Source organism: Aureimonas psammosilenae (assembly GCF_009176975.1).
Lineage (GTDB): Bacteria > Pseudomonadota > Alphaproteobacteria > Rhizobiales > Rhizobiaceae > Plantimonas > Plantimonas psammosilenae.
Map to the genome: position 1 here is coordinate 1 of NZ_WEZG01000016.1, position 57,671 is coordinate 57,671.

At 60.4% G+C, this 57,671-nt stretch carries 48 protein-coding genes and 5 pseudogenes; 25 read left to right on the plus strand and 28 right to left on the minus strand.

The annotated features are described in order from the left end of the window. Nucleotides 1-501, plus strand: a 501-nt coding sequence (locus F9929_RS21145; RefSeq protein WP_152048543.1) for a recombinase family protein, incomplete at its 5' end; no start/stop codon positions are given. Between the two features lie 28 nt (nt 502-529). On the opposite strand, the gene F9929_RS21150 is transcribed toward F9929_RS21145, so the two are convergent. After that, on the minus strand, nt 530-802 hold the full coding sequence (locus F9929_RS21150; RefSeq protein ID WP_152048544.1) for a hypothetical protein: 273 nt from the start codon (nt 800-802) through the stop codon (nt 530-532). Between the two features lie 73 nt (nt 803-875). Here F9929_RS21150 and F9929_RS24575 point away from each other — a divergent pair. Together F9929_RS24575 and F9929_RS21155 are read left to right on the plus strand one after the other, a co-directional pair. Next, nucleotides 876-1,055 (plus strand): annotated as a pseudogene (locus F9929_RS24575) (IS630 family transposase); the annotation flags it as partial. A gap of 109 nt (nt 1,056-1,164) precedes the next feature. Then, nucleotides 1,165-1,542, plus strand: coding sequence for a response regulator (locus F9929_RS21155; RefSeq protein WP_152048545.1), 378 nt, complete (start codon nt 1,165-1,167; stop codon nt 1,540-1,542). A gap of 86 nt (nt 1,543-1,628) precedes the next feature. On the opposite strand, the gene F9929_RS21160 is transcribed toward F9929_RS21155, so the two are convergent. The 6 genes and pseudogenes from F9929_RS21160 to F9929_RS21185 all read right to left on the minus strand — a co-directional run bounded on the left by F9929_RS21160 (nt 1,629) and on the right by F9929_RS21185 (nt 4,389). Continuing rightward, a complete protein-coding gene (locus F9929_RS21160; protein WP_152048546.1) occupies nt 1,629-2,330 on the minus strand; it encodes a response regulator transcription factor in 702 nt (233 codons plus the stop codon). Between the two features lie 101 nt (nt 2,331-2,431). Next, the gene (locus F9929_RS24920) at nt 2,432-2,671 is read right to left on the minus strand and encodes a helix-turn-helix transcriptional regulator (protein ID WP_152048547.1); all 240 of its coding nucleotides are present in this window, start codon (nt 2,669-2,671) and stop codon (nt 2,432-2,434) included. Next, nucleotides 2,635-2,880, minus strand: a complete 246-nt coding sequence (locus F9929_RS21170; protein WP_193227861.1) for a hypothetical protein — start codon at nt 2,878-2,880, stop codon at nt 2,635-2,637. Before F9929_RS21170 ends, F9929_RS24920 begins: the two co-directional genes overlap by 37 nt. A gap of 161 nt (nt 2,881-3,041) precedes the next feature. Beyond that, nucleotides 3,042-3,529 (minus strand): annotated as a pseudogene (locus tag F9929_RS21175) (DDE-type integrase/transposase/recombinase); the annotation flags it as partial. A gap of 192 nt (nt 3,530-3,721) precedes the next feature. After that, nucleotides 3,722-3,991 (minus strand): hypothetical protein, encoded by a 270-nt coding sequence (locus F9929_RS21180; RefSeq protein WP_210251368.1) that lies wholly within the window; start codon nt 3,989-3,991, stop codon nt 3,722-3,724. Next, nucleotides 3,991-4,389: a hypothetical protein gene (locus F9929_RS21185; protein ID WP_152048550.1), complete on the minus strand. Its 399-nt coding sequence runs from the start codon at nt 4,387-4,389 to the stop codon at nt 3,991-3,993. The genes F9929_RS21180 and F9929_RS21185 overlap by 1 nt, the downstream gene beginning before the upstream one ends. Nucleotides 4,390-4,462: 73 nt before the next feature. Here F9929_RS21185 and F9929_RS21190 point away from each other — a divergent pair, with 73 nt between their 5' ends. The 3 genes from F9929_RS21190 (at nt 4,463) to F9929_RS24925 (ending at nt 6,503) form a co-directional block, all read left to right on the plus strand. Then, nucleotides 4,463-5,176, plus strand: a complete 714-nt coding sequence (locus F9929_RS21190) for a hypothetical protein (protein ID WP_152048551.1) — start codon at nt 4,463-4,465, stop codon at nt 5,174-5,176. A gap of 595 nt (nt 5,177-5,771) precedes the next feature. Then, nucleotides 5,772-6,164 (plus strand): response regulator transcription factor, encoded by a 393-nt coding sequence (locus F9929_RS21195; protein WP_152048552.1) that lies wholly within the window; start codon nt 5,772-5,774, stop codon nt 6,162-6,164. Between the two features lie 174 nt (nt 6,165-6,338). Further along, on the plus strand, nt 6,339-6,503 hold the full coding sequence (locus tag F9929_RS24925; RefSeq protein WP_407922266.1) for a winged helix-turn-helix domain-containing protein: 165 nt from the start codon (nt 6,339-6,341) through the stop codon (nt 6,501-6,503). On the opposite strand, the gene F9929_RS21205 is transcribed toward F9929_RS24925, so the two are convergent. Further along, nucleotides 6,436-9,114 (minus strand): ATP-binding protein, encoded by a 2,679-nt coding sequence (locus tag F9929_RS21205; RefSeq protein WP_152048554.1) that lies wholly within the window; start codon nt 9,112-9,114, stop codon nt 6,436-6,438. The genes F9929_RS24925 and F9929_RS21205 overlap by 68 nt on opposite strands. 435 nt (nt 9,115-9,549) lie before the next feature. On the opposite strand from F9929_RS21205, the pseudogene F9929_RS21210 reads away from it, so the two are divergent. Further along, a pseudogene (locus F9929_RS21210) lies at nt 9,550-10,005 on the plus strand (integrase core domain-containing protein); the annotation flags it as partial. 682 nt (nt 10,006-10,687) lie between these two features. On the opposite strand, the gene F9929_RS24180 reads toward F9929_RS21210, so the two are convergent. Then, complete coding sequence (locus F9929_RS24180; RefSeq protein WP_193227862.1) at nt 10,688-10,858, minus strand: hypothetical protein; 171 nt, start codon at nt 10,856-10,858, stop codon at nt 10,688-10,690. A gap of 388 nt (nt 10,859-11,246) precedes the next feature. On the opposite strand from F9929_RS24180, the gene F9929_RS21215 reads away from it, so the two are divergent. Then, nucleotides 11,247-13,448: a TonB-dependent siderophore receptor gene (locus tag F9929_RS21215; RefSeq protein WP_152048555.1), complete on the plus strand. Its 2,202-nt coding sequence runs from the start codon at nt 11,247-11,249 to the stop codon at nt 13,446-13,448. Between the two features lie 528 nt (nt 13,449-13,976). Here the strand turns inward: F9929_RS21215 and F9929_RS21220 are convergent. Both F9929_RS21220 and F9929_RS21225 read right to left on the minus strand, forming a co-directional pair. After that, nucleotides 13,977-14,744: an SDR family oxidoreductase gene (locus F9929_RS21220; protein ID WP_152048556.1), complete on the minus strand. Its 768-nt coding sequence runs from the start codon at nt 14,742-14,744 to the stop codon at nt 13,977-13,979. A 104-nt stretch (nt 14,745-14,848) separates the two neighbouring features. Next, nucleotides 14,849-15,189, minus strand: a pseudogene (locus tag F9929_RS21225) (aminotransferase class I/II-fold pyridoxal phosphate-dependent enzyme); the annotation flags it as partial. A 300-nt stretch (nt 15,190-15,489) separates the two neighbouring features. Here F9929_RS21225 and F9929_RS21230 point away from each other — a divergent pair. The 10 genes from F9929_RS21230 (at nt 15,490) to F9929_RS21270 (ending at nt 28,133) form a co-directional block, all read left to right on the plus strand. After that, nucleotides 15,490-16,434 (plus strand): helix-turn-helix transcriptional regulator, encoded by a 945-nt coding sequence (locus tag F9929_RS21230; RefSeq protein ID WP_152048557.1) that lies wholly within the window; start codon nt 15,490-15,492, stop codon nt 16,432-16,434. Nucleotides 16,435-16,797: 363 nt separating this feature from the next. Then, nucleotides 16,798-19,020 carry a UDP-forming cellulose synthase catalytic subunit gene (gene bcsA, locus F9929_RS21235; RefSeq protein ID WP_152048558.1) on the plus strand — a complete coding sequence of 741 codons (2,223 nt, stop codon included), beginning with the start codon at nt 16,798-16,800 and terminating at the stop codon, nt 19,018-19,020. Between the two features lie 22 nt (nt 19,021-19,042). Further along, a complete protein-coding gene (locus F9929_RS21240; RefSeq protein WP_152048559.1) occupies nt 19,043-21,409 on the plus strand; it encodes a cellulose biosynthesis cyclic di-GMP-binding regulatory protein BcsB in 2,367 nt (788 codons plus the stop codon). After that, nucleotides 21,406-22,500: a glycosyl hydrolase family 8 gene (locus F9929_RS21245; RefSeq protein WP_235919495.1), complete on the plus strand. Its 1,095-nt coding sequence runs from the start codon at nt 21,406-21,408 to the stop codon at nt 22,498-22,500. Before F9929_RS21240 ends, F9929_RS21245 begins: the two co-directional genes overlap by 4 nt. Continuing rightward, a complete protein-coding gene (locus tag F9929_RS21250; protein ID WP_152048560.1) occupies nt 22,488-24,431 on the plus strand; it encodes a tetratricopeptide repeat protein in 1,944 nt (647 codons plus the stop codon). The genes F9929_RS21245 and F9929_RS21250 overlap by 13 nt, the downstream gene beginning before the upstream one ends. Nucleotides 24,432-24,478: 47 nt before the next feature. Then, on the plus strand, nt 24,479-24,646 hold the full coding sequence (locus tag F9929_RS24185; RefSeq protein ID WP_193227863.1) for a hypothetical protein: 168 nt from the start codon (nt 24,479-24,481) through the stop codon (nt 24,644-24,646). Between the two features lie 393 nt (nt 24,647-25,039). Continuing rightward, complete coding sequence (gene rfbC, locus F9929_RS21255; RefSeq protein WP_152048561.1) at nt 25,040-25,609, plus strand: dTDP-4-dehydrorhamnose 3,5-epimerase; 570 nt, start codon at nt 25,040-25,042, stop codon at nt 25,607-25,609. 3 nt (nt 25,610-25,612) lie between these two features. Further along, on the plus strand, nt 25,613-26,677 hold the full coding sequence (gene rfbB, locus F9929_RS21260; protein ID WP_152048562.1) for a dTDP-glucose 4,6-dehydratase: 1,065 nt from the start codon (nt 25,613-25,615) through the stop codon (nt 26,675-26,677). Between the two features lie 80 nt (nt 26,678-26,757). Then, nucleotides 26,758-27,126, plus strand: coding sequence for a hypothetical protein (locus F9929_RS21265; RefSeq protein WP_152048563.1), 369 nt, complete (start codon nt 26,758-26,760; stop codon nt 27,124-27,126). A 152-nt stretch (nt 27,127-27,278) separates the two neighbouring features. Continuing rightward, the gene (locus F9929_RS21270) at nt 27,279-28,133 is read left to right on the plus strand and encodes a M23 family metallopeptidase (RefSeq protein ID WP_152048564.1); all 855 of its coding nucleotides are present in this window, start codon (nt 27,279-27,281) and stop codon (nt 28,131-28,133) included. A 25-nt stretch (nt 28,134-28,158) separates the two neighbouring features. On the opposite strand, the pseudogene cysC reads toward F9929_RS21270, so the two are convergent. The 9 genes and pseudogenes from cysC to F9929_RS21315 all read right to left on the minus strand — a co-directional run. Next, a pseudogene (cysC, locus tag F9929_RS21275) lies at nt 28,159-28,800 on the minus strand (adenylyl-sulfate kinase); the annotation flags it as partial. 54 nt (nt 28,801-28,854) lie between these two features. Then, nucleotides 28,855-30,267, minus strand: coding sequence for a hypothetical protein (locus F9929_RS21280; protein ID WP_152048566.1), 1,413 nt, complete (start codon nt 30,265-30,267; stop codon nt 28,855-28,857). Then, nucleotides 30,267-31,025 (minus strand): glycosyltransferase family 2 protein, encoded by a 759-nt coding sequence (locus tag F9929_RS21285; RefSeq protein ID WP_210251369.1) that lies wholly within the window; start codon nt 31,023-31,025, stop codon nt 30,267-30,269. Before F9929_RS21285 ends, F9929_RS21280 begins: the two co-directional genes overlap by 1 nt. Beyond that, on the minus strand, nt 31,022-31,438 hold the full coding sequence (locus tag F9929_RS21290; RefSeq protein WP_152048567.1) for an HAD family hydrolase: 417 nt from the start codon (nt 31,436-31,438) through the stop codon (nt 31,022-31,024). The genes F9929_RS21285 and F9929_RS21290 overlap by 4 nt, the downstream gene beginning before the upstream one ends. Continuing rightward, nucleotides 31,435-32,898 (minus strand): hypothetical protein, encoded by a 1,464-nt coding sequence (locus F9929_RS21295; protein WP_152048568.1) that lies wholly within the window; start codon nt 32,896-32,898, stop codon nt 31,435-31,437. The genes F9929_RS21290 and F9929_RS21295 overlap by 4 nt, the downstream gene beginning before the upstream one ends. Then, complete coding sequence (locus F9929_RS21300; protein WP_152048569.1) at nt 32,895-33,884, minus strand: lysylphosphatidylglycerol synthase domain-containing protein; 990 nt, start codon at nt 33,882-33,884, stop codon at nt 32,895-32,897. Before F9929_RS21300 ends, F9929_RS21295 begins: the two co-directional genes overlap by 4 nt. After that, entirely contained in the window at nt 33,872-34,702 is an 831-nt protein-coding gene (locus F9929_RS21305) for a glycosyltransferase family 2 protein (protein WP_152048570.1), read from the minus strand. Before F9929_RS21305 ends, F9929_RS21300 begins: the two co-directional genes overlap by 13 nt. Nucleotides 34,703-34,745: 43 nt before the next feature. Continuing rightward, complete coding sequence (locus tag F9929_RS21310; protein WP_152048571.1) at nt 34,746-35,231, minus strand: GtrA family protein; 486 nt, start codon at nt 35,229-35,231, stop codon at nt 34,746-34,748. 328 nt (nt 35,232-35,559) lie between these two features. Further along, nucleotides 35,560-36,678, minus strand: coding sequence for a calcium-binding protein (locus tag F9929_RS21315; RefSeq protein WP_193227864.1), 1,119 nt, complete (start codon nt 36,676-36,678; stop codon nt 35,560-35,562). 294 nt (nt 36,679-36,972) lie between these two features. Between F9929_RS21315 and rfbA the strand changes: the two genes are divergently transcribed. Both rfbA and F9929_RS21325 read left to right on the plus strand, forming a co-directional pair. After that, a complete protein-coding gene (gene rfbA, locus F9929_RS21320; RefSeq protein ID WP_268915687.1) occupies nt 36,973-37,848 on the plus strand; it encodes a glucose-1-phosphate thymidylyltransferase RfbA in 876 nt (291 codons plus the stop codon). Nucleotides 37,849-37,904: 56 nt separating this feature from the next. After that, complete coding sequence (locus tag F9929_RS21325; protein ID WP_152048574.1) at nt 37,905-38,849, plus strand: rhamnan synthesis F family protein; 945 nt, start codon at nt 37,905-37,907, stop codon at nt 38,847-38,849. A gap of 29 nt (nt 38,850-38,878) precedes the next feature. Here the strand turns inward: F9929_RS21325 and F9929_RS21330 are convergent, their stop codons facing one another. From F9929_RS21330 to F9929_RS21345, 4 genes are all read right to left on the minus strand, one after another. Then, nucleotides 38,879-39,943, minus strand: a complete 1,065-nt coding sequence (locus F9929_RS21330; RefSeq protein ID WP_152048618.1) for a glycosyltransferase family 2 protein — start codon at nt 39,941-39,943, stop codon at nt 38,879-38,881. Between the two features lie 50 nt (nt 39,944-39,993). Beyond that, on the minus strand, nt 39,994-40,929 hold the full coding sequence (locus F9929_RS21335; protein ID WP_152048575.1) for a glycosyltransferase: 936 nt from the start codon (nt 40,927-40,929) through the stop codon (nt 39,994-39,996). A gap of 232 nt (nt 40,930-41,161) precedes the next feature. After that, on the minus strand, nt 41,162-43,747 hold the full coding sequence (locus tag F9929_RS21340; RefSeq protein WP_152048576.1) for a sulfotransferase family protein: 2,586 nt from the start codon (nt 43,745-43,747) through the stop codon (nt 41,162-41,164). A gap of 51 nt (nt 43,748-43,798) precedes the next feature. Beyond that, on the minus strand, nt 43,799-44,575 hold the full coding sequence (locus F9929_RS21345; RefSeq protein WP_152048577.1) for a class I SAM-dependent methyltransferase: 777 nt from the start codon (nt 44,573-44,575) through the stop codon (nt 43,799-43,801). Between the two features lie 152 nt (nt 44,576-44,727). On the opposite strand from F9929_RS21345, the gene F9929_RS21350 reads away from it, so the two are divergent. Together F9929_RS21350 and F9929_RS21355 are read left to right on the plus strand one after the other, a co-directional pair. Next, entirely contained in the window at nt 44,728-47,922 is a 3,195-nt protein-coding gene (locus F9929_RS21350) for a beta strand repeat-containing protein (protein WP_152048578.1), read from the plus strand. 199 nt (nt 47,923-48,121) lie between these two features. Next, nucleotides 48,122-48,661, plus strand: a complete 540-nt coding sequence (locus tag F9929_RS21355; RefSeq protein ID WP_210251372.1) for a class I SAM-dependent methyltransferase — start codon at nt 48,122-48,124, stop codon at nt 48,659-48,661. Here the strand turns inward: F9929_RS21355 and F9929_RS21360 are convergent. Continuing rightward, on the minus strand, nt 48,609-50,600 hold the full coding sequence (locus F9929_RS21360) for a M10 family metallopeptidase (RefSeq protein WP_152048580.1): 1,992 nt from the start codon (nt 50,598-50,600) through the stop codon (nt 48,609-48,611). The genes F9929_RS21355 and F9929_RS21360 overlap by 53 nt on opposite strands. 196 nt (nt 50,601-50,796) lie before the next feature. On the opposite strand from F9929_RS21360, the gene F9929_RS21365 reads away from it, so the two are divergent. The 3 genes from F9929_RS21365 (at nt 50,797) to F9929_RS21375 (ending at nt 55,386) form a co-directional block, all read left to right on the plus strand. Continuing rightward, nucleotides 50,797-52,593, plus strand: a complete 1,797-nt coding sequence (locus F9929_RS21365; RefSeq protein WP_235919497.1) for a type I secretion system permease/ATPase — start codon at nt 50,797-50,799, stop codon at nt 52,591-52,593. A gap of 78 nt (nt 52,594-52,671) precedes the next feature. Next, the gene (locus F9929_RS21370) at nt 52,672-54,069 is read left to right on the plus strand and encodes an HlyD family type I secretion periplasmic adaptor subunit (protein WP_152048581.1); all 1,398 of its coding nucleotides are present in this window, start codon (nt 52,672-52,674) and stop codon (nt 54,067-54,069) included. A gap of 99 nt (nt 54,070-54,168) precedes the next feature. Then, complete coding sequence (locus tag F9929_RS21375) at nt 54,169-55,386, plus strand: glycosyltransferase family 4 protein (protein ID WP_152048582.1); 1,218 nt, start codon at nt 54,169-54,171, stop codon at nt 55,384-55,386. A 21-nt stretch (nt 55,387-55,407) separates the two neighbouring features. Here the strand turns inward: F9929_RS21375 and F9929_RS21380 are convergent, their stop codons facing one another. The 3 genes from F9929_RS21380 to F9929_RS21390 all read right to left on the minus strand — a co-directional run bounded on the left by F9929_RS21380 (nt 55,408) and on the right by F9929_RS21390 (nt 57,619). Continuing rightward, nucleotides 55,408-56,163, minus strand: a complete 756-nt coding sequence (locus F9929_RS21380; RefSeq protein WP_152048583.1) for an ABC transporter ATP-binding protein — start codon at nt 56,161-56,163, stop codon at nt 55,408-55,410. Nucleotides 56,164-56,169: 6 nt separating this feature from the next. Next, nucleotides 56,170-56,988 carry an ABC transporter permease gene (locus F9929_RS21385; protein ID WP_328596014.1) on the minus strand — a complete coding sequence of 273 codons (819 nt, stop codon included), beginning with the start codon at nt 56,986-56,988 and terminating at the stop codon, nt 56,170-56,172. A 271-nt stretch (nt 56,989-57,259) separates the two neighbouring features. Continuing rightward, on the minus strand, nt 57,260-57,619 hold the full coding sequence (locus tag F9929_RS21390) for a hypothetical protein (protein WP_152048585.1): 360 nt from the start codon (nt 57,617-57,619) through the stop codon (nt 57,260-57,262). Between the last annotated feature and the right edge of the window lie 52 nt (nt 57,620-57,671).

Genomic DNA, 57,671 nt, shown 5'->3' on the forward strand with positions numbered 1-57,671 from the left:
GTGATCCGGTCGGAGAAACTGTCGGGCAAGTCGGTGGAGGACCGGCCCGAGCTTGCCACCCTCATGCAGTTCATGCGCGACGGCGACGAACTCGTGGTGGTGCGGCTCGACCGTCTCGGCCGCTCGACGCGCGATGTTCTGAACCTCGTCCACGAACTCGATCAGAAGGGCGCGAGTTTGCGCGTTCTCGATCCCGAACTCACCACTGGCGGCGATGTCGGGCGGATCGTGGTGACGGTGCTCGGCATGGTGGCCGAGATGGAGCGCAAGTTCATTCTGGAGCGTCAGCGCGCCGGCATCGAGGCGGCCAAGGCGCGGGGCATCTATGCCGGCGTCGGGCGTCTGAAGAGCGTGCCGGACGAGGAGATCCGCCGCCGTCACGCGGCGGGGGAGGGTCCCACCGCCATCGCCAAGGCTCTCGGCATCGGGCGCACCAGCGTTTACCGGGCGCTCGGCGCAACGAAGAATGCTAACGGGGGCAACGAAACCGGCGACCCGTGATCGCCACTCATGTGACTATCGGAATGCATCACGCCCGATTGGGAGTTCTGACCCTTCTGCGTCGTTCGACACTACCGGTGCGATGCCCGAGAACAGGCATCTGAACAGGAATGGAAGCGCGCTGGAAGGGCTGACAGGCGCGTAACGAACGATGCGACTTCCACCCTATGGGGCCGGCGCCAGCACGGGTTTCACGCAAAGCAAAATTCTCGCCTTCAGGCCAGATGTTACAACAAAGCCCTTCTGGAGCGTCAGCGTGCTTCGCGACGATCTCTTCAGGCTTGTGCTTCTTCTGCGGCATTCCTGGCATCCTCCAAAGGCTCAAAAGCCTACTTCAGGGAGGACCACCTTTCAGGGGGCAGACCAGTTTCCGAACTCTGACGCTGCTGCTGCCCCGGTCACCCGAACTCAACCCGGCCGAAAATATCTGGCAGTTCATGCGCGACAACTGGCTGTCGAACCGCGTCTTCCGATCCTACGACGACATCCTCGATCACGCCTGTCACGCATGGCGGAAGATCGAAGCCCAGCCCTGGGGCATCATGTGCATCTGACTACGCCAATGAGCTCATCGGTTCTGATCACCGAGAGTTGGTATTAATTGGATCGTAAACAGGGAGACTTATACCGCTCATTGCCTCAGTTTGTTTGTAAGTAACTTAGATGAGTTCCCAAGTTCGTTCGTTTGGCGTTCTCGTAGTTGAGGACGAAGACCTGATCCGGTTGGTCACGATCGAAGCCGTCGAGGACGCAGGCCTACAAGCTTACGACGCAGCGGACGCCAGCGAAGCCATCGCTCATCTCGAACGTGTTTCTGACATTAAGGTCGCTCTTATCGATGTCGATCTCATCGGTCAGATGAACGGCGTCGAACTCGCCCATCTCATTCGCGATCGGTGGCCCGATATTGGCATCATCATTTGCTCGGGCCTTGTTCGGATTGGGGAGAAGGATCTTCCGACCGGAACGTCCTTCCTGGCAAAACCCTACAAGCTCTCAGATGCAATCCAACTCATTCAGGCATCCAACGGCACCGCATAACGCGTAAAGCCTTTGTTGGCAGCAGGCCACCCTACCGAGTTTCTTGCTGCCGAGCGTGGGCGTTTACAAGCGTCTCGAAACACACACTACTGACGCAGCATATACCCTAAGCCCCGAACTGACTTGATGCGATCGTTCTCGCCAGTCGGCTCCAGCTTCTTTCTCAACCGTGTGATGAGCACATCGAGGCTGCGATCCTCATACTGCCAAGCACGATGGAAGACAGCTTGCATCAGGTAGTCCCGATCAAGTACGACGCCCGCCTTTTGCGCCAGCTCTTTCAGAAGTAGGTATTCTGCGCTGGTCAGGTGCAGGAGATGCCCAGCCTCATCGCGAAGGGCACGATGCGTTTCATCCAAGACCCAACGTCCCAACTGGATCATGACTGCTTGTGGTGAAGCTTGTTCAGAAGCGGAAGCGCCGTTCATACGCCGCAACAGGGAGCGGGCTCTTGCCAGCAATTCACGCAACGGATGCGGCTTCGTTAAGAAATCGTCCGCACCGAGTTCCAGTCCCACGATGCGATCTGTTGGATCGTCGTTGGCTGACAGGATAATAATGCCGCATTGAGAGAAAGAGCGGAGAAACCGCACGAGGTTGAGACCGTCTTCGTCGGGCAGGCTGAGGTCGACGATCGCGAGATCGAATGCCTTCTCCGAACAAACCCGTCGGAACTCGGCCCCCGTTGCTGCTTGAGATACGTCGAACCCATTCCGGGTAAGATATTCAGCGACGGCTTCCCGCTGAACGTCGACGTCCTCAACAACGATGATATGAGCTCGCTTCATGAGTTCCGTGCCGTCAGTCTCTTAGTTCCTCAACTGATAGTGCTGTTTCCCTAACCCGAGGTTGTCCAGCGAGAAACGATAGGCATCGGTTACAGTGACGGCTATTGATCGCTTTCGTCAGGCTCTATGAGACCGAAATTCAAGGCGAGCGCCACCGCATGATGAGGGTTCTGAGTGCCAAGCTTATTGAAAGCCGCTTGCATATGCTTTGCCGCAGCTTCCCAATCTAACCCAAGCGATTGGGCAACCTCGGACTTGGTACGGCCTTCGCCAAGAAGACGCAGGCAATGACGTTCGAGCGTCGTCAGCTTCGGCGTTGTGCTTCCCCCATCGAGCCGCATGCATCACCTGTTTCTGCCTGCTCATCTCTCCCCGGACGAGCTTCCAGGTAATCTAGAATGGCTTGAAAGGCTTCAACGGCAGCGCGGTCCCCGATTACTTCCGCATGTCGCCTGCCAATCTTGGCTTCCAGAATTGCATCTTCGCCGAACTGCTGCTTCATGTAGTCCGCTGCAGCCTTTGTAAGGCGAACCTGTTCTTTGTCGGTCATAACGTCCGGCAGCCCGTGATCGTAGAAGGCGGTCGCGTCGTTATGGCCGCACATGATGGCCTCAATGTAGGACAGTCGGTCCTAGCTGCCATTAAATGTTCAGTCGCTACGGATGGCCTTAGCCACTCGCGGCGAGACCTGTTCGCAAATGAAGAAACGCGGACATAGTCGCGCTTGATCGTGCGGACGAAAGCCTCGGCCATGCCCTTGGACTGCGGGCTTTGCACGGGCGTGGTCCTCGGCTCCAGCCCGATGTCGCGTGCCAAGCGTTCTGTTTCTCCGGCGATATAGGCCGAGTTGTTGTCGGTGAGCCATTCGATCGTCTGGGGCAAGCGGTTCACGAGACCAAAGCGGGCCTCGACGGCCAGCAGCATGAGATCCTGGACATCTTCCCCTTTGATGCCCTCGGTAGTGGCGACAAAGCCGATCTGCTCGCGGTCGCAGCAGTCGAGTGTAAAGGCGACGCGCACCTTCTCGCCGTTGTCGCAGCCATCCGAGCAGTGAACCAGCGAAGGCGCCATCGGTTCGAGCCCGCTGATGAACGCAGGTTCGAGTGATCAACGGCGATGCGTCCGTCGTGGCGCCTTATGTCGGGATCACCAGCAAGACGCTGAAGAAGCAAGCCGTGCGCCTTCATCACGCGGTAGACGCTTGTGGTTGGGCAGCGGCGTACCGGCGGCCTGAGCTCTGTCGATGCCGGGAATGTTGGACATGGGTTCCTCCGAGGATTTGCACCCGATACGGTCGTGCGGGAGGAATGTTACGCCGGCGGTATCGATGCGCGCTGGGCCTTTTCGATTGGGTCCAGCCATAGCGGACGGGGACATCCTTCTCGTCGGTATTAATGCCGGTTTTGCTGGAGTTCTTCTCTCTCGAGGCAGGTCACGATAATCTCGAAGGCATCTATGGCTTCCGCATCTTTCGTCGCCTGCGCATAACGCAAGGCGATGGCGACCTCCTGCTTTGCATCCTCGCCATGGATCTTCTCCAGATACCGCATGGCTGCGAGCGCGGCGGAGCATTTGTCGAGCCAGATCTCCAGGTTCGAACGGTAGACCCGAACTACCTCGCCAAGGGTGTCGCGCGGCAGAGCCTCGTATTTTGAGCTCATCATGCGGCGTTCTGAAGATAGGCCCCGGTGACGAAGGCACGCTCGTTGTCGTTGGCGCGGCCGACGAGATCGTTGGACACCGACGCTTTGTCGGAAGCGGACGTTTCTTCGGAAACCGCCGACTTGTCCTCGTTCACGCCTTCCGGATCGGCATAGATATCGACGGCGACCTTCTGGCCGACCTTAGCGAACATCATCTGGTTCCCGATGTCCTTCTGGACGGCCCGGGCCATGCGGCGCAACTCGTCCTCGACCGGAGCGGTCTCTACCGGCTTGGCGAAGGTCACCTTGCTGGACCGGTTGCCGAGCGCATCCAGGATGGCCTGCTTGGTGGCCTCCGCCTGATTTTGAGACGCCTGATCGACGGCTTTTTCTGCCGCGGCGACCGCAGTCTTCACCTCAGCGATGACCGCCTTCACCGGTTCGGGCAAAGGAGCGACGACCGGTGCTGTGGCTTGCTCGGCAGCCTGGGTGGCAGCGGCGACGGGGGCCACAACGGGTGCGGAAGGCGCCGGCGCCGCTGAGGAAGGCGCGGGGACGGGCGCGGGGACGGGAGTTGGTGCAGATGCCGGCGTCGGCGCCGTGGCGGAAGGTGCAGGCGGCGCAGCGGACGCGGTTGGGGTGGTCGTGGGAGCGGGAGCCGCCGCAGCCGGCGCGCTCTGCGAAGGTGCGGGCGCAGGGGAAGCTTCCGGCGTTGCGGCAGGACTGGAAGCAGGAGCGGGCGCTGCCGGAGCCGAAGGGCTTGGCGTCTCGGCGGCGGGAGCCGGAGCAGCGGAGGGTGTCGCCGGAGCCGTTTGTTGTGCTGGGCTCGGGGCGGGCGCCGTGGTGGACGGCGCCGGAGCGGGGGCCGAAGGGGCCGGGGTCGTCGCGGCTGGCGTCGGGGCTGCGGGAGTTGCGGTCGAGGAAGGGGTCGGCGTCGAAGAAGGCGCTGGGGTAGCGGGCGACGGCGTCGACGAAGCGGCGGGCGTCGAAGGAGCCGTCGGGGTCGAGCTGGTCGCCGGAGTTGTCGGAGAAGAAGGCGAAGTAGAAGGGCTGGAAGAACTGGCTGGGGTTGAAGAAGAGCTCGGCGTCGTGGAGGAGGACCCCGACAAGGAAGAGCCAAGTGCCGTTATAGCTGCTTGGGTAGAAGCGCCAACATTTCCGGTGTTGGAATACGTCGAAGAGAAAGCAGTGGTGGTCGACTGAACTGTATTCGTGAGGCCTTGTAACGGGCTTGTGGAAGAAGGAGTGGTCGTTCGCGAAGGAGAAGCCGGTGAAGTGGGGGCGGCGGAGAGAGAAGAAAGGGAAAAGGCCATGATGACTTGCTTTCTTTCGGGTCTTTGCTGTGGACTATTGTGCAAAACCCGTTTGAACGTCGCCTCACCAATAAAATTAAAGGTTTATTGATTTGGCAGTAGAATAGTATGTAATTGTTATGCAGGAGCTTTGTTCCATTGAGAGTAGGCGTAATATTGATACATAAAGACAGTAATGTTGCATGATGCAACAAAACTGATCGAGAAGTTGCATTGGAGGCAGCTTCGTATCAAAGCCGAAGGGTAGGTCACGACAACGATCATTCGCCTATACGGCAAAGCTTGAATTCGTCGGGATTCCCTTCGTGTTCTTACTCGGTACCGGCAACGTCATGAAGAAATGACGTTTTGGCTGTTTCCAAAGCCTCACCGCGCAATATGAATTAGTAGATTAACGTCATTCTTTATCGCAGGAAAGCTCTAATATTTTAAGATTTTTGATATATTCTAGCTTGAACCAAAAAAGAAGCCTTGCGATAGCGACCATGGACAAGAAGCACATCGTCATTGTTGAATATGTCGATGTTCAACGTGAAGTCCTTGCGGAATATCTTGCACGCGCTGGTTTCCAGGTGTCACAGGCCGCCAACGGCGCAGCGCTCAGAACTCTCTGTCTGGACCGGCGGATAGACTTCGCCGTCGTCGATCTCCATCTTCCCGACGAGGATGGCTTCAGCTTGATCAAGTTCCTGCACGAAACGCAGAAATGCGGGATCATCATGCTCACGGCGAACGACGATCCAACGGATCGGATCGTCGGCTTGGAAGTTGGCTTTAGCGATTATCTAATCAAGCCACCTCCTTCCCGCGACCTTCTGGCGCGCATCCGCAGCCTGCTGCGGCGGCTTTCCAAAAACAACGGTGGTCGCGGAGCCTAAGGTAGCCAGGAAGGCGGCGGATCAGCTCGGACACTGGCGCCTGGACGAACAGAACCGCGCGCTGCGGGGCCCCTCGAACGAGATGCTAAGCCTGACCGCCGCCGAGTACCTGCTTCTCAGGGAATTAGCGCAGAAGGCAGGGGTGATCCTGGATAGGGAGCGCTCGTGCAGGCGGTGTTTCATCGCGCTTGGCAATACGAGGACAGAAGTCTGGATGTCCTGGTCACCAGCCTGCGGCGCAAGCTTGAGCCGACAGGCGAAAGCAACCGCATCAAATCCGTGCGCGGGACGGGATATGTCCTGAACGCGACGGATGATCCTCACGCAAGATGGACGTGAGGCGAGCCTCGCCCGTCGACTGCTCTAGCATGCGAATGCGAAGATCGCCCATCTCCACGAGAGAGCGTGAGATGGCGACGGACACGTCCTGCATTTCCCGACCGATGTCGCTCGTCCCCGCCTTCACCTGCCTTTCGAGCCGGGCGCAGGATCTGGCGAGTTCGTCGAAGCCGAGCGTTCCGGCCATGGAGATGATCTTGTGGGCGGCCTGCCCGAGGGCCTCGATGGGTTCGGGCACTCTTTGCAGAACCCGCAAGGCTTCCATCAGCTCACCGATCGAAACGGCAACGCGATCCGGGCCCAGGAGATCAACGATCTCGTCGAACGTTTCCCGATCCATCGAAGCCGCGCGATCGACCGAAACGATGGGCGGTCTCCGGCTCAGCCAGTGATCGACCTTGGAATGCAGAAGAGCCTTATCGATTGGCTTGGCGAGGAAGTCGGACATGCCGGCTTCCTCGAAGCTGGCGATCTCTTCCGGCAGGACGTTGGCCGTCAAAGCCACGATCGGCAGATCTTTCGGTGTGGTCGGGTCCTGACGGATCAGGGACGTGGTCTGGCGTCCGTCGAGACCGGGCATCTGGATATCCATGAGCACGAGATCGAAGGCCCCGTTCTTCAACGCGTCCAGGGCGGCATAGCCGTCCTCGACGCATGACACGCGATGCCCGGCCCGCTCCAGCATGACCGATGCGACCTCGCGATTGATCGCCAGATCCTCGACAAGGAGGATATGCCCGGTTCTGCGATCCCCATCCTTGATGCAGGCCGCGTCCTCTAGGTTGATATCCACCTCGGGCAGATCGATCGTGAAGCGGAAGACGGACCCCTTCCCTTCGGCGCTTTCGACCGAAACGACGCCGCCCATCAACCCCACGAGCTCCTGCGAGATCGATAGGCCGAGGCCGGTTCCCCCGTAGCGGGTGCTGATGCTGCTGTCGGCTTGGGCGAACCGACCGAACAGCCTTTGAAGCTGCTCCTGCGTCATGCCGATCCCCGTATCCCTCACTTCCAGCGTCACCCGCGAGGGCTCGCCGGGGTGCGCCAAGGCGACAAGAGAAACGCATCCGCTGCGGGAGAACTTGATGGCATTGCCAAGGAGGTTGATGAGCACCTGACGAAGCCGCGCCTCGTCGCCCGAAACCGTCTGCCCGATGGCGGGGTCCATGCGAGTGGAAACATCGACATCGGCTTCGGCCGCCTGGCTTTCCAGAAGCCCGACGCAGCCTTCCAGAAGGAGATCGAGACGGAAAGGGCGCAGAACCAGCTCGATCTTCCCGGCCTCGATCTTCGAGACATCAAGAACGTCGTCGATCACAGTCTTCAGCCCGAGCCCGGCGGACTTGATCAGAAGGAGGCGACGCTCAGAGGCCGGGGTCAGTTGCCCCTCATCCAGAATGATATCGGCGAAGCCCAGAATACCGTTCAGGGGGCTGCGGATCTCGTGGCTCATCGTGGCCAGAAACTCTCCCTTCGCCCGCGCGGCGGCTTCCGCTTTGGCTTTGGCCTGTTCGGCCTGTTCGGTGCGCTGGACGATGCGCTCCTCCAGGCTGGAATTGGTGGCGCGCAACTCGTCGGCTGTTTGGCGCTGACGCTGGAACGCCGCGAAAAGTGCTTCCGATAGCGTTTCGACTTCCGGATAGCCCTTCGATCTCGGCAGCGCGCTGATGTCCTGGTTGTTCTGAACCTGGATCGCCTTCTGCACCACCTCACGAAGGGGCGTGGTGATCCGGATCGCGATCATCCATCCGGCCATTGCTGAAGCGACTAGAAGAAGAATGCCCGTCAGGGCAATTGCCATGTTCAAGCGAGCAATGGGGGCGAAAGCATCCTCGATGGGCTGGCGAGCGACGACAGACCAGCCCAACCCCTGAAACGCCCGATAGCCCTTTGTATGGGAGATCACCTGGACGAAATCGGACGATAAGTCATCGAAGTGTTGGCCGATCATGTTGGGAGGGCCAAGAAGCACGTCTCCGCTCGTCGACAGAACAAGGAGTTCAGAATTCTTTAGATCGGATATAGTGGTCAGGATATCGCGCCGAACCTCGTCGGTCCAACTCCAGCTCAGATGACCGCCGATCACGCCGCGAAGGCTTCCCTCCGCATTCCGAACGGGCGCTACCACGTCAACGAAGCGTAACGGAGCACTGCCGGGCGGAGCGAGATACTTCTGAAGAAGTTTGGCTTCGTGGACGTCGAGACCGGAAGGCGTCGTCAGACCGACCTTGAACCAGGGACGCGCCGAAACGTCCTCATCCTCCAGAAGCCGACCCGTCGCAGCAATCACCTTCCCATCGGTTCCGGCAAAGCCGATCCAGGCATAGGACGGATTGGCAGATTGAAGGGCTTCAAGATATTCTCGCTGCGTGTTCTTGCGGTCGTTTACGAACAGATCTGGCAAGGCCGCCGCGCGCGTCACCTCGTTCTGGCGCTCGAACATGTGGGTGTCGAGCCGACCGCTCATCTGTTGAGCGGCCTGGGAGAGCTGGCTCATCACGGCCGATCGCAGTGCGTCGGAAGCCAAGTCTTGGACGAACAAGCCGAGAGCCACCACCAGAACCGTGGCGAAGCCAGCGAAGATTAAGGACAGCCTGTAATGAAGCGGCATGGACGAAGCTCCCTTCCGGAAGCTTGGCTTAACCCTTCCGCATTGCGCCTAGCTTTTGCGTTTCTTTCGAGAAAACAATAGTATAGCTGCCAAAGCATCTCACTTCACGGCTTTGAAGTCCTGTTCCTCGACCGCGAATATCAGTTTCGGGCGGAGGCCGAAGACACCCGGCGAAGAACGGACCGGGGATGTCTGGTCTGCTTCCTGCAACAGTGCCGTCCTCCAGGAAGTAGGCTTTTGAGCCTTTGGAGGATGTCAGGAATGCCAAGGAAGAAGTACCAGCCTGAATAGATTGTCGCCAAGCTGAGGCAGGTGGACGTTCTGCTGTCGCAGCGTCGTCCGGTGGAGGAAGCGATCCGGACGATCAGCGTGACGCCGTTCACATGACTCCGATGGCGCAAGGAGTATGGCGGGCTGAAGCCCGACCAGGTGAAGCGACTGTTCGACGATCGGCCGTTCCGCATTCTGACGGTTCTGGATTGCCATACGAGAGAAGTTCTTGCGACCTGTGCGAGGACGAACTTCCGGGCGTATCAGGTCACCGAGGAACTCGACCGACTGGTTGCCCTTCGCGGCAAACCGGCGAGCATTCGGGTGGACAACGGTCCGCAGTTTGCCGGTCGGATGCTCGATCAATGGGCCTATGTGAACAAGGTCGAGCTGGACTTCTCAAGGCCGGGAAAGCCTACGGATTATGCCTTCATCGAAGCCTTCAACACGCGCCTGCGAAGCGAATGCCTGAACGCCTCCTGGTTCCTATCCATGGCCGATGCTAGGGTCCGCATCGAAGCCTGGCGGGAGGATTACAACCACCACCGTCCGCATACGAGCTTAGAAAACTTGACCCTGGCAGAGTTCGCGGATCAACTCAGGAACGCCCGGAAACTCTCATCAACCCTGGGCCAAAGTCCGGGTCAGGACCAAAGCCCACCATGCATTAGATTTGATCCGGGCCATCTAATGGGGCAGGTCAAAAGGTAGGTTTCGTTCGCCCATCACCTTGAAGGTAGTGCTTGGCGACGAGGACCGATCCAGCGAAAACTCTAGGGCCCTTACGTCGCCAGAGCGATCCCCGTTCACCGGTTTCCGTACGGAAAACGCACGGCGTGCGTTCACGACCCCCCGAACACCCCTGTTACTTGGACACACGGCGTGCGCTCCCAAACGCGTTCTCCAAACGGCGAAGATCCGTTACCTGTCTTCGTGATGGGATCGCTCGGATGAGGCGGCCACGTGTGCCGAACTCAACTCGCTGACGAGTTTTTGGCGAGCCGTTTCAAACTCGTTCGAGGGTTGCCGACAACTCGTGAGCAACTCACTACGAAAACCGCAAGTCGCTGAATGGACTTGTTTCAAGAAAATGGAGAGCGGCTTCGCTGTTATGCGGCCAGCCTGTGGAATTGAAACGGGGTGAGGAAGTGCGGCACTGAATGTCACCGGATGGTCGCAGCCATCATTTTCTGAAACAGGTCTTCACGAACCGCGTCATTGGCCATCTGCACAGCCAAGGAGAAAAGGTTCTTCTGAGCGAATGGCTGCCGCACCTAGCGCTCCTCGGGCTTTCGGTCTGCTTCTAGACGGCTTGCCGGAAGCGCAGAATGGTTTCGTCGAGCCAAGGTGCTTGCGTAACATTCACGGCATGCACGCTGTGATCCGCGAGGGCGAGTTTGGCTTCCCTCAAGCGCTCGGTTAAGGCGAGCGAGCGCGTATTGGGGACGAGAAGATCGTCCTTGGCTGCCACCACCAGCGCAGGCACCTCGAGCCCGCAGGCGGAAGGAAACCGTCAGCGCGCAAGTTCAGCCGCAAGATACGTGCTACGGAGGAAAGAGTCGTACCCCGTTCGTGCGATGCCGAGCGGAGCGGAATGAAGCTTATCGAACCGGTCGGTAAAAGCGCCTGGATGTGGAAGGAGATGCTGCTTTCCTGAAGGCGGATGTCCAGATCGGCGTCAGCCTCTTCCGTAAGAAGGATGGTCTCCTACGAACCGTCCAAAAATTGTTGCGCTTTTGCCGCAATTCTACCTCGTTCCAATCGAGCGGTCGCCTTTTTATTTATTGACTCATGAACTCATGTTTTTCAAAGCTTCGGCATGGCTCCCCTTTGCGAGCCGCAACCGCCAAGAAGCCTGTCCGATGTCTCCTTCTTCCACCATTCTTGCCCTGTTCCATCTCGGTCTCGTCGGTGTGTCGTGTTTTTCCTTCGTTACGGTTGTGCGCGCTCAGCAGGTGATCGAACTCGACACGGTGACGATCGACGCCGAAAGCGGTGCGACTGACGAGACGAATGCCGGTGGGGATACCGGAGCCGGCGCGCCGAACGAGCAGAAGGGCTTCGTCGCCAAGCGCTCAGCGGGGGCCACCAAGACCAACACGCCGCTGATCGAAACGCCGCAATCGATCACCGTGGTGACGCAGGACCAGATCGAACGCCAAGAAGTGCGCTCCATCCGCGCGGCGGCCCGCTATACTGCCGGCGTCACGCCAGAAATCACCGGCGGCTCCGACACGCGCTTCGGCGGCTTCAACATCCGCGGCTTCGACGCCACCGCCAATTCCGCCTTCCTGGACGGGCTGCGCCTGCCCTCTTCCTCCGTCATCAACTTCCTCGGCCTCGATCCCTATGGCGCGAGCCGCATCGAGATCCTCAAGGGCCCCTCCTCGGTTCTCTACGGCCAGAACGGCCCCGGCGGTCTCGTCAACTACGTCTCGAAGAAACCGACAGACGCGCCGCTGCGCGAGTTGGAATTCGTCACCAACAATTTCGGGCAGGCGGAAGCGCGCTTCGACGTTTCGGGGCCGTTCAAGGAAAACAGCCCCTTCGCCTTCCGCGTGGTGGGCGTCGGGCGCTCGTCCGAGAACCAGGTCGATTTCGTCAAGGACGACCGCGTTTTCATCGCCCCCTCGCTGAAGTGGGAGCCCGATGCCGATACGTCGCTGACGATCCTCGCCAACTACCAGCAGGACTGGGCCGGCTGGGGCCTGCAGTTCTATCCCCGGTCCGGCACCGTCACGCGCAACGACGGACGCCGCATTCCCAAGAGCCGCTTCCTCGGCGAGCCGGATTTCGACCATTACGACACCGAACTCGGCTCGATCGGCTACCAGTTCGAGCATCGCTTCGACAAGACTTGGGTCGTGCGCCAAAACGCGCGCTATTCCTTCCTCAACCACGACGAAGCCTCGATCTATGGCGGCGGCTATCTCGACGAGGACGCCGGCATCCTGAACCGGAATGGCGGCCGGGGTAAGGTCGATCTCGACACCTTCTCGATCGACAACCAGGCCCAGGCGGAATTTGCGACCGGCATTCTCGGGCACACGGTTCTCGGCGGTCTCGATTACCGCACGACGGGTATTTCCGATTTCGTGGGGCTCAACGGCGCCAACCCGATCAACGTCTTCGATCCGGTCTATGGCAGTCCGATCTTCGATTTCGGCACCTATTACGACAACGACGTCAATCAGGATCAGATCGGCCTTTATCTCCAGGACCAGATCAAGATCGACCGGTTGTCCGTGGTTCTCAGCGGTCGCTACGACTGGGCCAAGACCGAGCTGGACCGCCCGGCGAGCGCTTACCTGACCGCCGTCGATGCCGAGAAGAACGACGGCGCCTTCACGGGCCGCGTCGGCGTCATCTACAATTTCGACAACGGCATCGCGCCCTATGTCACCTATTCGGAAAGCTTCCTGCCGCCGCTCGACGTCAGCGCCACCGGAGGCCTGTTCGAGCCCGAGGAAGGCCGGCAATGGGAAGGCGGCGTGAAGTACCAGCCGCCGGGCTGGGACGCGACGCTGACCGCCTCGGTCTTCGACATCGTGCGCGACAATGCCATCCGCTTCGACAATGTCGGCGCGACCTTCGCGGCCCGCCAGACCGGGCAGATCACCTCGCGCGGCTTCGAGCTGGAAGGCATCGCGAGCGTCACCGACAGCTTGGACCTGCGCCTCGCCTACACCTATCTCGACGTCGAGATCACCGAGGACCCGGATGGCGGCTTCGAGGGCACGAGGCCGTCCACGATCCCGCAGAACACGGTTTCGGCCTGGGCGGACTACACGATCCGCAACGGCTCGGCCTTCGACGGTCTCGGGGCGGGCTTGGGCGTGCGCTATGTCGGCTCGACCTTCGGCGACGACGCCAATTCCTTCAAGGTGCCGGACGCGACCGTCTTCGACGCCTCGCTTAGTTACAAGAAGGACAAGTACGAGTTGGCGGTGAACGCCTCGAACCTCTTCGATAAGGACTATGTCGCTTCCTGCGGCAACGAGACCTTCCTGTGCTTCCGCGGCGAAGGCCGCCGCGTCACCGGTAAGGCTTCTATTCGCTGGTAGCTTTGAGGTTTCCTCGATCCTGATAGCATTCAAGGCGAAGCCGGCGCGTTCCTGACAGGGTCCGCCGGCTTCGTGCCGTTTAGGAGCCTGGAAACCCGAAATCCGCAGCTCGTTCCCAGTTCTGAACCCCTGCTCCTATGCATATTTCTTATAGACATAAAGGTCACTTGTTTAGGCGTCGCCGTTCGCTGCCCACTTGCAAAACTCCTACCTAAAACGTGTTCATTACGCCGCACTGCACAACAAGAGGACATGCGACAGGAAGGGGTATGTGTTGCGGCTGCGCGAGCGGTCGTCCGTCAGTGAGAAAACAGGGCATGACGCGTTCTGGACGGATTGATCCCCATCGCTGGCGACCGCAGCGTCGCGATGAAGGTGCAACTCGAAATTGCATGACACCATCCCTCACCCTGAGCTTGTCGAAGGGGGATGGCTCGGCACGACGGTTCGTGCCGTCCTCTCGTCCTTCGACAGGCTTAGGATGAGGGGATTTAGACCGGAGTAAGGGCTTCCACGCTTTCGAACGGATCAGATCGAAGCAGTGATGCCGCCATCGACGTAGAGAGTGTGGCCGTTCACGAAGGAGGAGGCGTCGGAGCACAGGAAGATCGCCGCGCCGACGAGTTCTTCAACCTCGCCCCAGCGACCGGAAGGCGTCCTTTTGGCGAGCCAAGCGGAAAACTCCGCATTGTCCACCAGCGCCTGGTTCAGCTCGGTGCGAAAATAGCCGGGCGCGATGGCGTTGACCTGGATTCCGTGCTTGGCCCAGTCGGTCGCCATGCCGCGCGTCAGGTTGCGGATTGCGCCCTTCGTGGCAGTGTAGGGCGCAATTCCGGGGCGGGCGAGTTCGCTCTGTACGGAGCCGATATTGACAATCTTGCCGCGCCCGCGCGCGATCATGCCCCGCGCAGCGGCTTGCCCCGCGAGAAAGGCCGAGTCGACGTTGACGCGGAAGAGCTCGCACCAGCGCTCATAGGGGAAGTCCTCCAAAGGCGTGCGGTGCTGCATGCCGGCATTGTTGACGAGAATGTCCAGCGCGCCGTGCTCGGCCTCCAAGGTTTCGAACGCCACCGCCACGCTCGCCGGGTCGGCGGCGTCGAAGGCGAGCGCGGACGCGTCCGCGCCTTCCTCGCGCAGAGCAGAAACTGCCTCGGCAAGCCGCGCCTCGTTGCGTCCGTTGAGGATGATGCGCGCCCCATTTCCCGCCAACCCCTTCGCGATCGCGAAGCCGATGCCCTTGCTGGAACCGGTGACGAGGGCGAGCCGACCGGAAAGGTCGAAGAGGTTCTTCATCATGCTTTCGCGTCCGCTGGCTGGACCAATCCCTTGATGGCCTTCATGCCGGTCCGAGGGAAGAGATCGGAATGAACATAGAGATACTGCCCGCCCTTGGCGGTCCAGTCGACATTGGCCATGAGCGCGAGAAACAGGATCTGCTTGGCCCGCCGCCGACGCAGATTTCGTCAGAGGCGTAGTCGAGCCCGAGCCGCCGCTTGAAGTCGTCACGGATCGCTTCACGCAGGCGCGGCGTGCCGTTGACGGGGGTGTAGTGCGCTTCGTTCCGGTCGATCGCCGCCTTTCCATCAGCCCGCACGTTTTCCGGCGTGTCGAAATCCGGCTCACCCGCCGTCATATCGACGATGTCGCGACCGGCGGCCTTCAGGTCGCGGGCGCGCTGCGTGGCGGCGGTACTCGGCGAAACGCAGATATTGCTGACGCAGGCGGGAATGAAGCGGTTCATAAAAGATTCGCTGTTCGTGGGAATCCCGTTCAACCCGACGGGAACCGCCCAAAACACTATCAAGCCGGAAGGCGAGCGAACCAACAGCACTTCGTTCTACCGCGATAAGGTTTGGCGATAGGTCGGATTTTTGCCTTCTCGCCTCCCTTCACGGCCGCCCGTATCACGAGTGAAAACAGCCAGCTACGAAGAGCAAGGATGAAGGCAGAGGGAATTAAGTATTATTTTATACTGAATAGGCAGTTCGCCTGAAGGAACTAACCCCGGGTTATCTGGGGATACATTGAACCGAGCAGTGCCATGTCAGGTGTTTCCTTCTCGCAAAACGTGATTGGACGCCACCATATCGAGGCGCTGAACGCCGTCGATTTCATGCCGATCCGGTTTCTTCCCGTTAATCCGCGCCAGTTCGATGTGGGCTTGAAGGGACATCTCGGCGCCTCGTTTCATGTCTGGTCGACCCGCTCGCAAAGCGGCTTCAAGACCTTGCCCGTGAAGCCGCGCGAGGTACTGACCCTTCGCCTGCCCTTACAAGGCAGAATGCGCTGGAAGGACAACCAGCGCGACTACGCCGTGGGCTTCGGCCAAGGCTTTCTTCTGCCCTTCGAGAGCTTTGCCGAATTCGAGGCCGGATCGGACTTCGAGGTCCTGTCCTGCACGGTGGAATACGAGCGAATGGCAGGCTGCTATCGGTCGCTTGGCTTCGAAGAGGACTTCGACATTTATCAGTTCGAGCCGGTGGTGAACTTCGACACCGCTCCACTCCGCGCGCTTCTGGCCTCCCTGCAGCGGCTGTTCTCGATGATCCAGCCGGGTTCGGGGCACAGCGATCTCACGTCCCCCCTTATGGAGGAGGTCTTCCTCTACCAACTCATCTCGGCCTGGCCGCGGGTGAGCTTTTCCGACAAGCGCCCGAAGGAAACGTCGTCGACGCGAACAGCGCGAACGGCGCGCGATTATATCAAGGCCCATCTCGGGCGCCGTCTCATGCTGGACGATATCGCGCTGGCGTCGCGCGTTTCGGTTCGCACCCTGCAGGACAACTTTCGGCAGGAATTCGGCCAAACGCCCACCGACTACATCCTGAACACGCGGCTCGACCGGGTGAAGGCGGATCTTCTCACGGAGCCCCACCTGTCGATCACCGCGATCGCGCAGCGCTGGGGCTTCACCCATCTCAGCGACTTCTCCCGCCGCTACCGCCACCGCTTCGGTTGTTCCCCGCGCCAGAGCCGATCGGGCTGAGACGTTTCCTTCCGTTTCTGCCGGAAAGGAATCGAAACCTTTCGTAGAGGATTGACCGGCGACGCCCTTATTCTACTCAGACGTGCTCTTCGATCATACGGCTTCTTGGATGTCATGATTGCAGGAACTTGCTTGGAACGAGGAAAGGCTTGAGTTCCCTGACGCTCGTTTCTCGTTCTATCGCGGTGATTTACACGAAATTTTCTGATGTTTTCAGTCCGCGATCAATAATCCTGTAACCATTTAACTATTCTACAACAATATCTTTGCTTAACCGTGCTCCAAGCCTTGAATTGCTTTGCAGGAGCAAGATGGCTTATTGCTCCGCTATAAATTTCCCGAAGATAATACGCGGAGACCCTTATGCGCGTTTCAGCAAGGGCGTTGTTCTGGCTGCTGTCGGCTGTTCTGACCCTTTTTCTTATCGTTCAACCGATCAGCGTTGAAGCGCAACTCGCCATCGCGCTTGCCGCGATCGGCCTAGTCTCCGCGATCTATCTTCTGAAGCTCGACGGCGTTTGGCGGCACGTGTTCCTGGCGCTCGCGACGGCCGTGGTGCTTCGCTACGCTTACTGGCGCACCACCGCCACGCTCCCCTCCTCCGACGATCTCGTGAGCTTCATTCCCGCGATGATCCTCTACGCGGCGGAGATGTACTGCATTCTCTTCCTGTTCATGAGCGTCTTCGTCGCCATCGACCCCTTGCAGCGCAACCGCGCCAGGGCCCTGGAAGACGCCGAACTTCCCCATGTCGACGTCTTCGTACCGTCCTACAACGAAAGCGCCGACATCCTGTCGCTGACGCTGTCGGCCGCCAAGGCCATGGACTATCCCGCTGACCGCCTGCGGGTGTTCCTGCTCGACGACGGCGGCACCGACCAGAAACGCAACGGGCGCGACCCCCGCTCCGCGGCCGAAGCCCAGCGCCGTCACGTCGATCTGCAGGCTTTGTGCGGCACGCTCGGCGTCACCTACCTGACCCGTGCCCGCAACGAGCATGCCAAGGCCGGCAACCTCAACAACGGCTTGGCCAATTCCAACGGCGAGCTCGTCGTAGTGTTCGACGCCGACCACGCCCCGGCCAAGGAATTCCTGCGCGAAACGGTCGGTCACTTCCGCGACGACGACAAGCTCTTCCTCGTCCAGACCCCGCACTTCTTTGCCAACCCCGATCCCCTGGAGCGCAACCTCTCGACCTTCGACAAGATGCCGTCGGAAAACGAGATGTTCTACAGCTCCATCCAGAAGGGTCTCGACAAGTGGAACGCGACCTTCTTCTGCGGCTCGGCGGCGGTTCTGCGCCGCAGAGCCCTGGAACAGGTCGGCGGCTTTGCTGGCGTCACCATCACTGAGGACTGCGAAACCGCGCTAGAACTCCATTCGCGTGGCTGGACCAGCCGCTATGTGGACCGCCCGATGGTGACGGGCCTTCAGCCCGAGACCCTGTCTAGCTTCATCGGCCAGCGCTCACGCTGGTGCCAGGGAATGATCCAGATCTTCCTTCTGAAGAACCCGCTGTTCCGCAAGAACCTCGGGATGGCTCAGAAGATCTGCTACCTGTCCAGCTCGATGTGCTGGTTCTTCCCCGTGCCACGCATGATCTTCTTGCTCTCGCCGCTGCTTTTCATATTCTTCGATCTGAAGATTTTCGACGTCTCGACGCAGGAATTCGTCGCCTACACGATCACCTATCTCGCCATCAACACGCTGATCCGTAACTACCTATACGGAGAGGTACGCTGGCCCTTTGTGTCTGAACTCTATGAATACGTGCAGTCGGTCTATCTGCTGCGCGCCGTCTTCTCCGTGATCCTTAACCCGCGCCGCCCGACCTTCAACGTCACGGCCAAGGGCGAGACCATGAAGGAAGACCGGTTGTCGCCGCTCGCCGTGCCCTACTTCGTCATCTTCTCGGTTCTCGTCGGCGCCACCGTCTACTCCGTTTATCGCTACGAGACCGAGCCCCAGGTCGGCGGCATCCTTCTGGTGGTCGCGGCCTGGAACTTCCTCAACGTCTTGATCGCCGGCGCGGCGCTCGGCGTCGTCACCGAGCGGCGCGAGCGTCGCCAGGCGCCCCGCACCGTGTCCGACCGCACCGCCATGCTGGCGGTGGGCGATGCGATCGTGCCGATCGAGGTCAACGACACCTCGCTCAGCGGCGCCAAGGTGTCCCCGCTCGGGCTCCTGCCCGACTTCGGGGGCGCGCGTCTCGGCCAGATCGTCCTCACTCGGGGACAGGGCGAGGAGATTGGCCGCATCCCGGTATCCATCCGCTCAGTGTCCGAATGGAACGGCACGGTGTCGATCGGCCTGCGCTACGAGGCGGATGCCAGCGACTATCCGATGATCGCCGAATTGACGATGGGTGACATGGGTGCCGTGCGCACCCAACGCGAAGCCCGCCGCCGTCCGCGCGGCATGCTCCGGGGCGGCCTCACCATCCTCGCGTGGGGTCTCGGCTATCCCTTCCGCGCTTTCCGCCACCTCGTCTTCGACCGGGCAAGCCCCAAGGTCGAGGAAGCTCCCGCCAGCGCCCCGGTGCTTTCCCCCGCCATCGCTCCGGCCTCCGTCGCCGACGCCCGCTGATCCCGTGAAAGGCACGACCGACATGAGCTTCAGTCTGCGCCATGCCCTTGCCGGGGCGACGATCCTCGGCACCACGTTCGCCGCGAGCGCTGTTCTTGCAGCGAACGCTCCCGCCGCCTTCGATCCGAGCGCCGGACAGCCGAGCGCCGCTCTCGCTTCGGCGACGAATGCCCCTTCCCCCGGCCTTCGCCGCTTTGCCTTGGAAAACGACCAGCTTTCCTTTTCCGGTGAGAACCGGCGGCTCGACTTCCCGGTTTTCGTGACGGCCAGGGAGTCGGCCGCCCCGGCGCGCGTCGTTCTCAACATCGACAGCGCCATCTCGGTGATGCCCGAGAATTCCCGCATGAAGGTGCTCGTCAACGACCTTCAGGTGAGCGACGTCACGCTCGGACGGTCGGGACGCCAAGCGATCACGGCCGAGCTTCCGGCGGGGCTTCTTCAGCCGGGCCTCAACGCCGTGCGCATCCTCGTGGAACAGCATCACCGCGTCGATTGCTCGCTTCCCGGTACCTATGAATTGTGGACCCATATCGATCCCGCCACGAGTGGCATCGTCTACGAGGGCGTGTCTCCGGCACCCGGTGGATTGGCCGAGCTCGGCGCCGTCAGGCCGGGCGCCGACGGGCGCGTGGCCGTGCGCGGCATCCTGGCGAAATCCGCGATGGCCCCGGCCATCGACGGCACGATGAACGCCATCCAGTCCGCGACGCTGATGGGATATTTCGACGCGCCGGTGGTGGAGTTCGCCAACACGCAAGGGCAAGGGCCGGGCCTCGACGTCGTGGTCGGCACGGTGGCCGAAGTGGCGTCCCTTGTCGGCGAAGCCAAGGGCAATACCGACATTCCCTTCGTGTCGCTCCTGTCCTCGGAAGGCGGCGAGCGCCAGACCCTCGTCGTGTCCGGCGTTTCGACGGACGACGTTCGCCGCAACCTCGCCGATCTTGCGACCTACGCCCGCCTTTCTAAGCCAGCGGGCCCGTTGGCGGGCCAGGAAAGCTTGGTCATGTATCGCGGCCGCGCGATCGGCAGCGGCGAAACGGTGCGGCTCGGTGAACTCGGCGTCGATACGCGTCCTTTCGCCGGACGCTCCTACAAGAACGAGTTCCGCGTCGTCCTGCCCGCCGACTTCTATGCGGCGGACTACGATTACGCGTCCATCGCGCTCGACGCCTCCTTCTCGGCGGGTTTGAAGGAAGACGCCCAGCTCGTCATCCGCGCCAACGACAAGGTCGTGACGACCCTTCAACTGTCGTCCTCCAAATCCGGCCAGTTGCGCCAGCAGAAGATGCGCGTGCCGCTGAACGCCCTGAAGCCGGGCATCAACGTCTTCCGCATGGAGGCGATGGTGCCGAACGCGTCCGACGCCCTGTGCGAGGTGGCGGCGCAGGCCAGCCCGCCGGTGCGCTTCACCCTGTCCGACAGTTCCTCCTTCACCATGCCGCGCTTCGCCCAGGTCGGGCACGCGCCGGACATCTCCTCCATGACGGCTGGCATCGCGGAAGCCAACCGCGCGATGGAAAAGGGCGTCACCGTCTTCGTGCCGAACTACGACCGCCAGCTTCTGGGCGCGGCGGCGACCTTCGTGGCCAAGATCGCCAGTTCCACGCGGCGGCTCCAGCCGGTGACGACGACATCCGTCATGCCGACGGATCTCGACGACGACCTGATCGCCTTCGGGGGCCAGAGCGGTCTGCCGCCCGAGCTCTTCGACACGATCCGCATCGCCAGAGCCGGCGATGCGGCCAACGAGGTCGCTTCCTCGGCGAGCCTCATCTCGGCGGCCAATGCCGGGCCCGTTACCTCCATCGGCGCCGCCCTTTCGGAAGCCGACACCATGAAGGCGGCCATGCAGGCTGCCGAGGACCCCTCCGCAGCCGTGAATGCCGGCGGCGCCGCGATCTCCAACAGCGCCCACCGCGCCCTGGACGACCTTTCGATCTCCTTCGGCTGGGCGGCGAGCCAGATCACGAACTTCGCGTCCGCGCAGACCAGCCCGAAGCTCTTCACGCCCTCTCCCGACGCCGCGCTGACGGTGGCGCAGATGCCTTCGCCGACCCATGCCTCCTCGTCCTGGACCATGGTGACGGCGCCCGGCACCGATCGGGTCGTGTCGGGTGTCCTCAAGGCCACCACCCGCGATCGCTGGGCCTCGCTCGGCGGCGCGGTGACCGAGATCTCGGCCGACAAGGGCTTGGTATCGAGCCACGAGGCGACGAGCGAGCGGCTCTACGAGACGCAGCCGCGCTCCCTCGGCAATGCCCGTCTGGTGCTCGCCGGCTGGTTCTCGCGCCATACGGAACAGTATCTCGTGGCGATCATCGGCACGCTCCTGCTTCTCGGCTTCTCGACGGCCTTGTTCCTGCGCACGGTAGGCGAGCGCAATTCATGATCCGCATGGGAATGCTTCTGGCCGGTGCCATGACGATCCTGGGGCCCTTGGCGGCGACGCCGCCCGCAAAGGCCGTCACGGCCGTGGCCGCGTCCATCGCCGCCCCAAGCGGGCAGGATCTTATCCTCGGGACATGGGCGCTTTATGCGAGCCGCTTCGTGTCGCCCGAGGGCCGGGTGATCGACGACGTCAACGGCGGCATCAGCCATAGCGAGGGCCAAGGCTACGGCCTGCTGATCGCGGTGGCGGCGGACGACCGCGCCGGCTTCGAGCGGATGCTGGGCTGGACAAGGGCCGAACTCTTCGTGCGCGGCGACGATCTGGCGGCGTGGCGCTGGGACCCGAACGCCACGCCCCACATCACCGACCGCAACAATGCCACCGACGGCGACATCCTGATCGCCTGGGCGCTTTATCGCGCCGCCAAGCGCTGGGACCGCCCGAAATGGCGAAACGAGGCGAGGGCGATCGTCGAGGCGGTGATGGCCAAGACCACGGCCCCGAGCGCCTTCGGCACGGTGATGCTGCCGGGCGCTCAGGGCTTCAAAGCCGAGGATCAGCCCGACGGGCCGGTGGTGAACCTGTCCTATTGGGTATTTCCGGCGCTGGAGGAACTGGGCGAGATTTCGCCGAAGCTGAAGCGCTCCGGGATTGCCGAGAACGGGCTGCGTTTGGCGAAGGTCGCGCGCTTCGGCCAAGCCGGGCTCCCGGCGGACTGGACGTCGCTGAAAGGCGAGCAGCCCGCCCCGGCGAAGGGCTTTCCCGCCGAGTTCGGCTATAACGCCCTGCGCATTCCCTTGTATCTCGCCTGGTCGACGCATGCCGACGAACCGCTTCTCGCCGGGTTCACCGACGCCTTGTCGGCGCAAGCCGGCGGCTTCCGGACGGTGGATCTCGCCACCGGCGTTACCAAGGATGTTCTGACCGATCCCGGTTACCGGGCGGTGGCGGATGTCGCGCAATGCGCGCTCGGACGCGCGGCAAAGGCCGCAAGCGCCGAGAATTTCGAGCCCACCAGCTATTACCCAAGCACTCTTCACATTCTCGCCTTGATGGCGCTCGCGGAAAGGTATCCTCAATGCCTGCGATAAAGAGCCTGACGCTTTCGGCTTCTCTTCTGGTTCTAGCCTTTGCCGGCACGGCCCTGGCTTCGAGCCCGGCGGCCCCGGATTTCGGCGGCGCGAGCGTTTCCGCGCCTTCCGCGTCGCCCGCGGCTCCGGTCTTCGCTGCCCCAGCCCCGGTACCCGCTTCCGCGCCTTCCGTGACCCGCGTGCCGGCGGCCCTTGCGATCGCCCCGCCTCCGGTTTCCGTTGCTCCCGTGACGCCGGGCGTCAATCCGTTCTCGGCGCCCGTCGCTGCGGCTCCCGCTCCCACCGCCGCCAGCCCCGCGCCGGGCAATTTCCAGCCGGTGGTCGATCCCGCAAGCGCCACCGACGAGAAGGCCGCTGAGGGCGCGGTGGATGAAGCGGCCCTTCGTTATTACGCCTCGACCCGCGATCTCGTGCGCGTCGGCGCCGAGATCCGCCGGTTGAAGACGCTGCATCCCGAATGGCAGCCCCCGGCCGATCTGTTCGCCAAGAACGAGAAGGCCGACGAGAGCGACCTTTGGGCCTTGTTCTCGCGCAAGGACTTCGCCGGGCTCGACGCGGCCATCGCGGCCAAGGCGAAGGCGATGCCGGGCTGGCAGCCTTCCGCCGATCTCAAATCCAAGATGGAAGTGGAGCGCGCGCGCTTCGAGATGGGCGGCGCTACGGCACGCGGCGACTGGGCCTCCGTGGTCGCGGCGGCCGAGCGCTCTCCGGGCGCTCTGACCTGTCCCAATATCGATCTTCTCTGGTCGCTCGGCGAGGCCTACGCGCGGCTCGGCAATAATGCCCGCGCCTTCGACGCCTACGCCTATCTCCTGAAATCCTGCGAGGACCCAGGCCAGCGTCTGGCCACCTATCAGAAGGCCGCCCAGCTTCTGCCGAAGGAAGGCGCGGAAGCGCTGGCGGGCTTCGGCCGCCCACTCCCGAACGGCTCCACCGAGTTCGCCTCCTTGCGCTTCGACGAGCTTCGCGGGCAGATCGGCAAGGTCGCCGCAGGCGAGTCCCTCGTAGCGCCCGACCTGGCGCGCCTTCAGGCCTTCGCTGCCGATATCGCGCAAAGCCGCAGCCAGGGCGACGCCCTTCTCATGGGCTGGTATCTCTACGCCCAGAACGACTATGCGGGCGCCGCCGACTGGTTCAGGGCGGCGAGCCGCCTCGGTGACGACCCGAAAGCCACCGAAGGCACCATCCTGGCCCTGCGCGGCGACGGCAAGACGCCCGAAGCCGAAACGCTCGCCCGCGAGAACCGGACGCGCTCGCCCGAATTCGCCAAGATCTATGTCGAGCTTCTGTCGAGCCGTTTGACGGAAAACGACGCCTCAGCGACGCTCGGTGAGAACGAGATGCGCGACTTTTCCGAAGCCGTGGAGCGCTCGAAGTCGGCGCTCGGCGCGCAGTCGCTCGGCTGGAACTATCTCGCCAAAGACAAGCTCGAGGACGCCCGCGCCTGGTTCGCCAAATCGGTGGGCTGGCAGGCGACGAAGGAAGGCGTGACGGGTCTCGCGGTGATCGCCGCGCGCTCCAAGAACAAGGGCGAGCTGAAGGAGATCACCGATCGCTTCGGCGACAGCTTCCCGGAACTCGCCAGCCTCCAGGTCGCCGAGCCCCGCAAGGTGGCGGCGAAGGCGCAGGTGCAGGCGCCCCACAAGGGCAAGTCCGGCGGCGGAAGCGCCGACGCCAGCCTGATGACCCAGGCCAACGCCGCCTTCAAGGAGCGTCGCTATGCCGAGGCAATCTCGCTTCTCGACAAGCGCCAAAACCTCTACGGCCGCAACGGCGGCGCCGAAGTCCTGCGCGGCTGGGCCAACCTGAAGCTCGGCCGCTACGAGGAAGCCCGCCGCGTCTTCAAGGCGGAAAACAGCCGCCGCTCCACCAAGGACACCCGCTTCGGCATCGGTGCCGTGTCGAACGAGCAGTACGATATGTGGAACTGAGCCATCGCGCATGGAGGTGGGTATGGTGATCGCCAAAGCTTCTTGTCATGAAGCATCTTCCCGCTGGCATCGGTGAACAGCTGCACGGTCACGCTAAGCGCCTAGCCGAACTGTTCGACGCCTTCGTCATGGCCATCGCGACCGGCATACTCCTGATGTTCGCAACGCTGGGACTCGCCGACGGTTCTGAGCCTCGTCTACGCACCGGTAATTAACACGCTGTTGGACGACGGGGAGCGTTGGCTAGAACAGATACTGGGACGTCTTTTGCCGAAGCGGAAGGCCATACCTTTTGACGGGCTCGGCAAGAGCGTCAGGAACTGACATACCTTGGCGACGGCGCGTCGAGACGTGTTATGGAATACGTCCTCGTTGCCCGTAATTGTTCTGAATCGTCCCCTAGAGGGTGGGTTTGCCAAGGACGGAATTGGGGAACACGCGATCGCGAGCAATAGGGTGATCGAGATGTTCTCACAGCCGGAACTTGAAGAGGTAAAATCCCCAACTCTACGCTATTCCTATCCTCGAACGGATAGCGCTCTCCTCTTGTTCATCTAATCAAGATCGCGCAGAAGACCCAACTACGATATGATGTGGTAGGAACTTCGATGCTTGAGATCCGCTCCCTGGAGATCCCCGAGATCCGGGAACTGAAGCCTCGCAAGTTCGGGGACGGGCGTGGGTTCTTTGCTGAAACGTTCAACCGTTCGCGCCTTGGCGAGGTCGGCATCGACATCGACTGGATGCAGGACAACCAGTCCTATTCGGCCGAACCCTTCACGCTGCGCGGCCTTCATTACCAAGAGCCGCCCTTCGCGCAGGATAAGCTCGTGCGTGTTCTTCGGGGCCGCATCCTCGACGTGGTCGTCGATATCCGCCGAGGCTCGCCGACCTACAAGCGCTGGGTAGCGCTCGAACTCTCGGCCGATGCATTCAACCAGCTTCTCGTGCCCGTCGGCTTCGCCCACGGCTTCCTGACGCTCGAGCCGGACACGGAGGTCTTCTACAAGGTTTCCGCCCCTTATTCGGGCGCGCATGACCGCTCCATCCGCTTCGACGACCCGGCGATCGGCGTCCAGTGGCCGCTCGAAGGGCACGCGCCCGTTCTATCGGACAAGGACGCGAAGGCCCCGACGCTCGCTGAAGCCAATCCCCACTTCGATTATACCGGGAGCTGATCCATGAAGATCCTTGTCACCGGCGGCGCCGGCTTCATCGGCTCGGCCGTTTGCCGTCATCTGATCGGCGAAACGGATCATTCGGTGGTCAATCTCGATAAGCTGACCTATGCGGCGAGCCTGACCTCGCTCGCCTCCATCGAGAACGATCCGCGCTATCGCTTCGCCGAGGGTGATATCTGCGATCGCGCCTTCGTGGCCGGTCTCCTTCGCGCGGAGCAGCCCGACGCGATCATGCATCTGGCGGCCGAAAGCCATGTCGACCGCTCCATCGATGGTCCGGGCGATTTCATCCGCACCAACATCGTCGGCACCTACGAGCTCCTGGAAGCGGCGCGCGCCTACTGGTCCGCACTGCCGGCGGAGAAACGCGAGACCTTCCGCTTCCATCACATCTCGACGGACGAAGTCTATGGCGACTTGCCTCTGGAGGGGGGCCTCTTCACCGAGGACACGCCCTATGCGCCCTCCTCGCCTTACTCGGCGTCGAAGGCAAGTTCCGACCATCTCGCCATGGCGTGGTACCACACCTACCACATGCCGGTGGTGCTCTCGAACTGCTCCAACAATTACGGGCCGTTCCATTTTCCCGAAAAGCTCATCCCGCTGATGATCCTGAACGGGCTGGAAGGGCAGAAGCTTCCGGTCTACGGCCACGGCGAGAACGTGCGCGACTGGCTTTACGTCGACGATCACGCGAAAGCCTTGGCGCTCGTCGCCACGAAGGGCGAGCCCGGCCGCTCCTACAATATTGGCGGGCGCAACGAGCGCTCGAACCTTGGCGTAGTGAAAACGATCTGCGACACGCTGGACCGCCTGTCGCCGCTCGCCGACGGCACGTCGCGGCGCGAGCTGATCTCCTTCGTCACCGACCGTCCCGGCCACGACCTGCGCTACGCGATCGACGCCACGCGCATCGAGACTGAGCTTGGCTGGCGCGCCGAGGAGACCTTTGAAACAGGCTTGGAAAAGACCATCCGCTGGTTCCTCGACAACGAAGCCTGGTGGCGCCCGATCCGCGACAAGCGCTATGGCGGTGGGAGGCTGGGCGTTTCGGCGGTTGGTTAAGCGCTGGAAGATGCAAACTCGTTCCTGCGACATTGCAATGCCGCAGGTCTCCGCTTCCGCCCAGAACCAAGGATCAGTTCATGAGCGGGCGGCAATTTCTACTCAGCGAAGAGCAGTCTTTCTTCCTCGATATATCGAAGCGGGCCTATGCGGATGCTCCGCCAGAGGCCGCCGGACCAACGGTTCTCGTTTGTCCGCATTGCGGTCACGACGAGCGGGGCGGAAATGGTCCTCATGAGATATTCGATCTCGTTCAGGACAACCGATCCCGCATTTCCGTTCTTGTATCCGATCGACATTTTCGTTGTCGCGAATGCGGTGAGGGTTCTCCTGTTTGGAGCTTGCGCCGCGACGGTGTCGCGATCAGCCATCTCCGCGCGGTAGAAAGCGGGGAATCCTGCATGCCTGCCGGCTTTCATACCTTCATGCAGCGTTGGTATCCGAAGTGAGGACTCTTGCTCGAATAGCGCTTGCGATACTCGCCTTCTCGGCCTCAGCCTTCCTGCTGCCCGAAGCTCTAGCGCAGGATGCCCGGCCGCGTTTCTCGGTTCCAGCGATCTGCGATCCTTCGACCCAATGCCTAGTCCAACAATATCCGGACATGGCGAGCGGCCCGGACGCTCTCGATCCCTTTTGCGGGCATGCCACATACGACACGCATGACGGCGTCGACATCCGGGTTCCGTCGATGAATGACGCCGAAAAGGGGGTGGCTGTCGTCGCGATGGCCGATGGGCGTGTCCTGCGACTTCGAGACGGCGAACCCGAGCGTCTTCTAAAAAGCGACGAGCGCAAGCTCGTCGCCGGCAAGGAATGCGGCAACGGACTTGTCATTGATCACGGCGCGGGATGGAGCGTTCAATATTGCCATCTCAAGCAAGGCTCCGTTGCGGTCCAACCCGGGCAAAGCGTTCGACGCGGCGACAAGATCGGTCTTATCGGCGCTTCCGGACTCGTTCAGTTTCCCCATGTGCATGTGACCGTTCGTCAGAATGAAGTCGCGGTCGATCCCATGTCCGGTCGCAAGGTCGGATCAGGCTGTTCGCCCCAAATGACCGATCGTGACGGACTCTGGTCCGACGACGCCCTTGTCTGGCTTTCGAAGGCGCGGCGACACATCATTGATGCAGGTTTGACGGGAGCCGGCTTCGATTATGACGGTCTGGTGCAGAACGGCGCGCCGGAAGGGCTGAATGCCGGGCAAGGACAGATTCTGAGTTGGGGCTGGTTTGCCGATCTAGAAGCTGGAGACCAGATCCGCATTCGGCTGGAAGCGCCCGATGGGCAGACGTTGATCGATCATACGAGCGATGGCCTTATCGCCCCGCGAGCCGTCCACTCACAGATAGCGGGACGTCATCGAACGGTCGAACCCGGCACCTACCGCTGGCAGGTGAGTCTCCTTCGAAAGGGAGCGGTCATCGAGTCCCGTTCGCAATCTCAAGTGGTCGAGTAGCCGGCCTTTCGGAAGGAAACGGCTTTTATCCGAGACGGCCGTGATGTCGTAGATGTTCCACCACGGCATCCGCCAGCTCTTCGGGCGGCAAGAGCTCGGTGCGCAGGTGGAGTTCGGGATTTGATGGAATTTCATAGGGGCTATCGATCCCTGTGAAATCCTTGAGCAATCCGGCACGGGCCTTCTTGTAGAGGCCTTTCGGATCGCGAGCTTCCGCTACTGCCAAGGGGGCGTCCACGAAGATCTCGACAAACTCGCCTTCTTCCAGAAGGTCTCGCGCCAACTCTCGTTCGGATCGAAAGGGCGCGATGAAAGCGCAAAGGACGATGAGACCCGCATCCGCGAAGAGCTTGGCCACTTCGGCGATCCGGCGGATATTTTCGGTACGATCCTCGGACGTGAAGCCGAGGTCGCGGTTCAATCCGTGCCGGACATTGTCCCCATCCAGGAGATAGGTGTGCTTTCCGAGCGCGAAGAGCTTCTTTTCCACCAGATTGGCGATGGTGGACTTGCCGGCGCCGGAGAGGCCCGTGAACCAGAGAACGCCAGGGCGCTGGCCAAGGGTTTCCGCCCGCACGGCCTTGGTCAGGTCGTGCGCCTGCCAGCGCACCTCGGATGCACGGCGATAGGAAAGGTCGAAACCACCCGATGTCGTTTTATCCATAAGACGATGGTCCGGATGGTGGATGGTTCGGCGAGGGACGATCTCGGGGAACCGGCATCAACGGCATTGTGCCTTAACGGTTTGATCGAAGATCGGACGAGGAACGGATATGCGCCACGGGTTATCCGGAGCGTTTGGATAAATCGGCAATGCGACCATGCGTGGTGCGGGAGCCGGCAGGAGCGTGCCGCGTCCGGCCGCCGTGTCGCAGATCGTATCACGGAAAGTCCCAAAGTCGCGCTGCTCCATATCGGTTATGCTACGCTGGAACACGGGAACGGTGCCAAGCCAGCACAGGATCAATGCTCCAAATCCGATTGCTGCAAAACGGCGATAAAGCATGGAGGGATTGCTGAGTCCGAACACCATCCATGCCGTAAGGAACATGATGTTGACTCCCGTGAAGTAGCGATCGGGGAACGACGTGACGTAGTTGTCAAGGATGCTTGTCAGGCCCTTTCGCATTACAAGAGTTGCTGCCCACATCACTCCAAAGTTCAGAAACAAAAAAATCCTGTAATCGAGTAATTTGATCGTGCCGGGACCGAAGCGGCGCGAATAGATACCGACGCTTACCAAGAGCGCGGCGAAGACGGCGAGCGTCGTGGCGTCCGTAAGATGATGATAGACTGGCGCGAGGAGGGGGAAGATCGTGCTGCGCGCAACCGCGAACTCCAGGAAGCTTGCCGGCTTGAAGGGTAGCGGAATCCCCCCCGATGCGGTGAGCGCAATCGGATCAAGACTCAATATGCCAAGAGCCAGCATCGCGAGATGAGCAAGGACGGGTAGCACAAAAGGCTCGCCGTTTCTTCGGCGCGACAACGAGTCGAAAATGATGAAGACCACATATTGTCCGATGACGACCGGAAAGCTCCACATCAAAGCCAAAACGGCGATATGAAGCAACAGCATGGCCCATCGTGATGGCTGGCGGTAGAGCAGAGCAAAAAGCGCGAACTGTGCGATCACCGGCATGTAGAAGCCGAGATTGAGGATACGTCCGAAGATTTCATAGCCATCACGCCCGACCGGCAAAAGCACGATCGCCAGCCCGATCAGCCAGCAGAACCCCGAATGCAGTCGGTCCCTCAGGGTAAGAAGCGGCAGCGTCGCAACGAATCCGAAAATAAGCGAAGCAATAACTGCGATCATCTGCGGCAAAGCGGAGATGTCCGACAGGAACAAAGCTCGTGTTGCGAAAAGTGCTAGCCCTTCCAATCCGATGAGACCTGCAACCATGTAGTCCGATCGGGCATGGACGAGGATATGCCAAAAACCTTCGACCATGATCCGGCCTATCCAATAGCCATCCTCGCCATAAAGGATGGGATAGGAAAAGGCGTAGGCGTTGCGCAGGAACGACAGGCTCGTAAAAACGAGAAGCGCGAGAAGAACCTGCCACGCTCCTGAGGGAGGCAAGGTTTCCAGAGCTGCTTGGCGTCGCCGGATAGGAAGGGTCGGAAGGATCATCAAACGGCCAGATCGCGTGCGGCGGCGGGGGGATGGGAAATGAAGTCGCGAACTTGTGCAGGCGTGCCCAGCATGCCGACGTCGGCAAGGACGACCTCGGCGATGCGCACCTTCAAATCGCCTGCGATGAGATCGTTGTACATGGGAGCGACGTAGCGCTCGCCTTTTTCCTCGTTGCCGTTCGCGAAATACCGGTCGTAGGTTTCCAGAAACAGGCGGGCGCTCGCGAACCCGTAGAGCCCCAGCGTCGCATGGGACGAAATTCGCGACTTCTCACGCAACTCGACGACGCGGCCTTCGTCATCCAGGCGGGCGAACGACCACCCTTCCCCCGGCCCCGGAAAACAGGGAATCCAGCCTGCGACATCCGCTTCGTCAGGCGTTGGCCGCATGGCGCCGGGGCGCACGAATGTATCGATGTTGTAGATCGCGAAAGGCTCGTCAGGCGGCGATACGGCGGCGAGAAGCCGGGCGGTGGTCGCCTGACCGTTGGTCGGGGCGTCGAGGGCGAGAAGTTCGCCGACGGACAGGCCAAGCGCGGCGCAGCGGGCGCGGATGAAGTCTTCCTGCCCGTCGTCCCGGCGAACAGCGAACGAAAAGCGCCAGTTCGCCTCGCGAAAGGCATCGAGCGACAGCATCGACCAGTCGAAGAGAGGTCGCCCCAGCGCTTCGATCCGATATTTCGGCAAGTCGTAGCCTGCGTCCCGGAAGCGATTTCCGAAACCGGCCATGGTGATGGCGACCGTGCCCGCGCTCATCGGGAGGAAGCCACCTGCTTGGCGACGCGGTCGCGCTCGCAAAGAGCGAGGAGCTCCTCCTGGGTGTGTTCCAGGAACTCGCGCGGGCGCACTGCGCGGTCATCGATATAGAAGCCGTTATGACCCGGCCATGGCTTTCCCATGTAGATCTCGTGATAAGGCACCTCATGGCGCCCCAGCCATTCGAGGAGAACCGGAAGGGTCTTGGCGTTGATCACGCCCGTATTGCCGTTGTAGCTGCGCATGTTGCGCGAGGAATGAAGGATGATGTGCCATCCGGCGGATGCAAGTTCCTGCAAGCGCTTCACCAGCAAGGGCTCGGGAGCCAGATCGGCATAGCTCGTATCGCCCCGCTCGGCTGGACAGAGCGTACCGTCGATATCCACCACAAGGACGTTGTCGTTCTTGATCATGCTTCGAGTTCCCGAATGATGCGCGCTGCCAGCATCGCGAAACCAGCGAGCTTGCGGGGGTGGTCGATGTGGAGGGGCATCATCGACATGAAGAGCGAGAGTTCGTAGGCGCGCACGATCCCGAGATCGAGGCCGGTCTCGGCGAGGTGACGCTCCAGAATGGCACGGAAGGAGGCCGGTGGTCCGTCGTCGTGCAGGCGAAGAACGAACTTCAATTCGGCATCCAGCGAACATTCGAAGAGATCATTGTTGACGAAGTCGTAGCCGCCCAGCACCGAATGGCTGAATTTGGCGAGGTCATAAAGGGGATGCATCCATGCTTCCGCATCGTTACGCGCGCCCCGCGGATCGATCAACCGGAACAGCCGGGTGCGCCGGTCGAAGAGGATGTTGGACAAGCAGGGATCGCCGTGGCCGAAAGCGAGAGCGTCGGACGGATCGCGGGCGATAGCGGCTTCGATCAACGCTGCGGCCCTCTCACGCATGGAAGCGATGCCTCCGTAAGGTCCAGCCTCGACCAGAAGAGCATCCAGCCGTCGGCCGGGAGCCGTCGTGAGGAGAAGATCGAGCCGTTGGTGCATCTTGCCGAGGATCGCGTCGCGCGCCACGGCCCGAACTCCCTCGCGCTCCATCGGTTTGACGGGACGCGCGGCAAGAAAAGCGAAGAAGGTCTCCACCAGCGCCCCGAAGGAACCCTCGTCGAAAGCACGATGGATGAGTTGCAGCGCCGCGTCCGGAACGGCAAGGCGTTCGGTGGAATAGCCGGCGCGTGCGCCGTCGTCGAAGAAGTCGAAGCTCGTGATCAGGAACGGCTTCATCCTTTCCGGTGCCAAACCAAAGAAGGCATATTCGCGGGCCATCTTGTCGCGATCCGTCGAGGTCTTGCTGAAGACGTGCCTGTCGATCCGGATGGCGTTAAAATGGCGGCTTTCGGTGGCGCCGTTGATGAAATCGATAAAGGCGTCCGGTTGCCGCAGATCAACGAAGCCGCAATGGTCGAGCATGGCGGGAGCTTGCTGGGATAGGTGAAGGAGGATTTCGCGCGCGGTCGCCGGGTTCGGTGCCCGAAGCAAGGCGACGAGATCGTTGCGCAGGAGAAGGACCGGACCTTCACCGTTGGTTGTCTTCATCGCGAAGGTGCTGCGCAGGGCGAATGCCGCCTTGGCGACCAGGTTGGCGAGGCCTTCGGGATTCGTCGGCATGAAGGAGGAGGGCAGAAGCAGGAAGATGTGCGTGTCGCTGCCACTCTCGGCGAGCTCAGCCAGATGTTTAGCGTCGCGCGGATCAAGAAGGTGGAAGAAGTCGCTGGCTCCGCCGCGTCGCACCTCTCGCCGGATCGTCTCCCCAAGCGATATGCGGCGATGTAGGATCTCGGAGAAGCGCGCGGATCCGATGATGCTCTCGATCTCGACCGGCGGCGCCTCGCGATCGTCGTAGACGATGGTCAGGCTACGGCTCAAAGGGATTTCCTCGCGACGTGGAGCCGAAGGCTGCGGGGTTCTGCGAATGCGGCGAGACGTACCGGCGGGGTGTCGAGCACGACTGGGCGCAAGGGGCGCCAGTCGGGCTGCGTCACCTGCTGCAGATAGGCCAGCGTTGCGAAGGGCCAGACGAAGAGCAGGCTTGCCGTGGCGATGACGCCGTATGTCAGCACCAGATCAGACGAAGCACCGGGCAACCCACTCCCAGGCGTCAGGGAAAGCGACAAGGAAGAAACCGCAAGAAGCGTGGTTCCTCCCGTCATCGCCGGCACGATCAGCGACAGCGTCAAGGCTTCCAGCATCCAGATCATCACCGAAAGACACAGGACCGATCCCAGATTGCCTTTGATGCAGGCTTTGGCGATCTCCGTGGAATGGCGCATGAAATCGAGGAAGCGAAGCACCTTCAGCGATCGCGAAGAGAAATGCACTTCCACGATATATTGCTGGATCGAACCAAGCGCCGGACGCAGAACCGTCAACGTGGCAACGCCGGCAGCCAGAAGCAGAAGCAGCATGAAGCTCAACGGATAAAGCGCCGAAGGCAGTGTCCCGGTGCCCACGAGAATGGCAAGCGCCACAAGGAGCACGAAGGCATCGAAGGCCTTTTCCAGAAGCAGGATCAACAGCGGACGCACGATATTGCCCGCCAGCATCACCAGTTGCTGCAGGCGGTAGAGTTCGCCGAGCTTGAAGGGAACCAGCAGCGAAACGGGCGCGGCGTTGAAGTAGAGCATCCCCATCGTGCGCATGCGCAAGGGTACGATACGCGCCGCGATCAGAGAAAAGCGTGCGGCCCGTAGGACATGCGCGAAAAGATAAACGAGCGCGGCCGCAGCGAGATAGGGTGGTCCTGCCGTTCTTTCCACGCCTTCCGGCACCATGTCGAGGCGCGTCGGCAGCACCAGCGCGATCAGGAGAAGAGGAATGGCGATAGCCGTCCAATAGCGGCCTAGCCTAGCCATGGACGTTTCCCCGCTTCTTCGGCATCCTTCGACGCCACGATCCGGAAATCATAGGCTTCGCGTGGCTTGGCGCGGTGCTCGTCGGCCAGGAACGCCTCTGGAGCCGTGAACATGCGTCGCAGCATGACGAGCATGCGACGGCCCTGGCGGAACAGCTTGGCGTTCGACACCTGATCTTCTTCCCGCCATGTCAGCGGAAAGAAACGATGCGACAGACCACGCCGAGCGGTGGCCAGGATCATATAATAGTTGAACGTCAGATCGTCGGCGAAACGATGATGGAAACCGTCTTGGAAAATCGAAAGCCGGTACATGTTCAAGCCGGAGCCAAGATCGAAGAGGCGCTGCTTGGCCGCAAGCGAGAAGATGCGATTGAAGACCTCGTTGGCTGCGGTGCGAAGCCACGAGTAGCCGACGAGGCGTGATCCCTTCATAAAGCGCGCGCCAAGAAGGCAATCGACTTGGCGATGGACGCCTTGCGCGATCAACGGCAGGATGTCGGTCACGGACCCCTGGTCGTCGCCATGGAGAACCACGAGATGGCTGTAGCCGTTCTCCAGGCCGTAGCGGATCGCAACCTTGTGGGAGCCGCCAAGCCCGTAATTCTCGACATTCTCCAGAAGTGCCCAGTTCGGAACCGCAATCTTCGGCAGAGCTGTCCGGGCCGCGTGCTGCGTGTCGTCGGTGGAGCGGTTGTCGACGCAGATCAGTCCTGCGAACGGCGTGGCGTTCGATGCATTTTCGAAGGACTGCAGCACCCGCGCGATCTGCGGAGCGCAATTATACATCGGCACGAAGACGAGGATCCTGTCAGCCATCATACGCTTCTTACGGTTACGGGGACTTCGACACTACGCCTCTTCACCGGAGAGACGCTTTCCCCTCAAGGAGCCATCCCATGAACAGGAAGTTGGCGTAAAGCGTCAGCGGCGTGACCGCCACCTTGGCGAGAATGGAGGCCAAGGCGAGTCGCCAATTCGGATCGACAACCAACGAGACGACCGATGCGAGGGTCGCAAGTATCGGCTCGAAGACCGTGTGCGCCAAAGCGGCAATAGCCAGAGATGCCAGCAAGATCGCGATGGCGTTGTACAATGCATAGGCTGCGAACTTGCCTATGATCCAAGATCCGTCATGCACGAAGGTTCGGCGCTGAGCGATCAGGAAGACGAAGCTGACGGCGATGCCGGCGCTGACGCAATTGGCCAGAAAAACGGGCATTCCAGCGGCGGTAAGGCTCGTCATGATGGCGAGATCCAACAGCCATCCCATTCCCGAGATCAGAACGAAGCCATGAATTCGGATAGGGCGTGCGGGATGCCCATCGACTGGAGAAGTCTGCCTCATCACAGATCGAAGCCTTGTCCATCTTCAGACACAGTATGCTTTCCAGTCCGGATGCCGGCTCTAGTCATCCAACCTGCTTTAACAAAATCGTCGGAAGGATTAAGCAACGAACATCTTCAGCAAAAGGCGCAACGATCCGGCCAACGCCTGCGCAGGTCGAGCCTTTGTCGTCAGAACCACAATCCTATTTTTGTGTCCAGCGTCACGGCATCTTGGAAAGAAGGGTGGGATTGATCCGCAACAGGTCTTTGGGCACGCCCCGATGCGATAGCGAGGAAGAAGGGCACCCCCTCGCACCATTCGCTATTCGAGATGGGAACGATCGCTCTTAGATTAGAAAATCCTGTGTCGAGAGTTCTGGCCGAGCATTGTGTATGGCAACGAAGCTTTGGTCGGCGAAATTCACAAAGAGAGTGCCGTCGCTTGCCCAGGCGAGCGTCGTAGCCTGTCCGTTGGTATCGATGCGGTCTCCACGATAGAAGTCGAAATCTTCGACGACATCCCGCGCACCCGATACATGGACGAAGGTATCGGCGCCTGCTCCTCCGGTGAGGAAGTTGAGCCCGGGTCCGCCGACAATGACGTCGAGTCCGTCGCCGCCTAGGATCGTATCGCTCCCGGCGCCGCCATATATCGTCGCCGACACGCTTCCTTGGATGCGAACCAAATCGTCTCCGCCATTGGCGTAAACGACATTGTGTCCGTCGCCTACGATGGTGATGATATCGGCTGCATCCTGGCCATCGTTGACGCTGTTGCCTCCGTAAATCGTATTGTTGCCACTGCCTTCGACGGTGATCCGGTCGATGCCTGACCCGCCAAAGATCACATTCGATCCACCGCCTTGGATACGAACCACGTCGTCACCGAGACCCGCATAGACCGTGTTATGGCCGGATCCGCCAATGAAGATATCATCATTACCGGAATTAGAATAAACGAGGTTCTGCCCGTTGCCGCGGATAATGATCCTGTCGGCACCGTCCGATGGATCGCTGATCCCGGCGCCGCCGAAAACGGTGTTGTTGGCGAGACTGTCGATCGTGATGGCGTCATTGCCTGGACCTGCGACAACCAAGTTGTTCGCTTTATTCAAGATGGTAATCTCGTCGTTGCCGAGACCTCCAAAAATGGTGCCGTTGCCCAGGGCGCGATACAGGATGACGTCGTCTCCAGCGTTGCTGAAAATCTGGCCCGATCCCTCTCCGGTAAACGTAATCTGATCGGCTCCATCCTCGACATCGCCGGAGGATCGGCCGCCGTAGATCTGGACGCTCTCGCCTGCCAAAGGCATCGCCGTGATGGTGTCGGCTCCCAAGCCGCCATAGATTGTGTCGTTGCCCGATCCTGCAGTCAGAAGATCGTTGTTCGACGTTCCAACAATCTCTTCCGTTGCGGCTGTTCCCGAAAAGGAAATGCCGACGATCTGATCCAGCGAACGCGCCATGCCAAACATAGAGACCTCAAAGCGATACAAGATTTATATTTTGCACCCTACTACTGACATTCCCTTAAGATAGAGCGCATCCAGTATCGTTCTTTCTATCATGGGTAACGGATATTACGTGATTACGTGTTGACGCTGAAAACCGCGACGACGATACGAGAAACTCGCTTCCAGCTTTTCCGAACATGTAGAAACGGATGACCTACTGACCTTCCAATGGCCTCTAGGCAGTGGGGCAGTCAGTGCGTATGGATGCGGCCAAGATCAGAACGCAACGAACGACGCGAGAAGACGGTGAAAAAAGGGATCATTCTTGCAGGAGGCAGTGGCACTCGCCTGCATCCAATGACGCTGGCTTCCTCGAAGCAGCTTTTACCCGTCTACGACAAGCCGATGATCTACTATCCACTCGCGACCTTGATGCTAGCAGGGGTGCGAGATCTTCTTATCATTTCGACGCCGCACGATCTGCCCCGCTTCCGAGACCTTCTCGGCGATGGTGCGCGCTGGGGCATGCATATTTCCTACGCAGAACAACCCAGTCCCGCCGGATTGGCCCAAGCCTATACGATTGGCGAAGAGTTCGTAGCTGGAGAGCCATCCGTTCTCGTACTCGGCGACAACCTATTCTACGGACATGGCCTACCGGAACTTCTGTCCCGGGCTGCAGCCCGAGCAACGGGAGCCACTGTTTTCGCTTATCATGTCAACGATCCGGAGCGGTACGGTGTCGTTTCCTTCGATGCCGCAGGTCGTGCGATCGAAATCGTCGAGAAACCAAAGAACCCGCCTTCCAACTGGGCGGTCACAGGTCTCTACTTCTACGATGGCCGAGCGTCCGAGATTGCGCGAAGCCTAAAGCCTTCGGCGCGTGGAGAGCTTGAAATCACCGACCTCAACCGGGTCTACCTCGAGGAAGGTTCTCTCAGTGTCGAAACCATGGGGCGTGGCTTCGCATGGTTGGATACGGGCACCCCGGACTCTCTTCTGGAAGCAGGAGAGTTCGTGCGTACGCTCGAACACCGGCAGGGTTTCAAGATTTCCTGCCCCGAAGAGATCGCCTTCAATCTCGGTTTCATCAACGCCGACCAACTCATGTCGCTCGGAAAGGAACTCGGAAAAAGCCAGTATGGCCTTTATCTTCAGCGCCTTGCGCGCGGAGATCTATGACCGATCGAATGGCCACAAAGGTTCGCGGATCCGACACGTCTCGCCCCTAATAGCTTATGAGCATTTCCGGTCCCCTTCCGCCCAACATCGACGCTCAGCATCCCACTCCGGTGGCTGTCTTCGTGCATGTCCATTATCCGGACGTCTGGCAGGATATCGCGCGCCAGTTGGCCGAGCGGTTCGATGCTCCTTTCCGACTGATCGTCACCTCCGCCGTGGCCGGCTTCTCGCCGGGTATTCCCCCGACGCCGTTTCACTTGGAAACGATCTTCGTCCCAACGGAAAATCGTGGGCGAGACATACGTCCCTTCCTTCTAGCCTTGCGACGGATGGGAAAGTTCGAGATCGGACTGAAGCTTCATACCAAGAAGTCGACGCACCGCTTGGACGGTGGAACGTGGCGCGACGATATATTAGCTTCGCTCGTTTCGAAGACCCCTCCTCCCAGTGCGTTCGTCCGCGCCTTCGCGACACAGCCTGCGCTCGGCATTCTGGCCCCTTCCGGCTTTCTGCTTCCTGTTCGAGAATGGCTCCTGACGAACCTTCCCAGAATGCGGAAGGTGTCAGAAACTCTCGCGAGTCCACTGAGCCGAAAGGATCTCGCACAAGGCTCGTTCGCAGCCGGTTCTATGTTTTGGTTTCGCCAAGATGCCCTATCCGATTTCGTAAATCCGGCGTTGCTCGAATTATTCGAAAGCGAAAAGGGGCAAACGGATGGAACCGTCGCGCATGCGATCGAACGATTGTTCGGCACCCTGGCGGCGAGAAGGGGCTATGCCATTCTTCCTGCGAACATGGTTTCGATTTTGATATCGATGCCGCCGCATGGACGGGCGGAGGACCTCGATCAGTTGAAACCAACGGAAGACGTAAGCCCGCTCTTTCGAAGATCCATGCCGGCCCGTCTTGCCGCCACACATGCACCCTTGGTTCTTCGACTTTACGGCATGCTGCCGATCAGCTTGCGCCGGATGTTGCGCACTGCTCTATCAGGAAAGTAGGTTCGAACGCCCGAGCCGGGCGACGGTAGTCAACCTACGAGACGTCGCAATCTGAGATACGCGAACGAAGCAACCGGTTTCAACTTCACGAAGGGTCCGATGAACTTCTTCTTAAGAAGGAAGATTGTTACCCTCAGACGAAGCTTGAGAACGCTGCGAACATAAGGGTTGGCCTGAACCGCAGCTTCAAATTCTTCCGCGAAGAGAACGTATTCGTCCCTGAATTCTCGAAATTTTCCCGATCCATTCGAAACAGCGGCAATCGCTTCATCGATGATCGGCTTGCGAAAGCGAGGCACGAGATAATCTCGCATGTAGAACCTGCCTTTTTCAGGTTCGTCCGGAAAGGTGGCTGCAAGCTTCTTGAAATAGCGCAACCGCGATCGTGCCATGCGAACTCCGTAGGAAGTGCTCTCGGTGTGAATGCACCACACCGTGACGGCCCGATCGATAAAGTAGTTCGTAAATCCTTTCCTAAAGATACGAAGGAACAGGTCGTCGTCTTCGTATCCCATGAACTGACTATCGAAACCTTCGACCGCCTCGAAGGCCTCGCGCGCGATCATGGCCGCCGAAGGCAAGACATGCATGTCCCTGCGGATCATCTCGAAGATGCTCGTCTTGGGATGCGTGGAATGGATGGAGGCGATGCGCGTGCTCACGATATTACCATCGCGATCTGCTTCGAAAAGATCTCCGTAAACCCACCCGAAATGAGGATCGTCGTTGGGAAGGGCTTCAATGAGAACTTCGATATGGTTCCGAAGATAGAAGTCGTCCTGGTCCAGAAAGCAGATGAAGTCGGAGGCTGAAGCACGGACACCGGCATTGCGGGCCGAGCCTTGACCGCCATTCTTCTGGCGCACCACGCGAAACTCTAGAAGCGCGGCGATCTCGTCCAGCTTGTCCGCTTCTTCCGGGCGAGATCCATCATCGACGACGATGAACTCGGAAGGTCTTACCGTTTGCTCCAAGACGCTACGCACCGCGCGCTCGATGAAATCCGAGCCGTTATAGAAGGGGATGACGACGACGACGGAAACTGCCTTCCGACCACGGCTCCCTATCGCCTCGTCATCTTTCGCCAGTTCCATCATGTCTTCTCGAAGACCTTCTCACCAGCGCCAAACGGCAGGCAGATACCTTATCCGATCGAAAGGGCCGTGCGGATCGCATCGATCTGATTGCGCCAGCCAAAATGGTGCCCGGCATCCATAACCCCGCGTTCGGCCATCGCCTCATGATCTTCAGGACGATGCTCGATTTCCTCGATCGTCTCGCAGATCATCTTCTCCCACTCATGGGCGGCAGCGATGCGCCCGTTGTCACCATGCCGGATCGCTTTGGCGAAGGTGAAAGTGGGGGACGCGATCGTCGCCGTACCAGTGATCGCAGCTTCGAAATACTTCAATTCCGACTTGCAGTTGGTGAAGGTATTGTCCTGCAGGGGAGCGATGTTGATTTCGGTCGAGCCGATCAGCCGTTGCAGGTTGACGTAGTCGTGGAAGGGCTCGCGATCGATGCGATCCTGATGGCTCAGAAGGGGCCCTGCAGGCTCGAGATAACCGACCATACGGACTTTGACGAACGGGTAGCGTTTCAGGACGTTCACCAGAGCGCTTTCGGTCAACGCGAAATCCTTCGCGTGGGTTGGTGAGCCCGAGAAGTAGCCGACATGAAGGTAGCCATCTCGTTTAAAGCGGGCGCGCTGCTTGGCGTCCCAAATCTGCCTCGAATAATCGAGCTGCCATTCGTTCATGTAGTTCGGCACCACCGCCGTCTCGATCCCGGCAAATGCGGTGATGCGTTCGGCCAGAAAGGCGTTGGTGGTGATCGCCCGGTCGCAGAGTCTCAAGGTCTCGCCGATCCGTCCGATATAGCCGAACCAGGACACCCACTCGGCTTCCTGATCGAGGGGACGCCCGAGCGTATTCATGATCAGATGGGCATAACGGGTATCGAAGACGATATCGTCGACGTCGAAGATGATCGGAACATGCTTGCGCCGCCGGATGCGATTAGCGAAGCGGCTGACATTGGCGTTGTACTCGGTCCGACAGATAACCACGACATCCGCCATATCCGCCACCTTATCGAGAAGGTGACTATCGGCATGGGTGAAGTAGGATGCTGACGCTTCCGGCCAAAGCGCCTCGATCGTCTCGATCATGTTGTGGACGCGGTAGCGGAATGTGCTGTTGTCGACCCGCGCGTAGAAATAGGCGATCCGGAGGGAGCCCTTCAGAAGGCGGGCGAGGCGGGTTTCGCCGGACAGCACCCACGGGTCCTCGTGGGGAACCGGTGCGGGCAGATCAACGAACAAGGTCGGTGTCTTCGACAAGACGCGCCAGGACCGGCCCGAAGGAGACGTTCCAGTCGCGCAGGATGCGGTTGTCGGCGGAATCGCGTTGACGCGCTTGGCTGTTGGTCGCGCGGCGCACGCCGGCTTCGAGGCCTGCCACGAGCGATGCGACCTCGCTGTCGGCGCAGATGATCGACTGGCTGTAGCGGGAAAGGTCGGTCTTCACGCCGAAGCGATTGGTGACGGCGACGCCGCCGCAGGCCGCCACATCGAGCGGAGGATAGCTCGGATGGGGCGTGTACATGAGCGTCAGCGCCAGATCGACGGATCGCACATAGGCGGCATAGTCCTCCCAAGCCAGGTTCTGGAGAAGGATCGGCTCCACCCCACCGGTGAGCATCATCGGCTTGAGGTCCTTGCCGACGAAGTGGATGTCCCAGACGGCTGGATCCAGGATACCGCGCTCGATCGCGGCTTCGATGACGGCAACGCCCCGGCCATAAAGGTTTCGCTCGTTGTTCGGACGCGCGTAGAAGAAGAAGTTCCGCTTCTCTCCTTCGGGCCGGGGAGCCGGATGGTAGATGCGCTCGGGGAATGAGGGTTCGAAGAACGGGGTCTCGTCGCCGACGATGCCGTCCTGTGCCAGATGCCGATGCAGAAGCTCGGAATTGACGACCTTGCGGATCGCGCGATCGGCCATGACTTCCGCACAGGCGAGATTGTCGTTGCCCATCGCATAGAACATCCGCTCGTCCTCCTGAAGGAGGTAGACGATGTTCCCGGCCGGGACGGAGGCGCGCGTCGCCTGCGTCGACCACCAGGAGGTCGTGACGAACAATTCGTCCGGGCTCGTATCGATCTCGCTCGACGGGTCGTGCGTGTTGGCGAAGGCGAATTCGATGTTGCTGTCCCAGTCGATGCCGTGCGCGCGGAACACCGTCGCGACATTGCCGGCATCGGGGCTTTGGGTACGGGTGATGATCCGAAGCCGCCGTCCCGTCTTCCTAGCCAGAAGCGTGGAGAAGATGAGGGCCGTCGCGACGCCGCCGAACAGGCTGCCGGCATTGATGCTGTCGGTGACCATGGACAGGCGGGGGGCGCTATCCTTCACCGCGAAGAGCTGCAGGGGCCGTTGCGTATCGGATGCGGACCGTGCCGGCGCGCTCGCGGTCCCAACGGTCGGGGCGAAGATCGCCTGGGGGGACGATACAGCGAGAGCCGCCGCTTCACGATCGCGCAGGAACTGCATGCGTTGAGGCATGCGCCAGGGCGTTGCCGCCCACCAGCCGGCTTTGGCGCTGCGCCGCAGCCAAGCCTTCGCCGATGGCGGAAAGGCACCTGCGATATGCCGAGCCGGGCCAGTTAGGCGCCAGAAGGTCGAGGCACGCATGGCGGCCAGCGCGACCTGCTCTTGATGAAGAAGAGAATGGAGACGCCCTGTCTCGCCTTCCAGCCAACCAACCTTGTCCGCCGTTCGGCGCAGATCGGCGATTTCGCCGCGCAGACGGGTCGCTTCCTCGGCCGCTTGCCGTCTAAGGGCGGCGGTCTCATGCGCTAGAGCGCGCTGATGCGAGACTTCCAGGCGTTCGCGTTCGGCCTCCCCTTCGGCGCGTGCCTCTGCGATGCCCTCGAAATATTCGAGGTTCTGCGCCCGCAGGACCTTTTCCAGTTCCTCCAGGTAGTTCACGCGCTCCAGCGCTTGCCCGAGCGCGCCGAACTCCCAGGCGACATAAGGGGCAAGAACGGAACTCGCGGCTTCCAGTTCGGCCCAAACGGCGTCCAGCGCATCTTGCGCTTGCGCGTCGGTCTCGTTCCCAACGAGGAGGCCGAGTGCTTCCCAACTTCGCTCCACCAGCGCGTCGAGGCGCGTGCCCTCGCCGATGGGCCCATGCGTTTCGTGATGCCTCAAATCCCGCGACAGGAATTCGTCGATCTCGTTCTCGACGCGGGCGCGCTCCTTCGGCCATTGAAGATCAAGCTCAGCCCCGAACCGTTCCGTGCAGCCGCGCCAGTCGGAAAGAAGCGCGTCATAGGAAACGAAGCTGCGTTTGACCCCACGCGTTTCGCGTTCCACGGCAAGCGCATGGATGAGCCAAAGCAGAAAGCTCTTGGCACGGGGAAACTTGTCGCGCGCGCCAAGCGAGCCCGCCACCTCAATGGGATGGCGCAGGGGCACGATGGCGCGGGGCTCGGCACCCAGCCGGTCAAGAGCCGCTTTCCAAAGCGGGATGAACCGGCACATGCGCGGGTCCTTCACCGCGAAGATGTCGGTCTTCGCCAGAAGTTCCGTCTCGATGATGCCGGCGAGTTCCACGACGAAGCCCTGCCCCGTCGGCGTTTCGACGAAAGCGTTGGAGACCGGCATGGGGTCATCCCAGCGCGATCCGAGATGAGCGAGCAGGCGGTTATGGAAAAGGTTGACTGCCTTGTTCTCGTAGATGCCCTTCGCGTTGTAGCTTTCCGCCGGAAGCAGCTCGCCGGCGGCCGGGATGCCGAGCCGGTCCAGAACGCCCGTCACGGCCGAGGTGCCGCTGCGATGCATGCCGAGGACGAGGATGGCGATCGCTCTCGCTGCGCTGTCGTCGTGATGCTGCAAGGTCAGGCCGTTTCGATTGCCGATGGTTCCAACGGCGATGTCGCAGAATTTTCAAACGGCTGCAAATCGCGCGATCTTTTGTCCGCGCGGATGCTTCCAGTCGTCCACCGACAAAATCTTCCAGCCAAGGCCTTCAACTGCGAAATCGATGTCGCGCTGCCAGTAATGATAGGGATCTTGCCAGCCGTAGGTCTCGATTTCACCGATAGGCGGCTGATGGAAAGGCCGATCATAGGGCAGGTCGGCTGGGGCGATGAAGAAAGTGGCGTAGAACATCCCACCCTCTTTCATGCGCAGCCGCAACTTGTAGAGGCAAAGGCGCAGGTGGTTGATCGGCAGGTGACTGAACAAGGATTGCGCTAGGGCAACATCGAAGAGGACATCGGGGAAGGGAATGGTGAAGTCCGCCGTCGCCATAAGATTGGTCGCTCGATCGAGCCGATCGGCAAGTCCGAGAGGACAGATTTCCCGTTCGTAGCCGAGTTGTAGAAGCTCAGGAACGAGGTCGATGCCGAAATAATGGTTGGCGTCGAGAAATGGCACCAGATGAACGCCGGCACGAAGACTCCCGCACCCGATATCGAGAAGCTTGTCCGTTGGCCGCAAACCTTGCGAGCATAGATAATCGAACTGGTGCCGCCCCATTTCCTCCCAAAGTCCACCGATCAAGTCTCGATGTGCATCAGGAGTATTAAGGCGATTCGCGAAGCTGGCCTCGTATTCATTGATGGGCATTGTCACCAAACTGTTAAGTTTCGCGCAAGCTTCGATAAAGCTCGAAGCGAATTTGTGTAGCATTTTAGCATCAGATGAAAGAAGCCGCTGCAACCCCGGCGTTTGGGCTTCTTGCCTTACCTAGAGGCCCCATGCATAGCTCCTCTGCCTTCTCTTTGACCATCGTTTTGATCGGGGAGGAGGGAGGGGGGGTGCGCAGTGTGCACGCTCGCATCTTGTCCTGAGAAGAACTCCTAGGAGATACCATGGCCACATTCACATTTGATGGCTCCGGTTCGCAGACGATCGACGCTTTCGATCCGACTGTTGATACCCTGACCATCTCCGTTGCGCCGTCGCAGATCGCAGACGTCCGCGAAGATAACGGTAACACGACGATCACGACCGCTTCGGGCGCCGTGCTCACGCTCACCAGCATTGCTTACTCCCAGCTCGTGGCCAACCCGACTTCGGTTGAGACGGCGAACGGCTCGGATTTCACCTTCGCCAACGGCACCGCTAACGGCACCGCTCTCGGCGACGTCCTGGTCGGTTCGACCAGCGCTGACACGCTGAATGCAGCTGGCGGTGACAACCTCGTGTTCGGTGGCGGTTCGCTCTCCGCTTCGGTTGATGGCGGCGACACCATCACGACCGGCAACGGCAACGACACGATCTACGGCAACGGCGGCAACGACACGATCAACGCCGGTTCCGGCAACGATCTGGTTTACGGCGGCATTGGCACCGACAACATCACCGTCTCTGCCCAGGCTGGCCAGACGGTCACCGTCTACGGTGGCGGCTCGGCGAACGACACCGTTGATGGCGCGGACACGATCGTCGTCTCCACCAGCGCTGGCTCGGCACTCGTTTACGGCAACGCTGATAACGACTCGATCACCGTTGGCTCGAACGGTAACAACTCCATCTACGGCGGCCTCGGCAACGACACCGTCAACGTGACCAGCAATGGCGCGAACATGATCGTCGGCGGCGTTAACGATGCCGACTCGATTACAGTAACCGGCAACGGCACCAACACCGTCTACGGCGGCTCGGGCGTCAACGCTCAGGACGACGGCAACGACACCATTGCCATCAGCGGCAGCGGTAGCAACCTCGTTTACGGCAACGGCGGCAACGACGGTGTTACGATCACCGGTGACGGCGCCAACACCGTTTACGGCGGTTTCGGCGACGACAACGTTTCGATCACTGGTGACGGTGCCAATCTCGTTGTTGGCGGTCTCGGCGATGCCGACACCATCACGATCGCTGGCGACGGCAACAACACCGTTTACGGTGGTTCCGCTGTCGACACTACCAACGACGGCAATGACCTGATCTCGGTCAATGGTGCTGGATCCAACCTGATCTATGCCAACGGCGGTGACGATCGCGTGACCGTCCTCGGCGGCGGCGATAATTCCGTATACGGTGGTCTGGGTAATGACTCGATCTTCGTAGGCGCTACCGGTCTCGGCAATGCCGCAACTGGCGACAACCTTCTCGTCGGCGGTACCGGCACAAACAACTTCACCATCTTCAGCGAAGGCAACACGACCGTTTACGGTGGCGAAGGCGAAACTGACGCGGCTGACCTGGTCACGACGATCACTGCCACGCTTTCTGGCGGCGAGTCGTCTTTCTTCACGAACGCCGGCAACGACGTGGTGACGGCTGGCTTGTCGAACGATGCCTCCCTGACCCTCAATGCTGGTACGGGCGATGATACCGCTACGATCACCGGCACGGCCGACACGAGCGCTATCCTGACCGGCAACGCTGGTGCGGACACGTTCACGTACACGGGTTCGGGCGATGTCACCGTCTATGGCGGCAATGGCGTCGAAGACGCTGCCAACGACGTCGATGCCATTAACGTCACGCTGAACGCTGCTGGCGGTTCTGCCGCGATCTATGGCAACGGCGGTGCCGACAACCTCGACCTTTCGCTGGTTGCTTCTACCTCGGCTTCCGTGTTCGGTGGTCTCGGCAACGACGACATTGATGTGACGGGCGCTGCTGGTTCAGTGACCGTGTTCGGCGGTACGGGCGAAGACGACATCAACCTGTCGACTTTCGGTGGTTCCTCGACGATCTACGGCGGCAACGGCTTCGAAGATGCCACGGACACCGCCGACAACATCGTTGGTGGTACAGGCGCTGACCTGATCTACGGCAATGCTGGTGACGACGTTATCAACGGCGGCGCTGGTGCCGATACGATCTACGGTGGCGTTGGCAACGACGCGATCACTGCTGGAACCGGTGCGGACGTAGTTTATACCGGTACCGGTATGGACACCGTCAATTTCGGCGGCGGCGCTGATGCCGACACGCTGATCATTGATGGCGTTGGTGATAAGATCATCAATGGCTACGTCGAAGCTAACGACACGACGTTCGTGATTGGCGCTTCCTCCGCTCAAGACTACGACGTGACGGTTTCTGGCACCAACGTTTCGTTCGGTCGTGAAAACCCTGATCGGGTCATCACGTTCAACGGCAGCGAGAACGATCGTATCGATCTGAACTTCGGTACTTCCACTGGCAACACCAGCAGCATTCTGACCTATGGTTCGAATAATGCGGATAACATTGTTGGTGGTGCGGGTAACGATCACCTCTATGGCAATGCTGGCAGCGACATCATTGATGGCGGCGCTGGCAATGACATCATTCAGGGCGGTGCCAACGGAACCTTCTCTGCGGGTTCTCCGGCCACACCCGAAGTCCAGTCGACGACGTTCGGTATTGCTGACGCAGCAGCCAACGGTAATCTCGTTCTCAATGTTCTTGGGACAAACGTTACTGTGGCGTTTCTCAGTGGTGCTACAGCGGATAGCATCGGTACGTCGGCTGCCTCTTCAATTAACAGCGCTTTGAACACCGACCCGGCTAACCCGGTGCTCAATGCTACGTACAACACCACCACGAACCAGCTCGAGATCACCTATAATGTGAATCAGGGTAACGTTGCCCAGTTCACAGCTACGGAGTCTGATCTCGGGTTTGACGCAGGAACCCCGTCGACATCGACCCCCTTTGCTGCGGCTGTTCCCGCAACGAGCGGCGGCGATCTGATGACGGGCGGTGCCGGCAACGACACCTTCGTGTTCAACGTTGGTGATAGCGGTACAACGGTTACGACCGCTGATCGCATCACTGACCTGAACCTGAACGCTGCTGACAAGGTCGACTTCGACGGCTTCACGGCGTCGCCGACGATCGTAACGGCGTCCACTGGCGTTGTTGCAGCTGATGCTGCAGCGGCAAACACAGCGATCGCGAACGCTTTGACCGCCAACGCAGACGGTACTGCTCAGCTCATCACCTTCTCCGGTGGTGCGTTCACTGGGACGTATCTTGTGCTCGACGGAACCGCTGGCAACGACGTTGTGATCAACGTCACCGGTGTGACCGGCACGCTCGACGCGGCTGACTTCACCGTCTAATTGCTGTAAGCTATAGACTGCATGCGAGAGGGCGGCCTTCGGGCTGCCCTTTCTTTTTGTAAAAGTCTTTTTGGTTTGCAAAAGAGACAGGCCGATGGACCAAACGATCAACGAAAACCGGACTGTTCTTCACGTTGGATGTGGAGCGCAGAATCCTGAGAAACTCCCTGAATTCTTTCGTCTGCCGGGTTGGCGAGAGGTGCGCTTCGATATCGATCCGGACGTGAAGCCTGACATCATCGGCACCATGGTTGATATGGCGGCTGTCGAAACCGCTTCGGTCGACGCGCTTTATTCATCCCACAATGTCGAGCATCTTTACGCGCACGAAGTGCCGGTGGCCTTCGCCGAGTTCTTTCGCGTGCTGAAGCCCGGCGGTTTCGCCGTGATCACCTGCCCCGATTTGCAGTCACTGGGTCAGCTTCTCGCCGAGGGTAACCTGGAGGAAGCGGCCTATACGGCACCCGCCGGTCCCATCACGCCGCTCGACATCCTCTACGGTTTTCGCCCGTCCATCGCACGGGGCAACCACTTCATGGCGCACAAGACCGGCTACACCAACCAGACCCTGGGGCAGAAGCTCGTTCAGGCGGGTTTCGCCAAAGTCACGGTGTCGAAGGGCCAATGCTTCGATCTCTGGGCGCGCGCCGAAAAGGCGGGGGGCGCCGCCCTCGCCGCGGAGCCCGTCAAACCAGCGCGGAAGACGGGTCGAGCGAGCCGGAAAAGCCTGTCAGCTTGACGCCCCATTCGCCGGCGCGATTGTGGTCGTAGTCGGCGAAAAGATAGGTGTCTGCGCCCGCGCGCACCGCCACGTAGAGTGCACCCGCCGCGAAGGCGCCGCCAGCGGCAGCAAGAGCCTGTGCTCCGTCCGAAACCACTGCTTGGATCTCGGTGAAGCGCGCGCCTGCGCCCGTGACCGAGAGATCCAGCCGGTCCACGCTTTCGAAGCCGACGATCTCGTCCATACTGGCCGCAAGAGAGTCGCCGTTTCCGATGACGAAGGTATCGGCGCCTTCGCCGCCGACCATGAGATCGCCGCCCGCGCCCCCGATGATCACGTCGTTACCGACGCCGCCGTAGATCGTGTCCTCGTTCGACCCGCCGATGATCACGTCGTCGCCGCCATTGCCGTAAATCAAGAGACGCCCGGTCGAGGAAAAGGCGTCGATCCGGTCCCCGCCATCCGTCGGGTCGCTGGCGGTGTTGCCGCCGAAAATCGTGGCCGAGCCGCTCGCGGTCACCACGATGCTGTCGTTGCCGGGGCCGCCGACGATCAGGGTGCTGGCGCCGGCATCGCCGGAGACGAGGCGGATCGCGTCGTTGCCGAAGCCGCCGTAGATTTCCACCCGCGCAGTGCCAGAAATCGAGGTGGTCAAGGTGTCGTTGCCGCCATTGCCGAAGATCTGCGCTAGGGCGTTCGGGCCGTTGCCCGTGAGGGTGATCGTATCGGCGAGATCGTTCGGATCGGCTGCCATGCCGCCGCCATAGAGCTGGACGTTGGCGCCCGGCACGATCTCGGCCGAAATCGTATCGGTGCCATAGCCCCCGTAAACGAGCGCCGAGCCCTGGCCGGCATAAAGTTGGTCGTCGCCGCCATTGCCGTAGATCGTGTCGTAGCCGTCTTCGCCGAAGATGACGTCGCCGATATCCGTTGGGTCGTTGACGCCCGAGCCGCCGTAAAAGAGGTCATCCCCCGCCCCGCCATGGAGCACGTCGCCATTGGCGCCGCCATAGATCGTGTCGTTACCGAGCCCGCCCGTCAGGTCGTTCGAGGCGGCATTGCCGCGGATGAGGTCGTGTCCTGCGCCCGCGATGGCGTTTTCGATCAGGGAGCGCGTGTCGTTGTTGTAAAGAAGGGCGTTCGCCACGTTGCCAGGCGGGCGCTGCCCGTTGCCAAGATCGGCGAGGTCCCTTCCGAAGGACGTCCACCCTCCGGGCGTTAAATCGACTGACAGATTGGTGGAGAAGGCAGAAAGGTCGTAGGTGTCGATGCCGCCCCCGTCCCAGATGGTGTCTAAAACCGGGGTACCAGGCGTCCAGCGATAGGTGTCGGCGCCGGCATGGGACGCATAGTTCGCGCCGTAAAGCGTCTGGATCGCCGCGATGTCGGAGATCATCGGCGAGGTCGGGAAACTACCCTCGGCAACCGTATAGCCGAAGGACGCACCCGCATAGGAGCGATAGGACATCACCGAATAGGCAAGCTGATCCGAAATACCGGGATTGGCGCCTTCGTGCGGATGGCCGAGGCCCAGAGCGTGGCCGAGTTCGTGCACATAGGCCATGTAGGCGTAGGAGCCCGTCACAGGCGACTGGGCGGCGATGCCCGTGCCGATCCAGACGTCACCGCCTTCCTGCAAGGTCGTCGGGAAATAAGCGAAGGCGGTATCGGCCGCGTTCGTCACGCCGACCCGGATGGTGGCGGTCGCAGCCAAGGTTTCCACGAAGTTCAGGTTGGCGACCGCCGACCACTCGGACAAGGCGGCGCGGAACACCACCTGCTGTGAGGCACCCAAAGTCTGCACGCTGGAAGGATAGTTACCGTCATAGCCTGCGGAATAGTCGGACGACCGTGATGCGAAGCCGAAAGTGACAGTCGGATCGGACCAGCGCGAACCGACGAGCAGGGCATCGATCTCCGAGCGGCCGGTCATGGTCGCGGCTGTGATGGCGGGCATCGTCGTTCGTCTTCCTTAGCTTCCTGTGGCCGGATTGCCTTGCCGGAAGCGTATCATTTTTACTATACTGTAGCCGGTTGATGAACGGGGCGTTCCGACAAGTCGGAAAACTTCGAGAAAAACGAGGGCGGCCTTCAACCTGCCGCGATTGACTGGCGTGAGGGGTTCGCCCACCGCCTCCTTGCCCAGGACATCTATGAGCCAAGACAAAAGTCTCGCGCCAGAAATGAAGGCCGCGCTGAAGGCAGCTTCGCGTCCTTTAGCGTTCTCCGCCTTGTTCTCCTTCGGCTCGAACATCCTGTTCTTGGCGATGCCGCTTTACATGACGCAGGTCTATTCGCGCGTCATTACCTCGGAGTCGGGAGCTACCCTGCTTTACCTAACGATCGCGGTGACCGGTGCGTTCATCGTGATGTCCCTTCTTGAAGAGCTGCGTGGGCGCATCCTCATCAAGATCGGCACCATGTTCGATCGCAAGCTCGCGCCGCGCTTGCTGGACGCCGTTGTCGCAGCAGGTCTCAGGGCAGGAAGGCCTGCGCGCTCGTCCGTGCTTCGCGACCTCGACACCTTCCGGCAAGGCATGGCCGGCTCAGTCACCAATGCCGTTTTCGACGCCCCCTGGGCACCCGTCTTTCTGCTTGTCATCTGGATGGTGGACTGGCGCCTCGGCATGATCTCCACGATCGGCGCCGTTCTTCTTCTCGGCTTGGCCGTCATCAACGAATACGTGACGCGGCCCTCCATGCGCGAGGCCAATATCGCGGGCCAGCGTTCCTACAGTGCCACGGATTCAGGTCTTCGCAACGCGGAAGTCATCCACGCGATGGGCATGCTGCCCGGCCTTTCCAAGCGCTGGAACAAAGACCGGCTTCTGATGCTGGAAGCGCAAGAAAACGCTTCCGAGCGTGGCGGCACGGTTTCCGCCGCCATCCGGTTCCTTCGCATGTTCCTACAGGTCGCCATTCTAGCTGCCGGAGCTCTTCTCGTGATCGACGGTCTGACAGGGCCCGGCGTGATGTTCGGCACGATGATGCTGATGGGCAAGGCTCTCGCCCCGGTGGAGCGAGCCGTAGGTTCGTGGCAGGCCATTATTCAGACCCGTCAGTCCTTCGATCGGCTGAACGGTCTTCTGAAGGAGTTCCCGCCGATGGAGGCCGGCATGGAGCTCCCAAGACCATCGGGGCGCTTGTCCGTTGAGCAGCTCGTTTATGCGTTCCCGGGCACCGCCAAGCCGATGTTGAAGAGCATCAACTTTGCCTTAGAGCCCGGTGACTGCCTTGGCCTGATTGGCCCGTCCGGCGCCGGCAAGTCTTCCTTGGCGCGACTTCTGATTGGCGTTGCACAACCAACCGCCGGTTCCGTTCGCCTCGACGGCGCCGAACTGCATTCCTGGGCACGCAGCCATATCGGACATCATATCGGCTACCTGCCTCAGGATGTGGAACTGTTTTCGGGAAGCGTGCGCGATAATATCGCGCGCTTCTCAGCCGCGCCGGACGACGCAAAGGTGCTGGAAGCCGCCAAGATGGCTGGCATCCATGAGCTGATCCTGCGTCTGCCGAACGGCTACGACACTGAGCTCGGCGAGGGCGGGGCCCTGCTTTCCGTCGGCCAGCGTCAGCGCGTCGCTTTGGCCCGTGCCGTTTACGATCGTCCTTCGTTCGTCGTTCTGGACGAGCCCAATGCTAGTCTCGACTCTGATGGTGAAAATGCGCTTCTCGCGGCGATCGTCGAGTTGCGCAAGATGGGGTCCACGGTGGTAGTGATCTCGCACCGCATGTCGGCACTGAAGTTCGCCAACAAGATCCTGCTTCTACGGGACGGCGTCGTCGAGAATTTCGGGCCTCGCGATGCGGTACTGGCCAAGCTGATGCCGGCACCTGTCGCCCAGCCCGGGCCTGTCCAAGCCGTTCGAAACGATGCATCCAACCAGGGGACTCCGGGGCAGATCGCGGGTCCAAGCGCCAATCAAACCGCATCGCAGGCAAATTAATTCGTTGGCGAATGTGGATATGTCCAGGCGATATCGACTCCGATTATTCCGGAACGACAGCGTGAGAAAGAACATCTGATGTCCGTTGTCGCTTTTAAAAAACCCTCCGAACTGGCGGAAGTCAAAAACGACGCCTTATCGACGGTGGTCCCTCCTATTCCGGTCGCCCGCGTCGAGTCGCCTGACGACTTCAACGCGAGCATCCGTCGGCCGATCGTGCTCGGCACCGCGATCGTCGCAATCTTCGTTGTTGGACTAGGTGCGCTTATGGCGATTGCACCGTTGGCTTCGGCGGTCGTCGCGTCCGCTGTCGTCAAAGTCGAAGATAACCGCAAGGTCGTAAAGCACAGGGATGGTGGCATCATCTCCAAAGTGCTCGTGCGCGACGGACAGACCGTCAATGCCGGCGATACTCTGGTGAAGATGGATGACGTCCAAGCGCGTTCCGCCTTCGATGTCTACGACAACCAGTATATGAACCTCATCGCGCAGCGAGCGCGCTTCATGGCAGAGGGCGCTGGTATCGAGCAGATCGCTTTCCCGCCGGCATTGGAAACTCGGATCGGAGAGCAAAGCGTAGCGGCGCTCATAACGGATCAGACCGCGCTTTTTCAAAAGCGCCGCCAAGCGCTCGACAACCAAGCGGACATTCTCAATCAGCGCATCGCTCAGCTTGATACGCGCATTTCCGGCTATCAAGCTCAGATCGACTCGATCTCCCAGCAAAAGGATCTGTTCGACAAAGAGTTAAAGGGGACGAAGTCGCTGGCGTCGCAAGGCTACGCTTCACAGACCCGGGTCCATGAACTGGAACGGGCAAGCACCGAACTCCTCGGCAAGCGGGGTGCTCTCCAGGCACAGATTGCGGAGTCCGAACAGGCTAAGGGTGAAGCTCGTCTACAAATCAATCGCCTTTACGAAGACCGCCTCGCGGAAAGCAGCGAGGGAATGAGTAAGATCCAAGGCGACCTTGCCAACATCCTTCCGCGGCTCCAGGCGGCCAAGGCGACCCTCGATCTCACGACGGTGCGTGCACCGGCTTCCGGTCGCGTTTTTGGTCTCACCCAATATACCGACGGTGGGGTCGTCGCGCCCGGCGAGCGCATTCTCGAGATTGTGCCGGAAGGTAGTCCGATGATCGTCGAAGCTAGTGTCAATCCGAAGGATATCGCTGAGCTGAAGGCGGGTATGAGGGCCGAGGTGAAATTGACCGCCTACAACCAGCGCACGACTCCTTCGGTTATTGGCGAGGTGACCAAGATTTCGGCTGATCGCATCACGACGGAGAACGGTGCGGCTTATTATGTTGCCGACGTGCGCATCGACCCGGCGTCGCTTTCTCACGCAGCTCAGGAACTGCGGCTCTATCCCGGTATGCCTGCGGAAGTGATCATCCCGACGAGCGAGCGCACGGCTCTCGACTACCTCATTTCCCCCGTCATTCATTCGATGGATCGCGCTTTCCGCGAGGAATGATCCGAGGTTCCAGCAAGAAGGTCGTCCACCGATTTTGGGGCCCCTTCTCATCTCCCGGCGTGTGTGCGTGCGGGCTTCTTATCCGTTTCCCGTTCGGTCATGATCAAAAATAAGACGATCATCTTCATCCATCAGAATTTCCCTGGCCAGTTTCTTCATCTGTGCCGGGAGCTTGCTACCCACAATAAAGTCTTCTTCATCAGCAAGCAGACGATCAATCGCCTCCCCAATCTGACGCTGATCGCCTATCAGCCGAACCGCAGCGTCAATGCCAGCACCCATCCCTACCTGACGACGATCGAAGACGGCATTCTGCATGGTCAGGCGGTCGCTCGCATCCTGTTGCAATTGCAAAATCAGAATGTACGGCCCGACCTTATCGTTGGGCACAGCGGCTGGGGGGAAACGCAATTCGTCAAGGACATCTTCCCGGATGTTCCGCTGCTTTCTTATTTCGAGTTCTTCTACAGCGCCCAAGGCGCCGATGTCGGCTTCGATCCCGAGTTCCCAAGCAATCCAGAACTGCGCTTCCATCTGCGCAGCCGGAACCAACTTCTCCTAAGCTGCCTGGAGTCGACCGATCAGGGAATTTCTCCCACATGGTGGCAATCCAGCAGATTTCCGAAAGCTTATGCTCCGAAAGTCCACACGATCCATGATGGGGTCGATACGACGACGCTCGTGCCGGCCAAGAAGCCATCCGTCACGTTCCCCAATGGTCTGACCTTCAATGGATCAGTTCCGCTGGTCACTTTCGTCGCTCGCAACCTCGAACCATATCGGGGCTTTCACGTCTTCATGCGGGCGGCCGAGAAGATCCTCGCTCGGCACCCTTCCCTCCACATCGTTGTGGTTGGTGGCGATGGCGTCAGCTATGGCGCCAAGCTGCCCGAGGGGGAAACCTACAGAGCACGCGCTTTAAAGGAAGTGACGATCGACGAGAAGCGTCTGCATTTCGTTGGCCGCATCGAGTACGATGTCTTCCGCAAGATGCTCCAGACATCGGACGCCCACATCTATCTGACCTACCCGTTCGTTCTGTCCTGGTCGATGATCGAAGCCATGTCGAGCGAGTGCCTTCTGATCGGATCTCAAACGGCACCGGTGGAAGAGGTCATCCGTCACGAGCAGAACGGCATCCTGGTGAACTTCTTCGACCCGGATGCCATCGCTTCCGCCGTGGTCGAGGCCGTACGCCATCCGAAGCGGTTCCAAGACATGCGACGTGCCGCCAGGCGAACCGCGATCGATCGTTACGATCTCCATGGAGTATCCCTGCCGCGCCAGAAGGCACTGATGCAGGACATGATGGGCTGATACCGAACTGTCGGACCAGTCTCAGGAATGAGAAGAAGGTCCGACATAGCGGTTCATGACCTCTTCGAACGGTCCATCGTCTATGATGGCCCCATGCTCCAACCGAATGGCTCGCTCGCACAGATTGGCCAGAAGGCTGCGGCTATGAGAGGCTAGAACGAGGATGCCTGCTTCGTCCACGAAGGTACGGATACGCGCTTGCGCCTTTTCCAGGAAGGCCGCGTCGCCGGCACCGATCCCTTCGTCCAGAAGGAGGATTTCCGGCTTGATGCTGGTGGAAACCGCAAAGGAAAGCCTGGTCTGCATACCCATCGAATAGGTGCGGATCGGCATTTCCAAGAACTGGCCGAGTTCGGTGAATTCGGCGATTTGATCGAGACGGTCTTCGACTTCTTTGCGCGATAAACCGAGGAACAGCCCCCGCAAACGGATGTTGTCGTAACCCGTAGCATCGGGGTCCATGCCGAAGCCGATATCGAAAAGCGGCGCGATCTTGCCTTCGATGCGCAAACGCCCGGTTTGAGGCGGATAGATGCCGGCGAGCACCCGCAAAAGCGTTGTCTTGCCGGCTCCATTATGTCCGATAAGCGCGATGCGCTCCCCATGCCGGACCGACAGCGTGATGTTGCGCAGGGCCTCCACGCGCGTGCGATGCCGAGCATCCGAGCCGATCTTGCCGCCTGTCGCCCCGCTGAAAATTCGGTTGCGTAGGGATCTCGACGATGCGCCGTAGATGGGAAAGTCGACGCTGACGTCGCTGAGTTCGATCGAATTCACGAGTGTTCAGAGCCAGTAAGGAATACGCCAGCGGAAGCGAGCGTAAAAAAGCAAGGCCGCCGCGCAGTTGAGAGCGGTGAAGACGAGAGCGAAGATCCAGGAATTCATGCTGGGCGCATTATGCAGGAGAGGCCCCCTGACGACTTCGATCAAATGATAGAAGGGGTTCCATTCGGCGATGATCTGACGCTGCTTCAGGTTGTCCACATGCCAGATCACCGGCGTGACGAAGAAAAGCGTCTGGATCAGATTGGCCATCAAAGGTGGAATATCGCGGAAGCGGGCGCTCAGCGTGCCAAACAGCAACGAGAAGGCGAGGCCATTCACGATGAGGAGGGCGAAGCCAAGTACCGCGAGCACTCCTTCAGCGCCGGGATTGATGCCGAAGAAGATCAGAACCAGCGCGATAATGACCGCGTTATGCAAGAAGATGATGATGGATCGCCAAACCAGACGATAGACATGAATGCTGAGAGGGGCCGGCATTTGTTTGATCGCCGCTTCCGCACCCGTAAAGGCTGTGCATCCTTCCAAGATAAATCCTGAAAGGAGTGTCCACACCACGATGCCGATGCACAGATATGGCAGGTAATCGGCCATGGCGATGCCGAACAACGTGCCATAGGTAATGCCAAGGCCAACCACGAAAGCGGCAAGAGTCAACGTTACCCAGAACGGCCCCATGATCGAGCGGCGGTATCTTTGACGAACATCCAGCCAGCCGAGAGTGCCCCAAAGATCAACGAGACGCAGTCCGTGGATGAGCTCGCCGAGCGTGGAGCGAATAGGCGCGCGCCGATAGCTTCGAAAATCGTGCTCGATGATGGCGGGATTGGACAGGGGGATCGTCTCCGACGGAATTCCGCCCGGCTAGTATCAGATGATCTAGTTGACGTGAAAGGGTGTAGGGCGATCCCCGATCGTCATCGGGTCAACTTCAAACCAAGCCCCCATGGTCCAATCAATGAGACTTGGACCGTCTAACATCGTTGGATCTCGGGAATTATCTCAGATCCTTCGCAGAAATGTCCGATACGAAACCGCTTCATGATCCAAAGCAGAACTTCTCGGATAAATGAATCGAAGGAATCGGACCTCATTCAACCGTAACGGTGTAGGTGCGCTCCGCTCCATCACCTGCCTTCAAGGCGAAGCTGTCGACACCTTTGAAGTCGGGCGACGACGTGTAGAAGACAACGATGGCAGGAACGGAAAGTGACGGACATTGAGCGATCTTCTCGGTGGTTACCGTTCCTCGAACGAGACGGATCTGCCCGTGCTGCGCCAGCTTGGCGGGCGTCACTGCCTGCGGTTCCACTGGCTTGCAGTCCGACCCCACCGACCCGATCCAGCCCAGCCGTACTTCTTTTCCAGACTGCGTATGCCCTTGTTCCTGTGCAACCGCCGGGATCGCAGACAAAACCGACACCAAGGTTGCGAGATGCAGAAGGCGCATGACGTAGCTCCTCTTGTTCAATGTCGGCGTGCCTACACGCCAATCGTGGCGC

What these genes read in the sequence shown, in the direction of transcription:
- F9929_RS21370 (WP_152048581.1), top strand. Translation starts at nt 52,672, where the DNA reads ATGTCCGTTGTCGCTTTTAAAAAACCCTCCGAACTGGCGGAAGTCAAA.
- bcsA (WP_152048558.1), top strand. Translation starts at nt 16,798, where the DNA reads ATGCGCGTTTCAGCAAGGGCGTTGTTCTGGCTGCTGTCGGCTGTTCTG.
- F9929_RS21180 (WP_210251368.1), bottom strand. Translation starts at nt 3,991, where the DNA reads ATGAGCTCAAAATACGAGGCTCTGCCGCGCGACACCCTTGGCGAGGTA.
- F9929_RS21310 (WP_152048571.1), bottom strand. Translation starts at nt 35,231, where the DNA reads ATGAGGCAGACTTCTCCAGTCGATGGGCATCCCGCACGCCCTATCCGA.
- F9929_RS21330 (WP_152048618.1), bottom strand. Translation starts at nt 39,943, where the DNA reads ATGGAACTGGCGAAAGATGACGAGGCGATAGGGAGCCGTGGTCGGAAG.
- F9929_RS21205 (WP_152048554.1), bottom strand. Translation starts at nt 9,114, where the DNA reads ATGCCGCTTCATTACAGGCTGTCCTTAATCTTCGCTGGCTTCGCCACG.
- F9929_RS21360 (WP_152048580.1), bottom strand. Translation starts at nt 50,600, where the DNA reads ATGCCCGCCATCACAGCCGCGACCATGACCGGCCGCTCGGAGATCGAT.
- F9929_RS21270 (WP_152048564.1), top strand. Translation starts at nt 27,279, where the DNA reads ATGGCGAGCGGCCCGGACGCTCTCGATCCCTTTTGCGGGCATGCCACA.
- F9929_RS21290 (WP_152048567.1), bottom strand. Translation starts at nt 31,438, where the DNA reads ATGATCAAGAACGACAACGTCCTTGTGGTGGATATCGACGGTACGCTC.
- F9929_RS21240 (WP_152048559.1), top strand. Translation starts at nt 19,043, where the DNA reads ATGAGCTTCAGTCTGCGCCATGCCCTTGCCGGGGCGACGATCCTCGGC.
- F9929_RS21150 (WP_152048544.1), bottom strand. Translation starts at nt 802, where the DNA reads ATGCCGCAGAAGAAGCACAAGCCTGAAGAGATCGTCGCGAAGCACGCT.
- F9929_RS21390 (WP_152048585.1), bottom strand. Translation starts at nt 57,619, where the DNA reads ATGCGCCTTCTGCATCTCGCAACCTTGGTGTCGGTTTTGTCTGCGATC.
- F9929_RS21280 (WP_152048566.1), bottom strand. Translation starts at nt 30,267, where the DNA reads ATGATCCTTCCGACCCTTCCTATCCGGCGACGCCAAGCAGCTCTGGAA.
- F9929_RS21350 (WP_152048578.1), top strand. Translation starts at nt 44,728, where the DNA reads ATGGCCACATTCACATTTGATGGCTCCGGTTCGCAGACGATCGACGCT.
- F9929_RS21325 (WP_152048574.1), top strand. Translation starts at nt 37,905, where the DNA reads ATGAGCATTTCCGGTCCCCTTCCGCCCAACATCGACGCTCAGCATCCC.
- F9929_RS21365 (WP_235919497.1), top strand. Translation starts at nt 50,797, where the DNA reads ATGAGCCAAGACAAAAGTCTCGCGCCAGAAATGAAGGCCGCGCTGAAG.
- F9929_RS21170 (WP_193227861.1), bottom strand. Translation starts at nt 2,880, where the DNA reads ATGACCGACAAAGAACAGGTTCGCCTTACAAAGGCTGCAGCGGACTAC.
- F9929_RS21335 (WP_152048575.1), bottom strand. Translation starts at nt 40,929, where the DNA reads ATGGCGGATGTCGTGGTTATCTGTCGGACCGAGTACAACGCCAATGTC.
- F9929_RS21315 (WP_193227864.1), bottom strand. Translation starts at nt 36,678, where the DNA reads ATGGCGCGTTCGCTGGATCAGATCGTCGGCATTTCCTTTTCGGGAACA.
- F9929_RS21215 (WP_152048555.1), top strand. Translation starts at nt 11,247, where the DNA reads ATGTCTCCTTCTTCCACCATTCTTGCCCTGTTCCATCTCGGTCTCGTC.
- F9929_RS21155 (WP_152048545.1), top strand. Translation starts at nt 1,165, where the DNA reads ATGAGTTCCCAAGTTCGTTCGTTTGGCGTTCTCGTAGTTGAGGACGAA.
- rfbC (WP_152048561.1), top strand. Translation starts at nt 25,040, where the DNA reads ATGCTTGAGATCCGCTCCCTGGAGATCCCCGAGATCCGGGAACTGAAG.
- F9929_RS21305 (WP_152048570.1), bottom strand. Translation starts at nt 34,702, where the DNA reads ATGGCTGACAGGATCCTCGTCTTCGTGCCGATGTATAATTGCGCTCCG.
- F9929_RS21220 (WP_152048556.1), bottom strand. Translation starts at nt 14,744, where the DNA reads ATGATGAAGAACCTCTTCGACCTTTCCGGTCGGCTCGCCCTCGTCACC.
- F9929_RS24185 (WP_193227863.1), top strand. Translation starts at nt 24,479, where the DNA reads ATGAAGCATCTTCCCGCTGGCATCGGTGAACAGCTGCACGGTCACGCT.
- F9929_RS21160 (WP_152048546.1), bottom strand. Translation starts at nt 2,330, where the DNA reads ATGAAGCGAGCTCATATCATCGTTGTTGAGGACGTCGACGTTCAGCGG.
- F9929_RS21375 (WP_152048582.1), top strand. Translation starts at nt 54,169, where the DNA reads ATGATCAAAAATAAGACGATCATCTTCATCCATCAGAATTTCCCTGGC.
- F9929_RS21245 (WP_235919495.1), top strand. Translation starts at nt 21,406, where the DNA reads ATGATCCGCATGGGAATGCTTCTGGCCGGTGCCATGACGATCCTGGGG.
- F9929_RS21265 (WP_152048563.1), top strand. Translation starts at nt 26,758, where the DNA reads ATGAGCGGGCGGCAATTTCTACTCAGCGAAGAGCAGTCTTTCTTCCTC.
- F9929_RS21300 (WP_152048569.1), bottom strand. Translation starts at nt 33,884, where the DNA reads ATGGCTAGGCTAGGCCGCTATTGGACGGCTATCGCCATTCCTCTTCTC.
- F9929_RS21230 (WP_152048557.1), top strand. Translation starts at nt 15,490, where the DNA reads ATGTCAGGTGTTTCCTTCTCGCAAAACGTGATTGGACGCCACCATATC.
- rfbB (WP_152048562.1), top strand. Translation starts at nt 25,613, where the DNA reads ATGAAGATCCTTGTCACCGGCGGCGCCGGCTTCATCGGCTCGGCCGTT.
- F9929_RS21195 (WP_152048552.1), top strand. Translation starts at nt 5,772, where the DNA reads ATGGACAAGAAGCACATCGTCATTGTTGAATATGTCGATGTTCAACGT.
- F9929_RS21285 (WP_210251369.1), bottom strand. Translation starts at nt 31,025, where the DNA reads ATGAGCGCGGGCACGGTCGCCATCACCATGGCCGGTTTCGGAAATCGC.
- F9929_RS21250 (WP_152048560.1), top strand. Translation starts at nt 22,488, where the DNA reads ATGCCTGCGATAAAGAGCCTGACGCTTTCGGCTTCTCTTCTGGTTCTA.
- F9929_RS24920 (WP_152048547.1), bottom strand. Translation starts at nt 2,671, where the DNA reads ATGCGGCTCGATGGGGGAAGCACAACGCCGAAGCTGACGACGCTCGAA.